Origin of the sequence: Streptomyces sp. NPDC000134, assembly GCF_042899225.1 — a bacterium.
Lineage (GTDB): Bacteria > Actinomycetota > Actinomycetes > Streptomycetales > Streptomycetaceae > Streptomyces.
In genome coordinates, this window is sequence record NZ_JBIAZN010000014.1 from 169,186 (window position 1) to 223,433 (window position 54,248).

The 54,248-nt window shown below is 75.0% G+C and carries 49 protein-coding genes and 3 pseudogenes (1 of these 52 running past the window's edge); 26 read left to right on the forward strand and 26 right to left on the reverse strand.

Annotation, left to right across the window (positions count from 1 at the left end; genetic code table 11):
- Positions 1–948, forward strand: the 3' portion of a protein-coding gene (locus ACFY32_RS22110; protein ID WP_390675044.1) for an FAD-dependent oxidoreductase. It extends 657 nt beyond the left edge of the window; the window shows 948 of its 1,605 coding nt (coding positions 658–1,605); the start codon falls outside the window, past its left edge; the stop codon is at positions 946–948.
- A gap of 4 nt (positions 949–952) precedes the next feature.
- Here the strand turns inward: ACFY32_RS22110 and ACFY32_RS22115 are convergent, their stop codons facing one another.
- The 3 genes from ACFY32_RS22115 to ACFY32_RS22125 are packed head-to-tail and all read right to left on the reverse strand — an operon-like array spanning position 953 to position 3,961.
- Positions 953–1,828: an SDR family oxidoreductase gene (locus tag ACFY32_RS22115; protein WP_359195148.1), complete on the reverse strand. Its 876-nt coding sequence runs from the start codon at positions 1,826–1,828 to the stop codon at positions 953–955.
- An 11-nt stretch (positions 1,829–1,839) separates the two neighbouring features.
- Positions 1,840–3,468 carry a phytoene desaturase family protein gene (locus ACFY32_RS22120; RefSeq protein WP_390675045.1) on the reverse strand — a complete coding sequence of 543 codons (1,629 nt, stop codon included), beginning with the start codon at positions 3,466–3,468 and terminating at the stop codon, positions 1,840–1,842.
- Positions 3,461–3,961 (reverse strand): SRPBCC family protein, encoded by a 501-nt coding sequence (locus tag ACFY32_RS22125; RefSeq protein ID WP_359195143.1) that lies wholly within the window; start codon positions 3,959–3,961, stop codon positions 3,461–3,463. The genes ACFY32_RS22120 and ACFY32_RS22125 overlap by 8 nt, the downstream gene beginning before the upstream one ends.
- 128 nt (positions 3,962–4,089) lie before the next feature.
- Between ACFY32_RS22125 and ACFY32_RS22130 the strand changes: the two genes are divergently transcribed.
- Positions 4,090–5,031: a hypothetical protein gene (locus ACFY32_RS22130; RefSeq protein WP_359195141.1), complete on the forward strand. Its 942-nt coding sequence runs from the start codon at positions 4,090–4,092 to the stop codon at positions 5,029–5,031.
- Between the two features lie 42 nt (positions 5,032–5,073).
- Here the strand turns inward: ACFY32_RS22130 and ACFY32_RS22135 are convergent, their stop codons facing one another.
- Positions 5,074–6,075: a LysR family transcriptional regulator gene (locus ACFY32_RS22135; RefSeq protein WP_359195138.1), complete on the reverse strand. Its 1,002-nt coding sequence runs from the start codon at positions 6,073–6,075 to the stop codon at positions 5,074–5,076.
- Positions 6,076–6,175: 100 nt separating this feature from the next.
- On the opposite strand from ACFY32_RS22135, the gene ACFY32_RS22140 reads away from it, so the two are divergent.
- The gene (locus tag ACFY32_RS22140; RefSeq protein ID WP_390675046.1) at positions 6,176–7,384 is read left to right on the forward strand and encodes an MFS transporter; all 1,209 of its coding nucleotides are present in this window, start codon (positions 6,176–6,178) and stop codon (positions 7,382–7,384) included.
- Between the two features lie 209 nt (positions 7,385–7,593).
- Positions 7,594–8,742 carry a S1 family peptidase gene (locus ACFY32_RS22145; RefSeq protein ID WP_390675047.1) on the forward strand — a complete coding sequence of 383 codons (1,149 nt, stop codon included), beginning with the start codon at positions 7,594–7,596 and terminating at the stop codon, positions 8,740–8,742.
- Between the two features lie 46 nt (positions 8,743–8,788).
- Here the strand turns inward: ACFY32_RS22145 and ACFY32_RS22150 are convergent, their stop codons facing one another.
- From ACFY32_RS22150 to ACFY32_RS22170, 5 genes and pseudogenes are all read right to left on the reverse strand, one after another.
- Positions 8,789–9,238, reverse strand: coding sequence for a hypothetical protein (locus ACFY32_RS22150; RefSeq protein ID WP_359195130.1), 450 nt, complete (start codon positions 9,236–9,238; stop codon positions 8,789–8,791).
- Positions 9,239–9,366: 128 nt separating this feature from the next.
- Positions 9,367–10,620, reverse strand: coding sequence for a cation:proton antiporter (locus ACFY32_RS22155; RefSeq protein ID WP_359195128.1), 1,254 nt, complete (start codon positions 10,618–10,620; stop codon positions 9,367–9,369).
- 273 nt (positions 10,621–10,893) lie between these two features.
- On the reverse strand, positions 10,894–11,934 hold the full coding sequence (locus ACFY32_RS22160; RefSeq protein WP_390675048.1) for a polyprenyl synthetase family protein: 1,041 nt from the start codon (positions 11,932–11,934) through the stop codon (positions 10,894–10,896).
- A gap of 803 nt (positions 11,935–12,737) precedes the next feature.
- Positions 12,738–14,008, reverse strand: a pseudogene (locus tag ACFY32_RS22165) (cytochrome P450).
- A gap of 61 nt (positions 14,009–14,069) precedes the next feature.
- On the reverse strand, positions 14,070–14,471 hold the full coding sequence (locus ACFY32_RS22170; protein ID WP_359195119.1) for an SRPBCC family protein: 402 nt from the start codon (positions 14,469–14,471) through the stop codon (positions 14,070–14,072).
- 171 nt (positions 14,472–14,642) lie between these two features.
- On the opposite strand from ACFY32_RS22170, the gene ACFY32_RS22175 reads away from it, so the two are divergent.
- Positions 14,643–15,824: a PP2C family protein-serine/threonine phosphatase gene (locus ACFY32_RS22175; RefSeq protein WP_390675049.1), complete on the forward strand. Its 1,182-nt coding sequence runs from the start codon at positions 14,643–14,645 to the stop codon at positions 15,822–15,824.
- 30 nt (positions 15,825–15,854) lie between these two features.
- Here the strand turns inward: ACFY32_RS22175 and ACFY32_RS22180 are convergent, their stop codons facing one another.
- Entirely contained in the window at positions 15,855–16,154 is a 300-nt protein-coding gene (locus tag ACFY32_RS22180; protein ID WP_359195114.1) for a hypothetical protein, read from the reverse strand.
- A gap of 112 nt (positions 16,155–16,266) precedes the next feature.
- Here ACFY32_RS22180 and ACFY32_RS22185 point away from each other — a divergent pair, with 112 nt between their 5' ends.
- The 3 genes from ACFY32_RS22185 to ACFY32_RS22195 are packed head-to-tail and all read left to right on the forward strand — an operon-like array spanning position 16,267 to position 17,953.
- The gene (locus ACFY32_RS22185; protein ID WP_359195111.1) at positions 16,267–16,953 is read left to right on the forward strand and encodes a nucleotidyltransferase family protein; all 687 of its coding nucleotides are present in this window, start codon (positions 16,267–16,269) and stop codon (positions 16,951–16,953) included.
- The gene (locus tag ACFY32_RS22190; RefSeq protein WP_359195108.1) at positions 16,950–17,225 is read left to right on the forward strand and encodes a BON domain-containing protein; all 276 of its coding nucleotides are present in this window, start codon (positions 16,950–16,952) and stop codon (positions 17,223–17,225) included. Before ACFY32_RS22185 ends, ACFY32_RS22190 begins: the two co-directional genes overlap by 4 nt.
- A complete protein-coding gene (locus tag ACFY32_RS22195) occupies positions 17,225–17,953 on the forward strand; it encodes a metallophosphoesterase (protein WP_359195106.1) in 729 nt (242 codons plus the stop codon). The genes ACFY32_RS22190 and ACFY32_RS22195 overlap by 1 nt, the downstream gene beginning before the upstream one ends.
- Before the next feature lie 20 nt (positions 17,954–17,973).
- Here the strand turns inward: ACFY32_RS22195 and ACFY32_RS22200 are convergent, their stop codons facing one another.
- Positions 17,974–18,606 (reverse strand): GNAT family N-acetyltransferase, encoded by a 633-nt coding sequence (locus ACFY32_RS22200; RefSeq protein ID WP_359195103.1) that lies wholly within the window; start codon positions 18,604–18,606, stop codon positions 17,974–17,976.
- Positions 18,607–18,810: 204 nt separating this feature from the next.
- Positions 18,811–21,867 carry a glycosyl hydrolase gene (locus ACFY32_RS22205; RefSeq protein WP_390675050.1) on the reverse strand — a complete coding sequence of 1,019 codons (3,057 nt, stop codon included), beginning with the start codon at positions 21,865–21,867 and terminating at the stop codon, positions 18,811–18,813.
- Between the two features lie 216 nt (positions 21,868–22,083).
- Here ACFY32_RS22205 and ACFY32_RS22210 point away from each other — a divergent pair, with 216 nt between their 5' ends.
- Positions 22,084–22,617: a DoxX family protein gene (locus ACFY32_RS22210; RefSeq protein WP_359195098.1), complete on the forward strand. Its 534-nt coding sequence runs from the start codon at positions 22,084–22,086 to the stop codon at positions 22,615–22,617.
- 54 nt (positions 22,618–22,671) lie between these two features.
- Here the strand turns inward: ACFY32_RS22210 and ACFY32_RS22215 are convergent, their stop codons facing one another.
- Positions 22,672–24,066: a hypothetical protein gene (locus tag ACFY32_RS22215; RefSeq protein WP_390675051.1), complete on the reverse strand. Its 1,395-nt coding sequence runs from the start codon at positions 24,064–24,066 to the stop codon at positions 22,672–22,674.
- A 363-nt stretch (positions 24,067–24,429) separates the two neighbouring features.
- On the opposite strand from ACFY32_RS22215, the pseudogene ACFY32_RS22220 reads away from it, so the two are divergent.
- Positions 24,430–24,977, forward strand: a pseudogene (locus ACFY32_RS22220) (hemerythrin domain-containing protein); the annotation flags it as partial.
- A gap of 83 nt (positions 24,978–25,060) precedes the next feature.
- On the opposite strand, the gene ACFY32_RS22225 reads toward ACFY32_RS22220, so the two are convergent.
- From ACFY32_RS22225 to ACFY32_RS22235, 3 genes are all read right to left on the reverse strand, one after another.
- Positions 25,061–26,029: a glycosyltransferase family 9 protein gene (locus tag ACFY32_RS22225; RefSeq protein WP_390675052.1), complete on the reverse strand. Its 969-nt coding sequence runs from the start codon at positions 26,027–26,029 to the stop codon at positions 25,061–25,063.
- Positions 26,026–27,054 carry an NAD-dependent epimerase/dehydratase family protein gene (locus ACFY32_RS22230; RefSeq protein ID WP_359195089.1) on the reverse strand — a complete coding sequence of 343 codons (1,029 nt, stop codon included), beginning with the start codon at positions 27,052–27,054 and terminating at the stop codon, positions 26,026–26,028. Before ACFY32_RS22230 ends, ACFY32_RS22225 begins: the two co-directional genes overlap by 4 nt.
- A 406-nt stretch (positions 27,055–27,460) precedes the next feature.
- A complete protein-coding gene (locus ACFY32_RS22235; RefSeq protein ID WP_359195086.1) occupies positions 27,461–27,964 on the reverse strand; it encodes a hypothetical protein in 504 nt (167 codons plus the stop codon).
- Between the two features lie 307 nt (positions 27,965–28,271).
- Here ACFY32_RS22235 and ACFY32_RS22240 point away from each other — a divergent pair, with 307 nt between their 5' ends.
- Positions 28,272–29,606 (forward strand): SLC13 family permease, encoded by a 1,335-nt coding sequence (locus tag ACFY32_RS22240; protein ID WP_390675053.1) that lies wholly within the window; start codon positions 28,272–28,274, stop codon positions 29,604–29,606.
- A 20-nt stretch (positions 29,607–29,626) separates the two neighbouring features.
- On the opposite strand, the gene ACFY32_RS22245 is transcribed toward ACFY32_RS22240, so the two are convergent.
- Positions 29,627–29,950, reverse strand: a complete 324-nt coding sequence (locus ACFY32_RS22245; RefSeq protein WP_359195083.1) for a hypothetical protein — start codon at positions 29,948–29,950, stop codon at positions 29,627–29,629.
- Positions 29,951–30,050: 100 nt separating this feature from the next.
- On the opposite strand from ACFY32_RS22245, the gene ACFY32_RS22250 reads away from it, so the two are divergent.
- Positions 30,051–30,935, forward strand: a complete 885-nt coding sequence (locus ACFY32_RS22250) for a fructosamine kinase family protein (protein WP_359195080.1) — start codon at positions 30,051–30,053, stop codon at positions 30,933–30,935.
- A gap of 1 nt (position 30,936) precedes the next feature.
- On the opposite strand, the gene ACFY32_RS22255 is transcribed toward ACFY32_RS22250, so the two are convergent.
- Both ACFY32_RS22255 and ACFY32_RS22260 read right to left on the reverse strand, forming a co-directional pair.
- Positions 30,937–32,595: a catalase gene (locus tag ACFY32_RS22255; RefSeq protein ID WP_390675054.1), complete on the reverse strand. Its 1,659-nt coding sequence runs from the start codon at positions 32,593–32,595 to the stop codon at positions 30,937–30,939.
- A gap of 319 nt (positions 32,596–32,914) precedes the next feature.
- Positions 32,915–33,151, reverse strand: a complete 237-nt coding sequence (locus ACFY32_RS22260; protein WP_359195074.1) for a hypothetical protein — start codon at positions 33,149–33,151, stop codon at positions 32,915–32,917.
- 188 nt (positions 33,152–33,339) lie between these two features.
- On the opposite strand from ACFY32_RS22260, the gene ACFY32_RS22265 reads away from it, so the two are divergent.
- Genes ACFY32_RS22265 through ACFY32_RS22275 form a run of 3 tightly spaced genes read left to right on the forward strand, consistent with a single transcriptional unit; the run spans position 33,340 to position 35,882 of the window.
- A complete protein-coding gene (locus ACFY32_RS22265; RefSeq protein ID WP_390675055.1) occupies positions 33,340–34,008 on the forward strand; it encodes a TetR family transcriptional regulator in 669 nt (222 codons plus the stop codon).
- A gap of 7 nt (positions 34,009–34,015) precedes the next feature.
- Positions 34,016–34,801, forward strand: coding sequence for an SDR family NAD(P)-dependent oxidoreductase (locus tag ACFY32_RS22270; protein ID WP_359195068.1), 786 nt, complete (start codon positions 34,016–34,018; stop codon positions 34,799–34,801).
- A 40-nt stretch (positions 34,802–34,841) separates the two neighbouring features.
- Entirely contained in the window at positions 34,842–35,882 is a 1,041-nt protein-coding gene (locus ACFY32_RS22275; protein WP_359195065.1) for an NAD(P)-dependent alcohol dehydrogenase, read from the forward strand.
- A 118-nt stretch (positions 35,883–36,000) separates the two neighbouring features.
- On the opposite strand, the gene ACFY32_RS22280 is transcribed toward ACFY32_RS22275, so the two are convergent.
- Positions 36,001–37,491: a helix-turn-helix domain-containing protein gene (locus ACFY32_RS22280; protein ID WP_359195062.1), complete on the reverse strand. Its 1,491-nt coding sequence runs from the start codon at positions 37,489–37,491 to the stop codon at positions 36,001–36,003.
- A gap of 154 nt (positions 37,492–37,645) precedes the next feature.
- On the opposite strand from ACFY32_RS22280, the gene ACFY32_RS22285 reads away from it, so the two are divergent.
- The 3 genes from ACFY32_RS22285 (at position 37,646) to ACFY32_RS22295 (ending at position 40,132) form a co-directional block, all read left to right on the forward strand.
- The gene (locus ACFY32_RS22285; RefSeq protein ID WP_359195059.1) at positions 37,646–38,266 is read left to right on the forward strand and encodes an L-threonylcarbamoyladenylate synthase; all 621 of its coding nucleotides are present in this window, start codon (positions 37,646–37,648) and stop codon (positions 38,264–38,266) included.
- A 159-nt stretch (positions 38,267–38,425) separates the two neighbouring features.
- Entirely contained in the window at positions 38,426–39,181 is a 756-nt protein-coding gene (locus tag ACFY32_RS22290) for a dienelactone hydrolase family protein (RefSeq protein WP_390675056.1), read from the forward strand.
- Between the two features lie 117 nt (positions 39,182–39,298).
- Positions 39,299–40,132 carry an MHYT domain-containing protein gene (locus ACFY32_RS22295; protein ID WP_359195053.1) on the forward strand — a complete coding sequence of 278 codons (834 nt, stop codon included), beginning with the start codon at positions 39,299–39,301 and terminating at the stop codon, positions 40,130–40,132.
- 18 nt (positions 40,133–40,150) lie between these two features.
- Here ACFY32_RS22295 and ACFY32_RS22300 read toward each other — a convergent pair whose 3' ends face one another.
- On the reverse strand, positions 40,151–41,116 hold the full coding sequence (locus ACFY32_RS22300) for a TauD/TfdA dioxygenase family protein (protein ID WP_390675057.1): 966 nt from the start codon (positions 41,114–41,116) through the stop codon (positions 40,151–40,153).
- Positions 41,117–41,292: 176 nt separating this feature from the next.
- Here ACFY32_RS22300 and ACFY32_RS22305 point away from each other — a divergent pair, with 176 nt between their 5' ends.
- The gene (locus tag ACFY32_RS22305) at positions 41,293–42,123 is read left to right on the forward strand and encodes an aldo/keto reductase (RefSeq protein WP_390675058.1); all 831 of its coding nucleotides are present in this window, start codon (positions 41,293–41,295) and stop codon (positions 42,121–42,123) included.
- A gap of 9 nt (positions 42,124–42,132) precedes the next feature.
- On the opposite strand, the gene ACFY32_RS22310 is transcribed toward ACFY32_RS22305, so the two are convergent.
- Positions 42,133–44,475: a SpoIIE family protein phosphatase gene (locus ACFY32_RS22310; RefSeq protein WP_390675064.1), complete on the reverse strand. Its 2,343-nt coding sequence runs from the start codon at positions 44,473–44,475 to the stop codon at positions 42,133–42,135.
- A 232-nt stretch (positions 44,476–44,707) separates the two neighbouring features.
- On the opposite strand from ACFY32_RS22310, the gene ACFY32_RS22315 reads away from it, so the two are divergent.
- From ACFY32_RS22315 to hemC, 3 genes are all read left to right on the forward strand, one after another.
- Positions 44,708–45,688 carry an ATP-dependent DNA ligase gene (locus tag ACFY32_RS22315; protein WP_390675059.1) on the forward strand — a complete coding sequence of 327 codons (981 nt, stop codon included), beginning with the start codon at positions 44,708–44,710 and terminating at the stop codon, positions 45,686–45,688.
- A 131-nt stretch (positions 45,689–45,819) separates the two neighbouring features.
- Entirely contained in the window at positions 45,820–46,596 is a 777-nt protein-coding gene (locus tag ACFY32_RS22320; RefSeq protein ID WP_359195044.1) for an NPP1 family protein, read from the forward strand.
- A gap of 25 nt (positions 46,597–46,621) precedes the next feature.
- Positions 46,622–47,557: a hydroxymethylbilane synthase gene (gene hemC, locus ACFY32_RS22325; RefSeq protein ID WP_390675060.1), complete on the forward strand. Its 936-nt coding sequence runs from the start codon at positions 46,622–46,624 to the stop codon at positions 47,555–47,557.
- A gap of 10 nt (positions 47,558–47,567) precedes the next feature.
- On the opposite strand, the gene ACFY32_RS22330 is transcribed toward hemC, so the two are convergent.
- Complete coding sequence (locus ACFY32_RS22330) at positions 47,568–48,089, reverse strand: hypothetical protein (RefSeq protein WP_359195039.1); 522 nt, start codon at positions 48,087–48,089, stop codon at positions 47,568–47,570.
- A gap of 310 nt (positions 48,090–48,399) precedes the next feature.
- Here ACFY32_RS22330 and ACFY32_RS22335 point away from each other — a divergent pair, with 310 nt between their 5' ends.
- Positions 48,400–49,194, forward strand: coding sequence for a SigB/SigF/SigG family RNA polymerase sigma factor (locus ACFY32_RS22335; RefSeq protein ID WP_359195036.1), 795 nt, complete (start codon positions 48,400–48,402; stop codon positions 49,192–49,194).
- 41 nt (positions 49,195–49,235) lie between these two features.
- On the opposite strand, the gene ACFY32_RS22340 is transcribed toward ACFY32_RS22335, so the two are convergent.
- Positions 49,236–49,553 (reverse strand): ANTAR domain-containing protein, encoded by a 318-nt coding sequence (locus tag ACFY32_RS22340; RefSeq protein WP_359195465.1) that lies wholly within the window; start codon positions 49,551–49,553, stop codon positions 49,236–49,238.
- Between the two features lie 228 nt (positions 49,554–49,781).
- On the opposite strand from ACFY32_RS22340, the gene ACFY32_RS22345 reads away from it, so the two are divergent.
- Positions 49,782–50,585, forward strand: coding sequence for a VOC family protein (locus tag ACFY32_RS22345; RefSeq protein ID WP_359195033.1), 804 nt, complete (start codon positions 49,782–49,784; stop codon positions 50,583–50,585).
- A gap of 11 nt (positions 50,586–50,596) precedes the next feature.
- Here the strand turns inward: ACFY32_RS22345 and glgX are convergent, their stop codons facing one another.
- The gene (gene glgX, locus ACFY32_RS22350; RefSeq protein ID WP_390675061.1) at positions 50,597–52,744 is read right to left on the reverse strand and encodes a glycogen debranching protein GlgX; all 2,148 of its coding nucleotides are present in this window, start codon (positions 52,742–52,744) and stop codon (positions 50,597–50,599) included.
- Positions 52,741–53,256, reverse strand: coding sequence for a pep a2 (locus ACFY32_RS22355; protein WP_359195027.1), 516 nt, complete (start codon positions 53,254–53,256; stop codon positions 52,741–52,743). The genes glgX and ACFY32_RS22355 overlap by 4 nt, the downstream gene beginning before the upstream one ends.
- Positions 53,257–53,522: 266 nt before the next feature.
- On the opposite strand from ACFY32_RS22355, the pseudogene ACFY32_RS22360 reads away from it, so the two are divergent.
- Both ACFY32_RS22360 and ACFY32_RS22365 read left to right on the forward strand, forming a co-directional pair.
- Positions 53,523–53,807: pseudogene (locus tag ACFY32_RS22360) on the forward strand (DUF5133 domain-containing protein); the annotation flags it as partial.
- A gap of 121 nt (positions 53,808–53,928) precedes the next feature.
- The coding region (locus tag ACFY32_RS22365; RefSeq protein ID WP_390675062.1) for a maltotransferase domain-containing protein at positions 53,929–54,248 on the forward strand (320 nt) is incomplete at its 3' end.

Genomic DNA, 54,248 nt, shown 5'->3' on the forward strand with positions numbered 1-54,248 from the left:
AGTTTCTTCGCCGACCCCCGGGAGCTGTCGGCCGCCGAGATGGCGCTGATGTTCCACATCTACTTCCTCGGCTCCAGCGAGGGGCTGCTGTTCGACGTGCCGCGCGAGCCCTATCCGCAGGCCCTGTGGGACCCGCTGGCGGGGCACCTCGCCGCGCACGGCGTGGAACTGCGGACGTCCACCGAGGTGGAGGCGGTACGTCCGCTGCCCGGCGGCGGTCACGAGGTGGCCGACGGTCCGGGGGCCCGGCGCCACGACGCTGTCGTGCTGGCGCTGGACACCGGCGGTCTGAAGGCGGTGGTGGGCCGCTCCCCCGGGCTCGGCGACGCCGGGTGGCGGGCGCGGGTGGCGGGGCTGCGGACCGCGCCGCCGTTCCTGGTGTCCCGGCTCTGGCTGGACCGGCCGGTGGCCCCGGACCGCCCCGGGTTCCTCGGCACCAGCGGCTACGGGACGCTGGACAACGTCAGCGTCCTGGACCGCTGGGAGGGCGAGGCGGCCCGCTGGGCGGCCCGCACCGGAGGCTCGGTCGTCGAACTGCACGCCTACGCGCTGCCCGCCTCGGCCGTCCCGGACGTGGAGCACGAACGTCTCGTCGGCCAGTTGCACCGCGTCTACCCGGAGACCCGGGACGCGGGGGTCGTCGCCGTCCGGCACGAGTGGCGCGCGGACTGCCCCCTGTTCCCGGTCGGCGGGTACGCGGACCGGCCCACCGTCGGCACCCCCGACCCGTCGCTGGTCGTCGCCGGGGACCTGGTCCGCACCGGGCTGCCGGTCGCCCTGATGGAACGCGCCGCCACCTCCGGCATGCTCGCCGCCAACGCCCTGCTGGCCCGCTGGGGCGTCCGGGGGGAGACGCTGTGGACGGTGCCCGACCGGGGCCGCTCCGCCCTGCTGCGCGCGCTGGCCCGCGCGGGCGACGCCGGGCACCGGCGGCGGCGTACGGCGTGAGCCGCTACCGCTGCGGCGCGGTGCGGTCCGCCCGGCCGCCCGCGCCGAGCGGGCCGGTGGGGTCGAGGATGCCCTCGGCCTCCAGACGGGCCACGTCCCGCCGGTACACCCGCAGCACCAGGGACGGCAGGGCGGCCCGCGTCATCTGCCCGAGCCGCAGGAACCCGGGGACGTACACGGCGGTGCGACGGTGCTCGATCGTCCGTACGAGCTTGGCGGCGACCTGCTCGGGCGAGCTGATGCCCCGGGCGGGGCGCGGCATGTGGGCGCGTAGTTCCCGCAGGATGGTGTACCGGTCCGCGTCGCGGATCATGTCGGTGTCGATCCAGTTGAGGTAGGCGATGCCCACCGCGACCCCGTGGTGCACGACCTCGGCGCGCAGCGCGTGGGCGAAGGCTTCGACGCCCGCCTTGGAGGCGCAGTAGGCGCTCATCATGGGGGCCGCGCCGATCGCCGCGGACGAGGCGATCTGGAGGTGGTAGCCGGCCGTCTCCAGCAGGTCCGGCAGGAAGACCCGGGCCGTGTGGGCGCTGCCGGTGAGGTTGACGTCGATGACGCGGCGCCAGGCGTCGGGGTCGGAGGTGACGAACGGCTCGCCCCGGGCGACGCCGGCGTTGGCGATGACCACCGAGGGCGGGCCGAGGCGGGCGCGCACCTGGCCGGCCGCCTCGTACAGCCCCGCCGGGTCGGTGACGTCGGCCTCGCAGGTCACCGCCGGGGTGGGCAGGGTCGCGGCCACCGCGTCGAGGCCGCGCTTCTCATGGCCGACCAGGGCGAGCCGGGCGCCGCGCCCGGCGCAGGCGCGGGCCAGCGCGGCGCCCAGCCCGCGGGCGGCTCCGGTCACCACGACGGTACGGTCGCACAGGGGGCTGTCCGTCATCGGTCACTCCTTCACCTGCTCAGCCGCCGGTCGCCGGTGCGGTCGCGGCCGGTCAGGAGGCGTTGCAGCCGCTCCGGGGCGGCCCAGCGGTTGCGGCGCAGCACGGCGCGGGCGGCGTTGGCGCCGGGCGCCCCGTGCACGCCGCCGCCCGGGTGGGCGCCGGCGGAGGCGAGGAAGAGTCCGGCGACCGGGGTCTCGGGGCGGCCGGTGCCGGGCAGGGGGCGGAAGAACAGTTGCTGGTGGATGGCGGTGGTGCCGCCGTTGATGGCGCCGCCGTACAGGTTGCGGTCCATGTTCTGCAGGGTCGGCGGGGCGAGGACGCGCCGGGCGCGGATCACCGAGCGGAAGCCGGGCGCGAAGCGTTCCACGTGGCGTTCCACGCGGTCGGCCATGATCTCCTGCTCCTTGGCGTCCCAGCGTCCGGTCAGCCCCTCCTCACCGGCGTCGGCGCGGACGTCGTGCGGGACGTGGGTGTAGGCCCAGGCGGACTCGGTGCCGCCGGGTGAGCGGGACGGGTCGGAGGTCGTCATCTGCCCGAACAGCGTGAAGGGCCGGTCGGGGATCTCCCGGCGGCTGATCTGGGCCATGAACCGGGTCAGTTCGTCCAGGCCGTCGGCCAGGTGCACGGTGCCGGCCCGGCCCGGCCCCTCGCCGCGCCAGGGCACCGGCCCGTCCAGCGCCCAGTCGACCTTGAAGGTGGCGAAGTCCCACTGGAAGCGCCGCAGGTCATCGAGGACCTGGCCGGGCAGGTCGGCGGCGTCGACCAGCTCGCCGTACAGGGCGGGCACCGACACGTCGGCGAGGACCGCGCGCCGGGCGGTGACCGTCCCGCCGTCGGCGGTGCGCACGCCCACCGCGCGGCCGTCGCGGACCAGGATCTTGTCGACCCGCCGCCCGCAGGTCAGGGTGGCGCCCCGGGAGCGCAGCCGGTGCACCAGGGCGGCCGTCAGCGCGCCCGCGCCGCCGACCGGCACGGGGAAGCCGTACGTCTGGCCGAGCATGGACATCAGCCAGCCGAAGCCGCCGCTGCCCGCGGCCTCGGGCGCGAGGTCCGCGTGCAGGGCGTTGCCGGCCAGGATCAGCCGGCCGCCCTCGCCCCGGAACTCCTCCTCGCCCAGGCGGCGCACCGGCAGCACCAGGGTGCGGGCCAGCCGCAGTCCGCCCCCGGCGCGCAGCCGGGCGGCCAGCCGGGCGGTGGCCCGGACCGGCGGGAACGGGGTGAACAGGGCGTCCAGGATGTCCCGCCGGTTGCGCTCCCACACGTCGTGCAGCCGGTGCCAGGACTGTCCGTCGCCCGGTGCGAAGGCGTCGAGGGACGCGGCGGTGGTGCGCACGTCGCGGTCCAGGACCGCGCAACTGCCGTCGCTCAGCGGGTGGGCCAGCACGTGCGGGGCGTGGCTCCAGCGCAGGCCGTGGTCCTGGAGCCGCAGCCCGGCGAGGACGGGCGAGGCGGCCGCCAGCGGATAGAAGGAGCTGAACAGGTCGTTGACGAAGCCGGGGGCCACCTGGTCGTCGTGGCGTACCGCCCCGCCGGGTTCCGGCTGTTCCTCCAGGACGTGCACGTCCCAGCCCGCGTCGGCCAGCAGGTTGGCGGCGACCAGCCCGTTGGGTCCGGCGCCGATCACGACGGCGTCAGGCACGGCTCGCTCCGGGCCGCGCGGGGGCCGTCCGGGTGCCGGTCGGCTCTCCGGCCCCTGACTCGGACTCCGACTCGCACAGCTTGGCCAGCCGGGCCAGCATGGCGCGGTGCCGCAGATGGATCAGCACGTCGACGGCCGTGTTGTGCACCAGGCCGCCGGGGCCGCGCAGGGGGTGTTCGTCGACGAGGACGAGGGTGTCCCGGCCCCAGGGCCGCAGCTCGATGGCGATGCGGGCGGTGCCGAGCGGGCCCGCCTTGGCCTCCAGCTCCAGGACGGAGCCCTCCTCGCAGCGCCGGACCACCGTCTCGTTGGCCAGTTTGAGGGGCCCGAGGGGGACCTCGTAGTGGAGGGTGGAGTCCACCTCGGGCCAGTTTCCGCGGTCGGGGGTGGACTCGCAGGGGCCCACCACCCACTCCACGTACCGCTCGCTGTCCGCGAGCACGGCCCACACGTCCTGCGGGCTCGCCTGGATCAGTCGATGCCGAACCGCCACGCGCTCCTCCAAGGTCCCGGATCGCGACTGCCGCGTCCCGCACTGAGTGCCCCTTCCGAGCCCGGCCAACCAGGACGTTCCGCCCGGCCGCCGCGCAAGCGTTACGGACGGCCCCGCGTGCGGGATGGATGACCTCCCCACCCGTCGCCGTCCCCGCCCGGAGCGTGCCGATGTCCATGGAGCAGGACCCCGCCCTGCGGCAGGCGGTCGAGGCGGTAGCCGCCCTGCCGCCGCGCGCCACGCCCGTCGCCGAGCACACCTGCGGCGGCCTGTGGCGGCTGCCCCGGGCCGCCGACGCCGTGACCCACGCGCTGCGCTCGGCGGACCGGGCCGTGCGCGACCGGGGCTGGCTGATGGTACGGACCCGGGTGGCCGAGGAGATCGGCTCGGGCCGCGACTGGACGCGGGAGGCGGCCGGGTGGCTGGCCCGCGGGGACGCCGACTGGGCGGAGTCGGCCCGGATCACCGCCGACCTGGCGTGGCACGCGCGGGCCGAGGGCCGCAGCGCCCTGCTCTTCCTGACCGGCGTGCACGTGGCGGAAACCGATCCGGCGACCCCGTACGGACGCGCCCTGTGGCACTGCTTCCTGACCACCCTGCGCTACGACTTCCGCTGCGCGGCGATCGAGGAGTTCCTCACCGAGGTGAGCGAGCCCCTGGACCCGTACAGCGAGGCCGTGCGCGCCTTCGCCCTGCTCGGACGCTCCCGCCCCGAGGGGCTCGGGCTGCTGGCGGCCGTCCTGGACCGCGCGGGCCACGACGACAAGGTCGTCCACGCGCTGCTGCACGGCCTCTGGCTCGGCGAGGACCTCCCCGGACAGCCGGAACGGATGCTGGAGCTGCTCCGCGCCCCGGCCTTCGCCGACGGCCTCGGCGCCGAGGCCCTGTACCGCAGGGCGTCGGCGCTGCGGCGGCTGCGCCGGTTCGACGAGGCGCTGACGGCCGTGCAGGCGGCCATCGACCGCCTCGACCCCGGCCAGGTCGTCGTCCACACCGACTGCGTCCGCGAACGCGCCCTGATCCTCGCCGAACGCGACCTGCACCGCGACGGGGCGGCCGACCCCGGCTGACGGGCGGGACGGGGGTGGGACGGGGCTGTCCACGGGGCCGGGTCACGCGTCGGGGGCGGGGCGGCCGGGGCCCGCGCCGCCCGGTGCGGTGACCGCTGCCGGGTCGATGTCCGGTACGCCGGTCCGGGCGCGGCGGCCGTACGGCGGCTCGGCGAGGGTGTCGCCGAGGGCCTGGGCGAAGGCGCGGGCCCCCGGGGAGCCGGTGGCGCGGGGCAGGACCAGGCCCAGCAGGGAGCCGGGCAGGCCCTCGACGGGGACGAAGGCGATCGAGCTGCGGCCGCCCCCGTGGTACGCGGCGCTCGACCGGCACAGCAGCATCGCTCCCCGGCCCGCCGCGGTGAGCGAGAGGCCCTCCTGGAGGGTGTTGACGAGAGGACCGGCCGGGATGGGCCGGCCGTTCGGGGTCCGCCGGGGCGCCTGTGCGCGCCGCCAGTAGTCGGGGGCGCCGTCCTGAAGGCCGATCAGGAGGCAGTCGGCCAGGTCTTCCGCCGGGATCGACTCGCGGGCCGCGTACGGGTGCCGGGCGGGAAGTGCGAGCACCTGCGGCTGCCGGGAGAACACCGGCCCGAGCACCAGGTCGTCCTCCGCCACCGGCAGCAGTACGACCGCGCAGTCCACCTCCTCGCGGCGCACCGGCCCGAACGGGTCGGACAGGGCGATCTCGGTGACCTCGACCGCGCAGGCGGGGCAGCGTTCCCCGAAGCGGGCGATGGCGCGGGCGAGTTGGTCGTCGATCGTGCCCTGGAAGCCGATCCGCAGCACCCCGCCCGTGCCCCGGGCGGCGGCCCGCGCCTCCTCGACCGCCGACCGCAGTGCCGCGTACGCCGGGCGCAGCGAGGACAGGAAGGTCTGCCCGAGCGGTGTCAGGCGCACGCGGCGGCTCGTGCGCTCCACCAGCGGGGCGCCGATACGGGCCTCCAGGGACTTCAGCATCTGGCTGACCCGGCTCTGCGACACATACAGGCGTTCGCCCGTGCGGCCGAAGTGCAGTTCCTCGGCGAGCACGAGGAACGCCTCCAGTTCACGGATCTCCAGCGTGCTCATGGCCGTCCCTCGGTGCGCGGTGCCGGTCGATTAGCCCAGCTCATGGAACCATGAGCGATCGGCCGTTGTTCCGCGGGTCCGCCGGCGGTTGGCTGGCGTCATGACACAGAGTCAGCAACTCACCGGTGCGGCCCACGACCGTCCGCCGCGCGGCCGGGGCGGAGGATGGCCCGCCGTGGTCGCCGTGGCGGCCGCGACGTTCATGGTGGTCACCTCCGAGATGCTGCCCGTCGGTCTGCTCACGCCGATCGGCGGGGCGCTGGGGGTGACGGAGGGCACGGCCGGGCTGACGCTGACGGTCACGGGGGTGGTGGGCGCGGTGTCCGCGCCGCTGCTCACCCCGGCGCTGGGCCGACTGGACCGCCGGGCGGTGCTGTGCGCGCTGATGGCGGTGCTGGCCGCCGGGAACCTGCTGTCCGCTTGGTCCCCGCACTTCGCGGTGATGGTGGCGGCCCGGGTCCTGGTCGGCGTCGGCATGGGCGGGGTGTGGGCCGTCGCGGCCGGTCTCGCGGTCCGGCTCGTCCCCGGGAGGTCGGTGGGCCCGGCCACCTCGCTGGTGTTCGGCGGTATCTCGGTGGCCTCGGTGCTCGGCGTCCCGGCCGGCACCTACCTCGGTGAACTGGCGGGCTGGCGCATCGCGTTCGCCGCCGCCGCCGCTGTCTCGCTGGTGGTGCCGGCCGCGCTGGCGGTGCTGCTGCCGAGGCTGCCGGCCGATCAGGAGGTCCGGCTCGGCGGCGTGTTGCGGCTCGGCGCCCGGCCGCCGGTGGCGACCGGGCTCGGCGTGGTGACGCTCCTGGTCATCGGCCACTTCGCCGCCTACACCTACGTACGGCCCGCGCTGGAGCGGATCTTCGCGGCGGAGGCGTCGGAGATCGGCACGCTGCTGCTGGTGTACGGGGTGGCCGGGGTGCTGGGCAACTTCGCCGCCGGGGCGGGGGCTGCGCGCTCGCCGCGCGGGGCGCTGGTGGTGATCTGCCTGGTGCTCGCCGCGACGGTCTGGCTGATGCCGCTGGTCGGGGGTTCGGTGAGTACGGCGGCGGTGCTGCTCGCCGTGTGGGGCCTGGCGTACGGCGGGGTCTCGGTGGCCGCCCAGACGTGGCTGCTGCGGGCGGCCGGGGAGGCCCGCGAGGCGGTCTCGGCGCTGTTCGCCGGCGTGTTCAACGGCGCGATCGCGGCGGGGGCGTTCACCGGGGGCCTGGTCGCGGACGGGGCCGGCGTGCGGGCGGTGCTGTACGTGGGCGGGGCGCTCGCGGCAGTCGCCCTGGCGGTGGCGGCGCTGGGGCGCGCACCGGGCGGTGGCCGGGACTGATCCGCGCGGGGGGTCTGGCTCCGGTCCCGGTTCCACTTCGGGGTTCGGATTCGGAGTTCGGGGTTCGGGGTTCCGGTTCCGGTAGAAGTCGCCACATTGGCATGGACCTATCAACCTCATCTCGCTAAGCTCTGCCCTGAGAGCGCTCTCACACCGTGGTTGTTCCACCACCCCCACCTTGCTGGAACGACGAGAGGCAGCCCCCTCCCATGAGACGCAGCAGAATCCGGCACGCCGCACTGGCCATCCTCCTGATCGCCGGCAGTTGGACCGCGGCCGGTTCCCTGCCCGCCGCCGCGGACGACTCCCCCACCCCGTCGGCCTCCCCCGGCCTGCTCCAGGCCATGCAGCGCGACCTGGGCCTGACCCGGGCTCAGGCCGAGGACCGCCTGACCGCCGAGCGCCGCGCCACCGAGCTGGAACCGGCGGCGCGCCGGGCCGCCGGAAACGCCTACGGCGGCTCCTGGTTCGACGCCGCGACGGGCGAGCTGACCGTGGCCGTCACCTCCGACGCCCCCGGCGCGACGGTACGGGCCGTGCGGTCCACCGGCGCGGCGGTGCGCACCGTCGAGCACAGCGCCCGCGCCCTGGAGACCACCCGGGCCCGCCTCGACCGACTGGACGCGCCCCCGGGCGTCAGCGGCTGGCACGTCGATCCGGCCGCCAACTCCCTGGTCGTCGAGGTCGTCGCCGCCGAACGCGCCGACAACGATGTCCGGCGCTTCCTCGACCGGGCCCGCGCGGCCGGTCCGGTCGCCGTGCGCACGGTGGCGGGCGCCCCTCGGACGTACGCCGCGGGCACGGTCGGCGGCGACCCCTACTACACGGGCAACGTGCGCTGCTCCATCGGCTTCTCGGTGTACGGCGGGTTCGTGACGGCCGGTCACTGCGGCGGTCCCGGGGCCGGGGTGAGCGGCTGGGACCGGTCGTACATCGGGACGTTCCAGGGCTCTTCGTTCCCGGACAACGACTACGCCTGGGTCAGCGTGGGCAGCGGCTGGTGGACCGTGCCGGTCGTGCTCGGCTGGGGCACCGTCCCCGACCAGCTCGTGCGCGGTTCGGCGGAGGCGCCCGTCGGCGCTTCGGTCTGCCGGTCCGGCTCGACCACCCACTGGCACTGCGGCACCGTGCTGGCCAAGAACGAGACGGTCAACTACAGCCAGGGTGCCGTCCACCAGATGACCAAGACCAGCGTCTGCGCCGAACCCGGTGACTCGGGCGGTTCCTTCATCAGCGGCGACCAGGCGCAGGGCGTCACGTCCGGCGGCTGGGGGAACTGCTCCGGCGGCGGCGAGACCTGGTTCCAGCCGGTCAACGAGATCCTCAACCGGTACGGGCTGACCCTGCACACGGCCTGATCCCGCGCGGGTCCGGGGCCCGTCCGCGCGGCGGCGGGCCCCGGTCTCACTCCCCGCGCCCGCCCGCGCCGGGGTACGGGTCACGGACCTCGGGTCCCCGGGCCGTCGTCAGCCGGCGGTAGGCGGCGCGGGCGTGCACCAGACGGGCCAGTGCCGTGCCGGCCACCGCCGCCGCGAACAGACAGGCCAGCCAGACGGTGTCCCGGGTGCCGGTCCAGGTGAGGGTGCCCGCGGGCGGTATGGCGAAGCCGTTCAGGGACAGCCAGCACAGCACGGCCGTGCCCGGAGCCGCCGTGAACCGGGCGCAGAGCCCCAGCAGGGCGGCCAGCAGGGACAGCACCGACAGGGCCAGTCCCGGGCGGCCGGGCCCGACGACGGTGTTCAGCACCGCCACCAGGACCAGCGCCCCCGCGAAGGCCGCCGCCCACACCAGCGGAGCCGACACGGGCCGGGGGACCGGCCTCGGACCACTGCCCAGGGGCACCCACTCGATCATGTTGTCGGCTCCTTCCGGTCCCGGGCGGCATCGGGCACCGCCGGCCCTCCGGAAGGATTGTCCTACCGAGGTCCGCTCCGGACGGCGCCCAGGGGGACCGAACACGCCATCGGGCCCGGCGGGACCGGCTACCGGTCCGCCTCCACGGGCCGTCGCGGCGCCGGAGCGGGCTCCGCCGCGATGGCGTCGGGCGGGGCGTCCCCGGACGGGAGCGGTACGCGGGCCGCGCGGAGGCCGGTGGCGAGCACCTGGGCCCGGCCGGCGACGATGGGGCCGAGGACGGCGAGGACGAGGACGTATCCGGCGATGAAGGGCGCGAGCCGGGCGTCGAGCCCGGCGCTCGCGGCCATCGCGGCGAGGATCAGCGCGAACTCCCCGCGGGCGACGAGGGTGGTGGCGATCTCGGCGGCCGGTTCGGGCCCGTAGCGGTACAGCCTCGCGACGCACAGTCCGGCCAGGACGTTCATCACGAGGGTCAGCACCGCCGCCGCGGCGACCGGTCCGGCCACCGAGGCCAGGTCGCCCGGGTCGATGGCGAGTCCGAAGGCGAAGAAGAAGATCGCGGCGAAGGCGTCGCGCAGCGGGTGCACCAGGTCCCGCACGCGTGGCCCGGAGGGTGTCCCGGCGATGATGAGGCCGACCATGAACGCGCCGATGGCGTCGGCGACACCCAGCAGCTCGGAGATCCCGGCCACGAAGACCGCGGCGCCGAGGAAGCTGATGACCAGCAGTTCGTTGTCCCGGGTGGCGATCAGGCGGCCGACGAGCCGGGTGCCGTAGCGGGCCGCCGCGGCCAGCAGCAGGAGGAACCCGAACGCCTTGCCCGCCTGGAGCGCCGTCTCCCCCGCGCCCTGGGCTCCGCTGATCACCGGCTGGAGGGCGGCGAGGTAGAGGGCGAGGAAGATGTCCTCGACGACGATGACGCCGAGGATCAGCCGGGTCTCGGGGCGGCCGATCCGCCCCGTGTCGATGAGGATCTTGGTGACGATCGCGGAGGACGAGATGCCCAGCACTCCGGCGAGGACCAGGGCCTCCCGCGTCCCCCACCCCAGGGCGAAGCCGAAGCCGAGTCCGGCGCCGACGTTGAGCAGCAGGTAGACACCGCCCGCGGACAGCAGTTTGCGGCCGCCGCTCTTGAGGTCGTCGAGGTGGAACTCCAGGCCCAGGTAGAACAGCAGCAGCACCAGCCCGAGCGCCGAGAGCATCTCGAAGTCGTGCGCGTCCTCCACCAGGACGACGCCCGGTGTGTGCGGGCCGAGCAGGATGCCGGCGAGCATGAACAGCGGGATCGTCGGCAGTCCGATCCGGCCGCCGAGCCGGGCCAGGACCGCGGCGGCCAGGAAGGCGCCGCCCATGGCGAGCAGGGTGTCAGCGTGTCCCACGGATCACCGCCTTCGACCGCGCGGCGGGACGGGAACACTTCGTGTGACGGGGATGGATGCGGGTCCTCCTCGGTCTGTCGTCGTGCGGCCGGGAGATGCCGGGCACGTGGGGGGCCGCCGCCTCGGGAGCGCGGAGCGCGGCGTTCCTCAACCCTCACCGGGCGGGGCGGGGGAAGACCATCGGGGCCGGCACCCATTTCCGCGGCCGGTCGACACCCACGTCGGGCGGGGCGGACCCGGAGGCGGGCCGCAGCCGGCTCGGGGGGCGGGCGGTCAGGACTCGCGGTGGGTCATCGCCCAGGCGATGTCGTGCAGTTGCCGGTAGGCGTCCGCGGTGGGCCGGGCCCGCGCGAGGGCGCGCAGGGCCGCCGCCCACTGCCGGTGCGCCTCCTCCTCGGCGGCCTGCCGTCCGCCGGCCTCCTCCACCAGGCGGCGGGCGAGGGCGATGCCGTCCTCGCCGAGCGGGCCGGGGGCGCGGTACAGGTCCCGCAGCCGTCCGGCGGCGGCGCCGGGTGCGGCGAGGGCGGCGACCACGGGGAGGGACTTCTTGCGGGCGGCCAGGTCGGCGCCCACCGGTTTGCCGCTGCGCGCGCTGCGGCCCCAGATGCCGAGGACGTCGTCGGCGCACTGGAAGGCCACGCCCAGGCGGCGGCCGAACTCGCGCAGCCCGGCCACCCGGTCGGGTTCCGCGCCGCCCAGGACGCCGCCGAGGGCGCAGGCGCAGCCGATCAGGGCGCCGGTCTTGCCGGTCGCCATGGCGAGGTAGTCGGCCACCGACACGTCGTACGTCTGCTCGAAGGCGACGTCGCGGCTCTGGCCCTCGACCAGTTCCAGCAGCGCGCCGACGAGTTCCTGGACGGCCGTCGCCCTCCCCGCGGAGGCGTCGGTCAGGGCGCGCAGTGCCGCGACGAGCAGCGCGTCGCCGGTCAGGACGGCCGCGGGGGTGCCGAACAGCGACCAGGCGGCGGGGCGGTGGCGGCGCAGTTCGTCGCCGTCGATGACGTCGTCGTGCAGCAGCGTGAAGTCGTGCACCAGTTCCACCGCGACGGCGCCGGGCACCGCCGCCGAGGGGCTCGCGCCGACCGCGGCGGCGGAGAGCAGGGTCAGCGCGGGACGTACCGCCTTGCCGCCGCCGGTCGCCACGGGGCGGGGGGTGCCGTCGGCCTCGCACCAGCCCCGGTGGTAGCGGGCCACCAGGCGCTCGGCCGCCGGGAGTGCCTCGACGGCCGCCCGCAGCGCGGGGATCAGCGCGTCGTCGACCCAGTCCAGACGCGGGAAGGCACCAACGGGCGCCGGGTCGGTGATCTGCGACACGTACGACTCCTCACGGGGACGGGACGGCAGAGGGGGACGCGGACGCCGGGGGCCGGGGCGGTCCGGCGGCGGACGGCGTCGGGACCCCGCCGCGCCGGCCGCCCGGCCAGTCAAGCGACCGGCCGTGCGGTGCCCGGTGCCCGCGGCACCGCGCCCGGCCAAAGATCACCACAGCAGCGCAGCGCCGTGACCGTGCGTCCGGACCGCCGGCACACCGGCCGGCGTGCTCCGTCGGCCGTACACGTACGCCGGCCCCGCCGCGGGCTGCGGCGGGGCCGGCACAGGTACGAGGAGGACGTCGCCGCCTCGCGGGTCACCGGGCACGTACCCGCGAGGCGGCCACCGTCGCCGACGAACCGTCAGCACGGCGTGCTCGCCATGAGTTTCTCGAAGGAGGCCATGCAGTCCGGGCAGTGCCGTGCCCGTTCACCATCGGTGGCCGCGAGGCGTTGGCGGAGTTGCTGACCGCACAACGTGGCCGCGGCCTGCTTGGCCATCACATGCCACACCAAGGCTCCGCCCGGTTTTTCCGGGCCCACACACATCTCGTACATCTCGGCCTCCCAGGGTGGACGCCGCTGTCACACTCAAGGAGACACCGGATCGGCCCGCACCTGTAACGTGCGGGGTCCATTCGGGTGAACAGGCTCCGCGGTCGGGGCGGACGCGACACCGGGCGGAGCCACCCGGCGGAGAGAAAACGATCAGCCAACCGGCCCCGCTCCTGTGGCCGCCTGACCCCTCGTCGGAATACCGCACGCGTACCCGTGCGTCCCCCGGCCGACCGGGGGAAGCCCCCCGGCTCAGGCGCTGAGGGTGTCCAGGGTGCCGGCGGGGGCGCGGACCCCGGTGAGGACCACACCGCTGCGGGGGCGGGTGGGGATGCGCCGCAGCGGGATCGACAGGTCCTGGCCGGGCAGTGTGTACTCCAGTCGGGCCAGCCTGACCGCGAGGGCCTCCAGCAGGCCGACGGTGACCCGTTCGCCGGGGCAGCGGTGGCCGGTCCGGGGGTCGCCGCCGCCCTGCGGTATCAGGTCGTCAGCACCGGCCGCCCGGTCCAGGAACCGTTCCGGCCGGAAGGCGTACGGGTCCCCCACAGCGCCTCGTCGTGGTTCTGGCCGTAGACGTCGAGCAGGACGATGCCGCCGGCCGGGAGGGTCTCGCCGTGCCAGGTCAGATCGCGGACCGCCCGGCCGCCGAGGAAGGGCGCGAACGGGTAGAAGCGGCGCACCTCGTGGGCCCAGGCGGTGGCGAAGGCGGCGTCGCCCGACCGCAGCCGTCCGCGGTGGTCCGGCCACCGGTGCAGGGCGTGCGCGGAGAAGACGACGAACCAGGTCACGGCGGTGGTGGGGCGGATGACGTTCAGCAGTTCCACCGCGGCCGTCTTCGCGTCCAGCGGCTCGCCGGTCAGGTCGCGGTGGCGGACCACCCGGTCGAGCATCGAACCGTCGGGCGCGGTGGCCGTACCGGCGCGTACCTCCTCGACCAGGCGGGCGAGGCGGTCCTCCTGCCGGCCGCGGGCGCGCCGGGCCCGCCAGTGGCGGGGGCCCGCGGCGGCGAACCCGTCGACCATCGCGAGCAGGTCACCGGCCGTCCGCCGGGTCTCCTCCGCGCCGGCGTCGGGCAGCCCGGCCCAGCGGCTGACGCCCCGGGCGAGCGCCACGCCGGCCTCCTCGAACAGCACGACACGGGAGCGCTCGCCCCAGGAGCGGACCGCCTCGTCCCAGGCCGCGGTGACGTGTTCGGTGACCCCGGCGACGCTGTGCGGGTCCAGGAGCGGCAGGAAGTACTCCTTGCGGGCGCGGTGGGCGTCCCCGTCGAGGGTGTGCACCGCGCCGTGGCCGAACAGGGTGCCGCGTACCGGTTCGGGCAGGGCGCCGTGCCGCCGGACGCGGGTCTCGTCGTAGAAGAACCGCACCGCGTCCGGGCCCCGCACGGCCAGCGCGGGCCGGCCCAGCAGCCGGGTCGCCAGCACCGGACCGGCGCTGTCGCGCATGCGGTTGGGCAGCCACGCGTACCCCTCGGCCAGCAGGGGGAGGGAGCGGTCGATCAGGGGGCGGCGCTGTGCGTTCATGGGCCACGGGTGCCCCGGGCCACCCCCGGGACACCTGGGGCGGGCGGGGCGCCAGGGGCGTTCAGGCGGTGCCGTGCCGGGTCTGTTCCTCCAGGCGCAGCAGGCTGGTGTCGAGGGCGTCGGTGACCTCCCGGGGGCCCGGGTCGTGGTCGTCGTCGAAGAACGACAGGTGCACGGTCACCTCGCTCTCCCCGCTGCCGATGCCGGCGACCTGGAGCCACCCGGAGTACGCGCCCTCGTCGCGGGTGCCCCATTCGACCCGCATCTGCTCGGGCCGGGCGCGCAGCAGCGCGGCGGTGTCCGCACCGGTGCGGTCCTCGTGCACGGTGACGGCGGGCGGGTCCTCGACGTGGACGTGCAGGGCCCGGGGCAGCCAACTGTCCATCCGGCCGGCGTCGGCGGCCTCGGCGAAGACCCGCTCGGGCGGGACGGGCATGGTGCGGGAACGCTCGTACTCGGTCATGGCGGCACCCCTCCTCGGCTCGGTGTCGTACCCCGCACCGCGTGCCCGGTCCGGCGCGGCCGAAGCGTCCTGGCGCGGTCCGGCTCCGCGAGCGGGCGGCGACGGGTGGTGCCAGACTGCTGCGCGAACGTGCCCCACCACCGCGACGGGTTCCCGACGAGGGGAGACGAGGTGACCGCGCCAGAGCCGGGCGACGCGCCGCTCCAGGAGTTCCTCGGCGATCCGGAGCATCTGACGATGGACCTGTCCACCATCGTGGCGCGCTGCGCCAAGGCGATGTCCCTGCCGCACGCCGTGGTCTACCTCACCGATCTGCAGCAGCGCCATCTCGTCCCGCAGACCGACGTGGCCGCCCCGCTGCCCATCGACGGCTCGCTGGCGGGGTGGGCGTACCGCACCCAGTCGCTGCGCGTGGAGCGGGCCCAGACCGAGGGGGTGACCGCCTGGTTCCCGCTGCTGGACGGGGCCGAGCGGCTCGGGGTGCTGGCCGTGAACCAGACGGCGCTGACCGCGGGCTCGCTGACCCGCGGCCAGGCGCTCGCCTCGCTGCTGGCGATGGCGATCTCGTCCAAGCGGGCGTACGAGGACTCCTTCGTCCGGCGTACCCGCACCGAGAAGATGCAGTTGCCCGCCGAGATGCTGCGGGCCTTCCTGCCGCCGCGCACGATCGGCAACGCCCAGGTCGTCTCGACGGCCGTGCTGGAGCCGGCGTACGAGATAGGCGGTGACGCCTTCGACCACTCGCTCACCGAGACCACGCTGCACACCACCGTGCTGGACGCCATGGGCCACGACCTGGCCTCCGGGCTGACCAGCGCGGTGTCGCTGGCCGCCTGCCGCAACGCGCGGCGGGCCGGCGTCGACCTGCCGGAGCTGGTGGAGTCCGCCGACCACGCGCTGGCCACCTGGCTGCCGGACAAGTTCTGCACCGCGCTCATCGCCCAGCTCGACCTGGCCACCGGCCTCCTGCGGTGGAGCAACTGCGGGCATCCGGCGCCGCTGCTGATCCGCGACCACCAGTTGCTCATCGGCGCCCTGGAGCGCGAGCCCGACCCGCCCATGGGTCTGCCGGCGACGCTCACCCCGCAGCCCCGGCAGACCCACGAATTCCCCCTGGAGCCGGGTGACCGGGTGCTGATGTACACCGACGGGGTCACCGAGGCGCGCACCCGGGAGGCGGAGCTGATGGGGCTGGAGCGGTTCGCGGACTACGTCATCCGGGCCACGGCCGGCGGCGAGCTGGCGCCGGAGTCGCTGCGCCGGCTGATCCACTCGATCCTGGACACGCAGACCGGCCGGCTGCGGGACGACGCGACGCTGCTGATGTTCGAGTGGCGGCCCCCGCAGCGGTGACCCCGGGGGGGCCGGGGGGCCGGCCGGGTCTCACACCCGGTGGCCGTGGTCGCGCAGCCACCGGTGGACGGTTTCCTTGTCGGCGGGGGTGATCCGCACCGGGCCGTCCGCCCGGGGTCCCTCGTCCTCGTTGAAGCCGGTGTCGGTGACCCGGGCGGTGACCCAGGTGGCCAGGTCCTCGGCGGCCCGGTCGGACAGCGAGCCGTCCGCCCAGCCCGCGCGGGCCTCCTGGGCCGCGGCGCGGTCGTGCCGCTCGGTCTCCGCCAGCCACGCCGTGACGACCCGCTCGACGGGCTCGTCCCGGCCGTACTCGTTCTCGTCGGTGCTCATGGCCCTACGGGTTCCCCCGGCGCGGCGGTCCGTCCCGCCCCCGGCCGCCCGGCCGTGTCGTCGGTGCGGTGCCGGGTACCCGCAGGCCACCGACGACCGGAAGGGGACAGGAATGACGCAGCCCGCCGACGAGCACGCTCTCGACCCGCGCGCCGCCGTGTCCGAGCTACGTCCGACGGCGGGGGACGCCGTACTCGTGCAGCACACGGAGATCCGCGAGGAGGACCTCCCCGCCGACCGCAACCAGGCGATCCTCCAGGCGGCCAAGCAGGTCGGCGCACTGCTGAAGAAGACCGGGCTGCCCTTCGCGCTCGCGGGCAGTGTCGCGGTGTACGCGCACGGCGGCACCCAGAACCTCCAGCACGACGTCGACTTCTGCATCCGGCCGCAGGACGCCGACGCGGTGGCCGGGGCGCTGACGGAGGCCGGGCTGACCGTCTACACACCGCCGGAGGACTGGCTGCTCAAGGCCACCTGCCTCGGCCAGCAGGTCGACCTGATCTTCGAGCTGGCGCACGAGCCGGTCAGTACCGAACTCCTGGGCCGGGCCGAGGAGTTGTCGGTCGACTCGGTGCTGATGCCGGTGCTGTCGCCGACCGATCTGCTGGGCGGCCTGCTGGCGGCGTTCTCCGAGCACCACTGCGACTTCGGCGCGGTCCTGCCGATCGCCCGCACCCTGCGGGAGAAGATCGACTGGGACGTGCTGCGCCGCGCCCGCGGGGACGAGCCGATGCCCGCCGCCTTCTTCTACATCCTGGAACGACTGGAGATCGTCCCGCCGAAGGAGGACCGGTCATGAGCGACCCCGTCGCCCCCCGGGACGGCACCGGCGCGAACGTCGAGTACCGCGTCGCCCACCTGCACGACCGGCTCGCCGCCGAGGAACTGGGCGAACTCGGCGTCCGGGCGGAGATCCGGGCCGGGGCGATCGCGGTCACCGGCACCGTGCCGTCGGCGCAGTGCCGCGAGACGCTGCTGCGCATCGTCCGGGAGGAACTGGCCGGACTGACCGTGCACACGGACATCGTGGTCGCCGCGACCGCCGGCCCCGACCATGCGGAGGAGCTGTGATGATCCGCGTCGCCGCCGTCGGTGACATCCACATGGGGGCGGACAGCCAGGGCCTGCTCAGGCCCGCCTTCGAGACCCTGCCCGACTGTGCCGACCTGCTGCTGCTCGCCGGTGACCTGACCCGGCACGGCACTCCGGCCGAGGCAGAGGTGGTGGCCCGGGAGGTACGCGACCTGCCGGTGCCGGTGGTCGCCGTGCTCGGCAACCACGACCACCACGACGAGCGGCCGGAGAAAGTCACCGCGATCCTCCAGGAGGCCGGGGTGACCGTCCTGGAGGGCGCGGCGACGGTCGTCGAGTGCGCCGGGACCCGGGTGGGCGTCGCCGGGACCAAGGGCTTCGGCGGCGGGTTCGTCGGGCGCAGCGCCGGGGAGTTCGGGGAGCCGGTGATGAAGGAGTTCGTGCGCACCACGCGGCGCAGCGCGGACTCGCTGCGCGCCGCCTTGGCGGACCTGGACGGGCGGGACTGCGCGGCGCGGATCGCGCTGACGCACTTCTCCCCCGTCGCCGACACGCTCGCGGGCGAGCCGCCGGAGATCCACCCGTTCCTCGGCAGCTATCTGCTGGCCGAGGCCATCGACACGGCCGGCGCGGACCTCGCCGTCCACGGCCACGCCCACCTGGGCACCGAGCACGGCATGACGGCCGGCGGTGTCCGGGTCCGCAACGTGGCCCAGCCGGTGATCCGGCGGGCGTTCAACGTCTACCACCTGGGCGGCGCCGGCTGAACGCCCGCGCGGTGAGGTGACTACTCGACGGCGGTGGCGCGTCCGAGGGTGGTGACGTCGGCGGGGTGCCCCGGAACCGGTATCACCCGGAAGCCGAGCCGGTCGTAGAAGGCGCGGGCGGAGGTGTTCGCCGTGGACATCACCAGGTGGACGCGGGGCACCCCGCGCTCGTGCAGGGCGCGCAGGAACCGGTGCATCAGGGCCCGGCCGTGCCCCTTGCCCTGCCACTCGGGCAGCAGGTCGATGTGGAGGTGGGCCGGGTGGTCGGCCAGTTCCGGCACGATCATCCGCTCCGGGTCGTGCAGCAGCCCGGCCATCATCTCGTCGGGCCCGGCCGGCGGGCCCTCGGGCGCCGGGTAGCGGTCGGCGAACCGGGGCAGCCAGCGGTCGCGGAACGCGGCGGCGAAGCGCGGGGTGTCCGCGGTGCCCAGGATGTAGCCGACCGCGCGGCCGGTGCCGTCGTCCAGTACGAAGGCCAGCTCCGGCTCCAGATGGACGTACGGGGCGGCGAAGATCACGGGCAGGATGCCCGGGTCCCGGTACACGGGCCGGGCGTCCAGACCGTTGTGGGCGGTGCGGACGCAGATGTCGTCCAGGGCCCCGGCGTCCTCGGGACGGTAGGGGCGTACGGTGGCGGTCGCAGACGTGGTCACGCCAGTATCGTGCCCCTCTGGGAACGTTCCCACAATGCCTTTCCGCCGCGGGGCGGAGCCGGTCGACGGGCATCCGCCTCGCGGTCGCCACCGGTCCCCCGGCCCGGGTTCGCCACCGGCCCCCGGCCGGGTCCCGGGACGGCGGACCGGACGCGCTGCCCGGCACCGTGGTCACGATGCCGGGGCCCGGCCGTCGTACCCGGGTCAGTCCAGCGTCACCTGCGCGTACGGCACCAGGCGGACCGGGCCGAGCAGGCCGTGGTCCTGGCGGGCGACCGTGCCGAACACCTCCGGTCGGGCCACCCGCAGGCGGTTGATGAGCGGCGTGGCCACCTCCACCTCGATGACGTTCCGGCCGCGCCGCAGGTACGGGCCGACGTCGGCGACCGGGCGGAGCCGGTCGACCGGTGCCAGTCGGGTGCCGTTGACGGTGACCCGGAAGGTGTCGCTGACCTGCCCCAGGTCCAGGTACGCCCCGTGCGCGGCGGTCCAGCCGGCGGGCAGGGCGACCGTGGTGCGGTAGCGGCCGAGGCCCGCCGAGTCGGCCAGGGCGGGGATCTTCGACCAGGGCTGGAGGGCGTCGAGGGCGACCGTGCGGCGCACGTGGTCGGTGCGGGTCGCGGTGGCGCCCGGAAGCCGGTCGTCCACGTCCAGGTGCCAGGAGTCCAGGGCGATCGGCGCGGGCACGGACCGGACCGCCGTGCTGACCGGGCGGCCCCGGGACAGCCCGGTGGTGAAGGTGCCCGCGACGGTGGTGCGCAGCGCGAGGCGGCCGCCGTCGAACAGCACCTCGTCGGCGTCGGTGGACACGACGTGCGGCCGGTTGCCGTGGCGGTCGCCGAACAGGCCGGGGCGGCCCAGCGCGACGATCGTGACCTGCCCCGGCCGGAGCCGGACGCGCAGGGTGATGTCGTCGCCGTCCTCGGTGTACCGGGCGAGCCGCACGGCCTCGCCGGTCCACGGGTCGAGCAGATACGGGACGGTGGTCCCGCCCCGGGTGCGGCGCAGGGTGACGTCGTGGTCGACGGCGGCGACCGGCGGCTTGACCGTCTCGGCGTGCTTGCCGTTGCAGAGGTAGTAGAAGTCCGCCTGGTCGGTGACCCGGTGGGCGTTCAGCAGGGTGGAGGCGGTGGCGTGCCGGACGTCGGGGGTGACGCCGAGGCCGGTGAGGGCGTCGCCGACGGCGGTCTTGTCGGTGACCCGGGTGACGTTCGGCAGGGCGAGCAGCCGGGCGAGGACGGCGCGCAGTTCCTCCGGCTCGCCGGCGCCGGGCACGCCCGGGGTCAGGGCCGCGTCGAAGGCGCCGAGCAGCACCACCGGCAGGCCCTCGCGGGCCAGGGCGAGCAGCTTGCGGGCGTCGGCGAGGGCGAGGGTGGGCGTGCCGGAGTAGAAGAAGTCGCCCTCGACGAAGAGGGCCTTGTAGGCGGGTCCGTCGGGGGCGAGCCGGCCGCCGCGGACGGTGGCGGAGGGCAGGTCGAGCAGGGGGCCGCTGAGGAACTGGTGGGTCCAGCCGAGCGGGACGCCGGTGGCGGTGAACCAGGACGCGCCGATGCCGGTGGCGGTGTAGCCGGTCTGCCGGAACACGGCGACGTCCGCGCGGGCGACACCGGCCCGCAGCACGCGGTGCACCCGGCCCAGGTAGCCGGCGATGTCCGTCATGTGCTCCCAGGTGGGCTGGCGGGGGCCCCAGGACTCGCCGTAGCCGGGCGCCCCGTTATACGGGCTGAAGGCGGCGAAGCCGGGCCAGGCGGCGCCGGGGACGGTGGCGTAGGAGAAGCCGTGGACGACGGTCTGGTTGACGCCGGCCGCGTAGGCGCCGCCCATGGTGCGCAGGAACCGGTCCCACGTGGTGCTGTACGCCGACCCGTTGTAGGCGCCGGCCTCGCAGGACAGGACGGTGTGTCCGGCCATGTCCCGGCCGCCGGCCAGGCAGCGGTAGTCGTCGAGGTTCTTGAAGCCGAGGGACTCGCCCTCGGCGATGTCGAGGATCGCGGCGGTGGCGACGGCGTCGGTCTGCAGGCCGTAGGGCTGGGCGCGCAGTTCCATGCCGAGGGAGTGCGCCCAGTCGCGCAGGGCGGTGACGTGGTGCCGGTTGAACAGGCCGGAGACGGTCTCCCAGAAGTCGTGCCGGATCTGCCGGGTCTGCTGCGCCTCGAAGGCGAACACCTGGTTGCTGTCGTCCAGCACCAGCGCGGGCAGGTACGGCAGCAGGGGGCGGCCGGTGTGCCGTTCGAACGCCTCCGGCAGCTTCGGCGTCCAGACCAGGCCGTCGGTCTCCAGTTCGACGGAGTCCTCGAAGAAGGCGCCCCCGGCCGCCTTCAGCAGGGCGCGCAGGGTGGGCGTCAGCAGGTGGCGCTCCCAGTAGTCGGTGACCGCCGCCGTGCCCTCGGGGCTGAAGTGGTCCACGACGTGCGCGGCGGGCGAGGTGTGGGGGCCGGACTCCGGCTGCTGGCCCGAGCCGCGCTCCCAGTAGGAGATCAGCACCCACTCGCCGTCCCCGGGCGCGGTCCAGGTCAGGGTCCCGTCGGTCACCGTGGCGGTCAGGTCGCGGACGGAGGCGGGGTCGAGGCCGGTCTCCTTGCGGGTGGAGTGGGCGGCTTCCACGCGGGCCGCCTGGACGGCGAGCAGACGCCGGCGCGTGACGCCGCCGGCGGCCGGGTGCGCGGGCGCCGGAACCGGGCCCGTGTAGGTGGCACCGGCGGCCACGGCGACCCGCCCGTGGACGAGTTCCCGTACCGCCGCCTCGTCGTCGGGGGTGACACCGGGGACGGCGGTGGGCCAGCTCGGGCCGAGGGTGAGGTCGACGGTGAGTCCGCGGCGCGCGGCCCGGCGCAGCGCGGCCTCGACCCCGTTCCGCCAGGGTCCGCTGCCCCAGCCGTGGGTGGCCGTCTCCAGGACCGGCTTGTCCTTGACGCTGTGGTGGACGGCGGCGATCTCCACGCCGCCGAAGCCGGCGTCGGCGATCTGGTCGATCTCCCGGGCGATCTCGTCGGGGTCCACCAGGCCGTCCGGCCACCACCAGCGGAACTTGGGGCGCACCGACCGCGGCGGTTCGGCGAACCAGGCGGCACCGGGCGCGACGCCGGACGCGGCGGCGGACGGTGCGGCGGAAGCGGTGCCGGGCGCCGTGGGGACCGGCGGCGCGGGCAGGGCGGCGGCGGGCGCGGCGCTCGTGACCGCCGCCGCGGCACCCGCGCCGAGGCCGGCGGCCAGGACCTGGCGCCGTGACATGCCGTCGCGGCGCTCGTTGTGTTCTCGCATGACTGGGCCCCTCGGACGACCGGAAGAGAGAGAAGAAGTGCCTGAAACGTTTCAATCGCGTATCAGTGCGGGAACGCTAAGCGGCCGGTCGGACCGGGGTCAAGATCCTTGCGGCGGCTTTCTCCCGTCGCCGCCCGGCCTGTCGAATGGCGTCGGCCCGGCGGGGAACCCGGCGATCACCGAAAGGTCCACCCCCCGGTTGTCTGGAGAAACACCATGAGTCTTCTGCGCGTGGCCGGCCGTCCGATGCTCGCCTCGATGTTCGTCGCCGGCGGTCTGCACTCCTTCCGCCGCCCCCAGGACGTGGCCCCGGCGGCCGAACCGGTCGTCCGTCCATTGACCGAACGGGTCTCCGCGCTGCCCGACGGCACCGAGCAGTTGGTGAAGATCAACGGAGCGGTGCAGGTGGTGGGCGGTGTGCTGCTGGGCATCGGGCGGTTCCCGCGGCTGTCCGCGCTGGCCCTCGCGGCGACCGTGGTGCCCACCACGCTCGCCGCGCACCGCTTCTGGGAGGCGGAGGACCCGGGCGAGCGCGCCCAGCAGCGCATCCAGTTCCTGAAGAACCTCTCCATGCTCGGCGGCCTGCTGATCGCGGCCGACGACACCGGCAGCGCCCCCTCGGTGCTGTGGCGCGGCCGGCACGCCGCGCACGACCTGCGGCGCGACGCCCGTCTGGTGCGGCGCTCGGTCCGGGCGACGGCACGGCCGGTGGCCGCGGCGGGGGGCGTACGGGCGAAGCTCGGCCACTGAGCCGGGCGGTGACCCGCCCGCCGACCTGGACACGCCCGTGCCGTGGCCCTGTGGTCACGGCACGGGCGTGTCCGGGGTGTCCGGGCCGTCCGGGGTGGTGCCGCCGGCGCCGGTGTCGCACAGCAGGTCCAGGGCGAGGGCGGCCGTCCAGGAGAAGTGGCGGGCGCCTCGCGCGGCCCCGGTGACGGGGTCGACGTACTCGGCGAACGCGGTGCGCCCGGCCTCGGTGAGGACACCGCGCCGCAGGCGTTCGGCGTCCGCGTCGAGGCGGTGGGCGCGCAGTCCCCGCTGGATCAGCCAGGCGGTGTTGAACCAGGCGGGGCCGCGCCAGTACCGCTGCGGGTCGAAGGCGGGGCCGGTGAGGTCGTAGCTGGGGACCAGCCGGGTGGCCGGGGCGCGGAAGCCGGGGCCGGTGAGGGTGGCGCGCAGTGCGGCGACGACCTCGGCCGGCAGGTGCGGGACGATCAGCGGGACCAGGCCGGTGACGGCGCGTTCGCCGACGAGGGTGTCGGTGCGCAGGTCGCGGGCGCGGAAGAGACCGGCGTCGGCGTCCCAGAGGCGGTCGACCAGGTGCCGGGTGAGGGCGGCGGCGCGGGCGGTGTGCGGGGCGTCGTCGTGGCCGAGGGCGCGGGCGGTGGCGGCGAGGGCGTGTTCGCCGGCGATCAGGAGGGCGTTGAAGCAGGGGTCCTCCAGGGCGAACGCGTGGGCCGCCCGCCGGTCGTCGTAGCCGGCCTCGCGGTAGTCGGCGGCGAGGCGGACGTAACGGCCGTAGTCGAGGTCGGTGGGCCGGTCGGCGGGGTGGCCGTGGGCCAGGTCGGCGCGGCGGAAGGCGTCCGGCGGGGCGGGCTGGACGCGGGCGAGGGCGCGGTCCCAGCAGGGGCTGTTGTCCGTGCCGGGTTCCCAGGGGTGGACGACGGCCGCGAGGCCCCCGCCGCCGAGGTCGCGGCGGGCGAGGAGGTAGTCGTGCCAGGCGGCCAGCCGGGGGTAGAGCCGGGCGAGGAAGCCCCGGCGGCGGGACTCGCCCGGGTCCGCCCGGTGGACGAGCCAGGCGGCCAGGGCGTGCACGGGCGGTTGGACGATGCCGGAGGTCTCCGGGGCCGGGGGCGCGCCCGCCGCGCGGCCGGCGCGGGAGGACCGCCAGAAGCCGGGGCTCGGGAAGTAGGCGTCCTCGGGGACGGCGGGGTTGAAGACGATGTGCGGGATACGGCCGTCGGCCCACTGGGCGGCGAGCAGTGACTCCAGTTCGCGCTGGGCGCGCCGCACCGACAGGTGGCGCAGGCCGATGGCGACGAACGCGGAGTCCCAGCTCCACTGGTGGGGGTAGAGGGTGCGGGAGGGCACGGTGGAGGCGCCGGTCCAGTTGTCGAGGAGGACCCGGGCGGCGCCCTGCCGCAGGGCCCGGTCCGTGGCGGGCGCGGTGCGGACCGGCCGGTCGGCGAGCGACTTCACGCGCCGGACCTCCCGGGACGGCGGGCGGTGCCGCCCGAGTCGGGTGCCGGGCCGGACGGTTGACCGGGCGTCGGTTCGGCCGCGCCGGGTTCGGCGGCCTCCGTCCGGCGCGGGCCGGTGAAAGGGACGACGCGTTCCACGGATGGCTCCGGAAGGGGTTGCGGGTGCGGTTGCGTCGACAATAACCCTTACTTATGTTGTGTCAACACGCAAAACTGATGCGGTGATGTCTGATGAGTAGACGTAAGCCCGGCGGAAGCACCCGTTCGGAGGGCTCGCGCCCGCGTCAGCCACCAGGGGCCGGGGGGACCCGGCGCCCGTGACGCGCTGTCCCCGCGTCACGGGCTGCCTGGAGGTGAGGACATGGGACACGGCGGAAACGTCACCGACGAGCTGACGACCGATCACCGCGAGGCCGGGGAACTCTTCGGGAAGATCGAGGCACTGCCGTCCGGTCACGAGGACCGCAAGCTGTACGCCGATCAGGTCACGAGGGAACTGGTCCGGCACTCGGTGGCCGAGGAGGCGTACCTCTGCCCGGCCGTGCCCGGCACGTGGCGGGCGGGGACGCCCTCGCGGACCAGGAGCCGGCGGAGCACGCCGAGGCCGAGCAGGTCATGAAGGATTTGGAGGGCCGCGAGCCGGACGGCCCCGAGTCCGACCGGCTGGCGGCCCGGTTGACGGGCGAGATCCGGTCGCACATCGCCGACCAGGAGAGCGACCTCTTCCCCCGGCTCCGGGAGGCGTGTTCGCCGGACGAGCTGGGCGACAAGGTCCGGCAGGCCGAGAAGACGGCCCCGACCCGGCCGCGCCCGGCGGCCCCGGACAAGCCGCCGATGAACAAGACCGTGGCGCCCGGTGCCGGACCGGTCGACCGGGTGCGGGACGCGCCGGCGGGGCGCGGCAAGGCGGATCGAGCGGCCGGGCACCGTGACGGTCCGCCGACGGGACGAGGGGCCCACCGGGTGGCAGCGGCGGGCCCCTCGTCATGGGGTCAGCGGTGCGTGCCCAGCAGTGTCGCGACGGCCTCGGTCACCTCGTCGGGCCCGAGCCGGTCCGGCGGGCCGGCGGTGCCGTCGGCGGGCACGGCCGTGGGCACGCGGTACGTCCGTGGCGCCGGGGCGGCGAGGGAGACGACCGGTGTGCCGACCGCGTCGGCCAGGTGGGCGGGCCCGGCCGAGGCGGTGACGACGGCGTCGGCGCAGCGCAGCACTCCGGCGAGCGCCTTGGCCGTGGTCCGGCCGCCGAGGTCGACGGCGATGTCGCCGCTGACCCGCCGGGTCAGTTCCCTCTCGTCGGGTCCGCCGGTGACGACGACGCGGTGTCCGGCGTCGCAGAGCCGGGCGACCGCCGCCGCACCCCGCTCGGCGTCCCAGGCGCGGCCGGGGCCGCCGGCGCCGGGGTGGACGACGACGTACGGGCCGTTGCCGGTCAGCGCGGCCGTGTCGGGGGCGGGCCGGACCCGGAGCCGTCCGTCGTCCCCGGCGCGCAGCCCGAACCCCATGGCGACGGCGGCGTCCAGGGCCGCGTCCGTACCGCCGTGCGTGCCGTCGCCGCTGCCGGTGCCGGTGCCGCCGGGCCGCCCAGTGGCGCCGGTCCGTCCGGGGCCGCCGGTCGGGCCGGTCCCGCCGACCGGGTCCGGCTCCGGGCCGATGTGCCGGATGCGGGCCGTGCGCAGCAGGCGGGCCGCGGGCGGCGGGGCGGGCCGGCCGAGGACGAGGGCGACGTCGTACGCCTCCTTGCGCAGCCGCCGGATCAGGCCGGCCACCGGGGGCGCGGTGCCGTCGTCGGGGGTGTCCCAGACCACGACGTCGTCGACGTGCGGCAGCAGTCCGGCGGCGGGCGCGCCCCGGGCGCCGCAGAGCATGGTGACCCGGCCCGCGCGGGTGGCCACCGCCCGGACGGCCGGGCCGGCCAGCAGGACCTCGCCGAATCCGCCCGGGTGGGCGACGAGCGCCTTCATGTCCAGTACTCCTCCCCGTCGCGGCCCACCGCGGCCGGGACGGTCCCGGTGCGGTCCGTGAGCGAGGCCACGGTGCGGGCGAGCCCGTCCTGCCAGGTCACGGCGGGCGTCCAGCCGAAGATCTCGTGCGCGAACCCGGTGACCGGCCGGGGCGGGCAGGGGGCGTCCGCGGTCCGGTCGGTGACGGCCGGCGACGCGTCGCAGTGGGTCAGCTCCAGCACCCGGCGGGCGATCTCCAGGGCGGTCGGCGCCTCGTCGCCGCCGAGGTCCACGGGCCGTACCGACCGGCCCGCGGCGACCAGGAGCACGCCTTCGACCATGTCGTCGACGTAGCACAGGGAGTGCCGCCGGGCGCCGTCGCCGGGGACGGTGACCGGTCCGCCCGCCAGGGCCCGCTCGATGAAGGTGCCCGGCACTCCGCCGTCGTCCGTGCGCATCCGGGGGCCGACGGTGGTGAACAGCCGGACGGTGCCGGCCTCGGCGCCGGGGCCGCCCGCGTGGGCGGCGACCAGGGCCTCGGCGAAGCGGACGGCCTCGGCGTACGCGCCGTGCGGGCCGAAGGGGTCGAGGTCGCCGCCGGTGCCCTCCGCCGGGGCGGGGCCGCCCGGCAGGGGCGTGGAGGCGAGCAGGAAGCGGGCGCCGTCCCGGTCGGCGGCGGCCAGCGCGGCGCGGGTGCCGACGCTCGCGGTGTCCAGCAGGTCCAGCGGTCGGTCCGGCCGGGCCGCCGGGCAGGGGCCGGGCCCGGCCAGGTGCAGCACCAGGCCGTACGGGCCGTCGCGGGAGTCCACCGCGCCGGGTTCGGTGATGTCGCGTTCCAGGAAGCGGAAGCCGGGGCGGCCGGCGAGGTGGGCGACCTTCTCGGCCCGGCCGGTGGAGAGGTTGTCCAGGCAGTCGACTTCGACCCCTGAATCGAGCAGGCGTGTGCACAGGTGCGAGCCGAGGAAGCCCGCGCCGCCGGTGACCAGGGCCCGGTTCCAGGGTGCCCGGCCCGCCGGCCGGGTGGTGTACGCCGCCATCGGCATCATGAGGACGACCTTCCTCCCCCGAGCAGCGGTGAGGACCGGCGTCCCGGGTGCCCCACCGGGTCGCTTCCATAACCCGACGCCTGCCGCGCCCCACAGGGCCGGGCCCAGCCGGTGCCGGCGGTCACGGGTGAGGGTCCTGCGGGGCGGGGGTCGTGTCGCGCGGACGCCGCACCCCGGTCCCGGTGACCCTCCGCACGGAGGTGGAGGTCCCGGCCCGGCCGGCCCTGGGCACGGCCGCCTGACGCGCCCCGGCCGTACGCCGTCGGGCGGCTCCGGGCCGTACGCCGTCGGAACGGCTCGCCCCACGACGGACAGGAGCCCCCGCCGGGCGAGGCGCCCACGCCCAAGCCCGCCGCGTCCACGCCCGCACCCGCAGCGGGAGCCCCCTTCCGGCCCCCTCCCCCGGTCAGGCCGCCAGCGCCTCGTCCGAGTTCAGGCGGGCCAGGAGTTGGCCGTGGTGCAGGGCCGTGACGGGGGCCAGGAGGTCGGGGTGGCGCAGGAGAGCCGCGGCGCGGCGGTCGCCGTCGTCGGGGGCGAGCAGGCGGCGGAACCCGGCGGGGTGGCCGGCCTCCTCGGCGAGCGCGGCGACGGCCCGCCCGGCCAGGCCGGGGTCGGCGAGCAGAGCGGCCGCCCAGCTCGCCACGACCTCGTCGACCCAGGTGCGCCAGGCGTGCCCGTCGGGGTCGTCGGCGCCGGTGACCCGGTCGAGCCGGGCGGCGCCGCCGGGACCCGTGAGGCCGAGCAGCGCGATGTCCATCGGCGTCGGGTAGCGCAGTCGGGCCGCGACCGTGACGGCCTGGCGCGCCTGCACCTCGCAGAGCGCGGCGGCGAGCGCGCCGCCGGAGGCCGGGTAGGCGCGCGTGAGCCACTGGGCGGTGGCGGCGATGACCGGGGAGAGATCTGCGTGCACTGCGGGAACGTCCGAACTGCGTCGACTCCGGGGACCTGCGGAAACGGTAGCCCGCGTGCCGTACCGGGCGACATGGTCCGCGGCACGTCGACCGCGTGGCCTCGGCCACACCCGCCGTCCCTCCCGGCCCTCACGTCCCGTCCCCGCCGAGGAAACACGCTGACCTCGGACACACCCACCGATCGCATCCACCCCAGCCCGTACGCCCCCTCCCCGCCGACGGAAACGCGCCGACCTCGGACACACCCACCGATCGCATCCACCCCAGCCCGTACGCCCCCTCCCCGCCGGTGGAATCCGGTCGGGGATGCGACCCTGGGTAGTTGTCGATCATGTGAGCCGGTCCGGTTCACCGAGGGAAGGAACCCCGCTGAGTAACGCCGTCCTCGCCGAGGCCGTGCCGGTCGTCCTGCTGCTGGGCGTGCTGGTCTTCGCCGTCGTCCGCCCCCGGGGCCTGCCGGAGGCCGCCGCGGCCGTGCCCGCCGCCGCGCTGGCCGTGGCGCTCGGCACGGTCACCCCGCACGCGGCCTGGGCCCAGGTCCGCAGCCTGCTGCCGGTCGTCGGGTTCCTGGCGCTGGTGCTGGTGCTGGCGCACCTGTGCGCGCGGGAGGGCCTGTTCGAGGCGGCCGGCGCGGTGGTGGCCCGCCGGTGCGGCGGCAGTCCCCGGCGACTGCTGGCGGGGGTGTTCGCCGTGGCCTGCGCGGTCACCGCCGTCCTGAGCCTGGACGCCACGGTCGTCCTGCTCACCCCGGTCGTCCTGGCGACCGCCGCCCGCGCCGGCGCCCTGGCGCGTCCGCATGTGTACGCCACCGCCCACCTGGCCAACTCCGCGTCGCTGCTGCTGCCGGTGTCGAACCTGACGAACCTGCTGGCGTTCACCGCGAGCGGGCTGACCTTCACCCGGTTCGCCGCGCTGATGACGCTGCCGTGGCTGGCGGCGATCGCGGTGGAGTACGCCGTCTTCCGCCGTTTCTTCCGCGCCGACCTGAGCGAGCGGACCGCGCCGGAGGGCGCCGGCCCGGCGGACCGGGCCGCCCCGCGCGTCCCCCGTTTCACGCTGGTGGTGCTCGCGCTGACGCTGGCCGGGTTCGCGGTGGTCTCGCTGGCCGGGCAGGAGCCGGCGTGGGCGGCGCTCGGCGGGGTGGCCGTGCTGGGCGGCCGGGAGCTGCTGCGGCGCCGGACCACGGTACGGGAGCTGGTCGGCGCCGCCTCACCGCTGTTCTGCCTGTTCGTGCTGGCGCTGGGCGTGGTGGTGCAGGCGGTGGTGTCGGGCGGCCTCGCCACCGGGCTGGCCAAGCTGCTGCCGCTCGGCGACGGGCTGTCCGCGCTGCTCGGGGTGGCGGTGGTCGCCGCGGTGCTGGCCAACCTGATCAACAACCTGCCGGCGGTCCTGGCCCTGCTGCCGCTGGCCGCGCCGGGCGGTCCCGGCCCGGTCCTCGCGGTGCTGATCGGCGTGAACCTGGGTCCGAACCTGACCTACGTCGGCTCGCTGGCCACCCTGTTGTGGCGCCGCATCCTGCACCAGCACGGCATCGCCGTGGACCTCGGCCGCTTCACCCGGCTCGGACTGCTCGCCGTACCGGCGACGCTGCTGGCCTCGACGGTCGCCCTGTGGGCGTCATTGCGGGTGCTCGGCACCTGAACCGGCCCGCCGGGCGCCGCTCACCAGGGGCCGCTGGTGACGGTGGGGCGGCGGACCGCCTCGGCGCTGTCCCGCAGGTGCAGGGCGACACCGATCAGGGTGCGCAGGGCGGAGGGGCGCAGGTGCTGGGCGCTCTCGGCGGCCAGCACCAGGAGGCAGGAGGCGGCCTGTTCGACGATGGAGACGGGCAGTTCGCCGTGCTTCTCCTCCGCTCCGCGGAAGGCCCGCCAGGGGGCGGCGGCGCCGTCGATGGCCCGCTGCACCGCGTGTTCGAGGTGCTGGGCGGCCTGTTCGCACACGGCGCTCGGCAGGATGATCGTACGAGGAAACGCTGAACTGGTCATGGTCTCACTGGTCCCCCGCCACCGGGCGGTTCGATAGGCGTCGTCGGCCGATTTCACCGGGTCGGCGGGACACCCCCCGGCCGGTCGTAGGGTGGGCGGCGTGGACACGACCTGTTCTTCGCATCCGGCGGACGGTGAGGGGCCCGGGGCCGCAGCGGCCCGGCTGACCGGCCGGGCGGTGACCGGTGAGCGCCGGCGGTCGGGGGCGCTCGCCGAGGTCACGCTCGACGGCGGGCTCGCGGTGATGGTCAAACGCGCCGAGGGCGCGGTCCGGGCGGAGGCGGCCGGGCTGCGCTGGCTGGCCGCCGCCGGGGCGGTCCGGGTGCCCGCGGTGCTCGGCGAGGACGGCCGGTGGCTGGTGACCGAACTGGTCGAGGAGGGCCCACCGACACCCGGGGCGGCCGTCCGGTTCGGGCGGGATCTGGCCGCGCTGCACGCCGCGGGGGCGCCCGCCTTCGGTGCCGCGCCGCCCGGCGGGCCCGAGGAGGCGTTCATCGGCGCCGCCCCGATGCGCAACGCGCCGGGCACCGACTGGCCGCGCTGGTACGCCGAGCACCGGGTGCTGCCGTATCTGCGGCGCGCGGTGGACGACGGCACCGTCCGGCCCGCCGAGGCCGCCGACGTCGAGCGGGTCTGCGAGCACCTGCCCGAGCTGGCCGGTCCCCCGGAGCCGCCCGCGAAGCTGCACGGCGACCTGTGGAACGGCAACGTCCTGTGGGGCGCCGACGGCGAGGTCCGGCTGATCGACCCGGCCGCGCACGGCGGGCACCGCGAGACCGACCTGGCGATGCTGAGCCTGTTCGGCTGCCCCCACCTCGACCGGGTCCTGGACGGCTACCAGGAGGCGGCACCGCTCGCCGCGGGCTGGCCGGAACGCGTCGGCGTGCACCAGCTCTTCCCGCTGCTGGTGCACGCCGTGCTGTTCGGACGCGGCTACGCGGAGCAGGCCCTCGCGGTGGCGCGGGCGGCCCGGTCCGGGCGGTGACTCACCGGGTCACCACGTGCCGCTCATTGGGCACGCAGTGGGTCATGGTGAGGCCCTCGACGTCACGCGGCGGGTTCTTGCCGAGGTGGGACAGCCGCTTGCGGTCCTCGTCGGTGAGGTCCTGGCTGGCCAGCGGTTCCAGCCCGGCCACGTCCTCGGGGCCGATGCCGATGCCCTCGCCGACGCGCAGCCCGAGGTCGTTGTCGACCAGCAGGAAGTGCCACACCATCCGCTCCTGGATCGGACGGGGACACTGCGAGAGCAGGTCGACGAAGTTCTTCACCAGGTCGTCCCGCTCCCACTGCTCCATCAGGCAGTAGCGCTGCCCGGCCTGGAGGTAGTCGTTGGTGCGCGGGATGCGCTTGCGGGTGACCCGGCCGCGGATCTCCGGTCCCTGCTCGTCGTGCGTGGGGTACTGGCCCTCGCGCAGGCCGCCGGTGATCGACGGCTCGTAGTTGACGATCGGGTTCTCGCCGCCGCCGTCCTGGTGGTACGCCATCTGGCCGTCGCGCTGGTTGGTGCGCACGTTCGCGTTCTTGGCCTGGTTGACGGGGAGCTGGAGGTAGTTCGGGCCGACCCGGTAGCGCTGGGTGTCGCTGTAGGAGAAGGTCCGGCCGACCAGCATCTTGTCGTCGGAGAAGTCCAGGCCGTCGACGAGGACACCGGTGCCGAAGGAGATCTGCTCGTTCTCGGCGAAGTAGTTCTCCGGCATCCGGTCCAGCACCATCCGGCCGACCGGCTTGGGCGGGAAGTCCTGCTCCGGCCAGGTCTTGGTGTCGTCCAGCGGGTCGAAGTCCAGCTCCGGGTGGTCGTGGTCGTCCATCATCTGGACGAGCAGCTCCCACTCCGGGTAGTCGCCGCGGGCGACGGCCTCGTAGAGGTTCTTGGTGGCGTGGCCGGTGGAGTCCGCCTGGACGTTGGCGGCGTCCTCCTCGGTCATGCTGCGCACGCCCTGCTTGGGCATCCAGTGGTACTTGACGAGCTTGGTCTCCCCGGCCGCGTTCACCCACTTGTAGGTGTTGACGCCGAAGCCCTGCTGGTGGCGGTAGTCGGCGGGGATGCCGCGCGGGCTGAACAGGTTGACCAGCATGTGCATGCATTCGGGCGTCTGCGACATGAAGTCGAAGATGCGCCGGGGCTGCTGCTCGAAGGTGACCGGGTCGGGCTTGAGCGCGTGGATGACGTCCGGGAACTTGATGGCGTCCCGGATGAAGAAGACGCCCAGGTTGTTGCCGACCAGGTCCCAGTTGCCGTCCTCGGTGTAGAACTTCACGGCGAAGCCGCGCGGGTCGCGGGCGGCCTCGGAGGAGTCCCGGCCGCCGATGACGGTGGAGAAGCGGACGGCCACGTCGGTGCGCTTGCCGCGCTCCTGGAACAGCTTGGCCCGGGTGTACCGGTCGATCGGCTCGTCGCCCCAGGCGCCGTACGCCTCGAAGAAGCCGTACGCGGTGACGCCCCGGGCGTGCACGACGCGTTCGGGGATGCGCTCCCGGTCGAAGTGGCTGATCTTCTCCAGGAACTGGTAGTTCTCCAGCGTGGCGGGTCCGCGGGCGCCGACCGTGCGCTGGTTCTGGTTGTCGTAGACGGGGTGCCCCTGCCGGTTGGTGAGCACCTCGCGGTCGTCGCCGGAAGCGGGACCCTGGCTGGATACGTCGGTCATGTCGATGGGCTCCTTCGACTCGTGGCCGCCGCCCGGCGGGCATCGCGGCGGGGGCGGCCGTCGGCCGGTCGCGTGGGTGGCCCGGGTACCCGGCCCCGGCCCGTCAGTCACCTGCGACACTCGCACGCTCCCGCGCACCTCGCGACTGGCCGGACACCGCCGGTCGGCGCATCGTGGAGCCATGACGACGGCGCGCGCCAGGCGGAACCGTCCCGGGCCGTTCACCCTGCCGAGGGGGCGGCCGGGGTGCGGCGGGTACGCGTGCGGCGGCCCGGACACCCGGTGGGCCGGGGTGTCCGGGCCGCGCGGCGAGCGGTCGTCACCCGTCGCTCAGGCGGGCGCGCAGCAGCTTCTTGCCCAGCTCGGCGCCCTTGCGGCTGTCCGCCTGCGCCTTGCGGAACAGCTCGGCGACCTCGGTGTCCTTCTCGCGCTCGGCGTCCTTGATGTACGTCTCCAGTCGCAACGCGTTGCTCAGGCACGACTCGACGTACCAGACGAGGTTGTAGTCCTTGTCCTGCGTGCCGGTCGCTCCGCCGGTCTCCGCGCCACCGGTCATGGGGTCCTCCTCCTCGCGTTCGTCGTCTTGTGCGGCCCCCGTTCGGAGTCGTCCGGGTACCCGGGCGAGGTGGGGGCACACCGCGCCGGACCGGCCGCGCGCCGGGTCGGGAAGCGATTCGGCCATCCCGCGAATGTCCCATCGGGACACATGTCCCAGTGGGACATTTTCGGGTGTACGGTGGCCTCATGACGGCAACGAAGCCCCTGGACGCCCCGGACGACCGGCGGCGGAGCAAGGCGCGGCGGACCCGCGACGCGCTCGCCACCGCCGCCTGCGACCTGTTCCTGGAGCTGGGCCCGGCGGCGACGACCGTGGAGGCCGTCGCCGACCGCGCGGACGTCACGCGCCGCACCTTCAGCCGGTACTTCACCGGCAAGGAGGAGGCCGCCCTCGACTTCGTGCGCCGCGACGGCGACCGGATCAACGCCCTGCTGCGGGCCCGCCCCGTCGCCGAGCCCCCGCTGCTCGCCTACCGCGCGGCGGTCCGGGACTGGCTGACCGACCGGCGGGACCCGCCCTGGCACGTGCGTCCGCGGATGCGCGCGCTGCTGGCCCTGGTCGACACCGAACCCGCCCTGTTCGCCGCCTACCAGCGCATCCGGGTCGACGCCCAGGAGGAGTCGATCCGGATCGTCGCCGAACGGCTGGGCACCGACGCCCTCGGGGACGTCCGCCCGGCCGCCGTCGTCGACGCCGCCGCCGGAATCCTCGTCGCCGCCCTGCGCGTCTGGGCCCGCGGCGCGGAGCACGACTCGGGAGCCGGGGACCTCGCCGCCCTGGTGGAGGGGGCCTACGACGCCCTGACCTCGGAGGTCGCAGCCGCGACCGCCCACAGCACCACCACGGAAGAGTGACAGCACCATGACCACTTCGGGCACCCCCGCCACCGACCTCACCGCCGAGTTCACCGGCCGCACCGCGCTCGTCACCGGCGCCGCCTCCGGCATCGGCCTGGCCACCGCCCGCCGCCTCGGCGCCGGCGGCGCGAAGGTCGTCATCGCCGACTACAACGCCGAGGGCGCCGAGCGGGCCGCCGCCGGCCTGAAGGCCGAGGGCATCGAGGCCGCCGCCGTCGAACTGGACGTCACCCGCCCGGAGTCCGTCGAGGCGGCCGTGCGGTTCACCGTCGACACCTTCGGCGGCCTGGACCTCGCCGTGAACAACGCCGGCATCGGCGGCCCCAGCGCCCCCACCGGCGAGTACGACATCGCCGCGTACGACCGGGTGATCCGCACCAACCTCGACGGCGTCTTCTACTCGATGCGCCACGAACTGCCCGTCATCGAGGCCGCGGGCAAGGGCGGCGCCATCGTCAACGTCGCCTCCATCCTCGGTTCGGTGGCCTTCCCCGGCTCCCCCGCCTACGTCGCCGCCAAGCACGGCGTGGTCGGCCTGACCAAGTCCGCCGCCGCCGAGTACGCCGCCAAGGGCATCCGGATCAACTCGGTCGGCCCCGGCTTCATCGAGACCCCGCTGCTGAAGAGCATGGACCAGGACGCCTACGACGGTCTCGTCGCCCTGCACCCGGCCGGCCGCCTCGGCCGCCCGGAGGAGGTCGCCGAGCTGATCGCCTTCCTGCTGTCCGACCGGGCGTCCTTCGTCACCGGCAGCTACCACCTGGTCGACGGCGCCTACACCGCCGTCTGATCCACCACCGCCGACGGGGGGTGAACAAGGGAGTTCCACCATGAAGGCACTGCAGTACCGCACCGTCGGGGCACCCCCCGAGGTGGTCACGGTCCCCGACCCGGAACCCGGGCCCGGACAGGTGCTGTTGAAGGTCACCGCCGCCGGCGTGTGCCACTCCGACATCGCCGTGATGAGCTGGCCCGCCGAGGGCTTCCCGTACGAGCTGCCGCTCACCCTCGGCCACGAGGGCGTCGGCACGGTCGCCGCGCTCGGCGACGGCGTGAGGGGGCTCGCCGAGGGCGACGCGGTCGCCGTCTACGGCCCCTGGGGCTGCGGCACCTGCGTCAAGTGCGCCGAGGGCAAGGAGAACTACTGCCTGCGCGCCGACGAACTGGGCATCCACCCGCCCGGCCTCGGCCGGCCCGGCTCGATGGCCGAGTACCTGCTGATCGACGACCCCCGGCACCTGGTCCCGCTGGACGGCCTGGACCCGGTCGCGGCGGTGCCGCTGACCGACGCGGGGCTCACGCCGTACCACGCCATCAAGAAGTCGCTGCCCAAGCTGGTGCCGGGCTCGACGGCGGTGGTCATCGGCGCCGGCGGGCTCGGGCACGTCGCCATCCAGTTGCTGCGCACCCTCACCTCCGCCCGGGTCGTCGCCCTCGACGTCGGCGAGGACAAGCTGCGCCTGGCCCGTGAGGTCGGCGCCCACGAGACGGTGCTGTCGGACGCCGGGGCCGTCGAGGCCGTCCGCCGGATCACCGGGCCGGTCGGCGCCCAGGCCGTGTTCGACTTCGTCGGCGTGGCCCCCACCGTCAGGACCGCCGCCGGGGTCGCGGGCGTCGAGTCCGACGTCACGCTGGTCGGCATCGGCGGCGCGCCGCTCCCGGTGGGCTTCGGGCTGACGCCGTTCGAGGTGTCGGTGTCGGCGCCCTACTGGGGCAGCCGCAGCGAGCTGATCGAGGTGCTGGCGCTGGCCCGCTCGGGCGCGGTGTCGGTGCACACCGAGACGTACTCGCTGGACGAGGCGCCGCTGGCGTACGAGAGGCTGCACGAGGGCAAGGTCAACGGCCGTGCGGTGATCCTGCCGGGCGGCTGACGCCTCCGCGGGGCGCGACCGGTCCCCCGTTCCGGTCGTGCCCCGCCGTGCGTCGAACCTACGCGGGCGGCCGTGCCCCTGTGAATCGTGCCGGTGCCCGCTGCCGGGCCGTGCGGACTCACCCGTGCACAGGTGAGTCCGGATGGCCCGTTTTCGTCCCCGGCAGCGCGGGCGGGTCGAGGTCACCGGCCGCCAGATGGGCGAGGACGACCTCGTACAGATCGCTTCCGGCCGCCAGCAGCCGGCGCTCCAGGAGGGGTTCGGCGCCGCGTACGTGCTCGCGCACCGTCTGCGGATGGACGCCCAGGGCGCGGGCGGCCCGCTCGGCGTTGCCGCCGGCCGCGATCCAGGTGCGCAGCGTCCGCCGGGTGCCGCGCGGGTCGGCGTCCAGCCTGCCGAGCAGGTCCCGGGCCCAGGTGCGCGGGGCGGGCCCCGCCAGCAGGCCGGGCAGCCCGGCCGGCACCGCCCCCGCGCCGGGTGCCGGGCGGCGCTGCGGGAGACCGGCCTCGGCGTTCAGGGCCAGGTGGACCGCGGCCCGGACGGTGAGGTCGGAGAAGTCGGTGCCCAGCAGCTTCTCGACCCGGTCCATGCGGGCGCGCACGGTGTTGCGGCTGACGCCGAGGATCTTGGCGGCGCTGACCGCGGTGAACTCCAGGCCCAGTCGGGTGGTGGCGAGCAGTTCGGCGCGGGTGTGGTGGGCCAGCGCGTCCAGCGGGCGCAGCAGGCACGCCGTCCAGTCGTACAGCGCGGCCGGGTCCATCAGCCGCTCGGGGCGGGTGCGCTCGGCGTACACCGCGCTCCGCCCGGGGTGGAAGCGGGCGATGGCCAGGGCGCTGACGGCCTGTCCGTAGGCGGTGGCGGTGCGGGCCAGGCTCTGCCGGGTGCTGCCGCCGAGGTAGACCCCCCGGTGCCGGCCGGCCAGCGACCGCAGGGCGGCGCCGGCGGTGTCCCGGGGCGCGACGACGATGACGTGGCCGTCCATGGCGGGGCAGCGCACCACCAGCGCCCGCTCCCCCGTCGCCCGCCGGCACTCCTCGGCCAGTCGGTCGCGTTCGCCGGGGTCGCTCTCGACGACGTACACGCACGCCGAGTCGGTGTCGAGCAGGCCCGGCCAGAGCCCGGCGGCGACCCGGCGGGCGGAGACGGTGTCCTCCACCATCAGCAGTTGCAGGATGGCCAGTCGCAGGTCGGCGGTGGCCCGTTCCAGCCTGTGCCCGGACCCGGCCTGTTCCCGGGCGGCCAGCAGCAGGGCGAGGGCCCGCGCGGTGTGGGTGACGATGCCGGAGGCGCGGGCGTCGAAGGGCGCGGCGCGGGACACCGCGAGGACGGCGGCCGGCGCGGTTCCTGCCGGGCCGGCGCGGACCAGGCGGACGTGGCGTCCGGCGTCCGTGTAGGCGGCGGAGGCGATCCGGCCGGCGGTGACCTCGCGGAGCAGGTCCTCGTCCAGCGGGGTGCGCAGGCCGGCGAGGAGACGGCCGGAGGCGTCCTGGAGCGACACCACCGCCCGTACGGCACCGGCCAGCCAGTCCACGACCCGGCGGACGTCGCCGTCGCCCGGCCGGAGCCGGTCGAGCAGTTCCTCGGCCCACGCCCGGTGCCCGTCACCCACTCGGTCCGCTCCCCTCCCCCGTCGCTCCCGGTGTCCGCCGCTCTCCGGGCTCCCCCTGTCAGCCCTCTGCCCCGATCCGGCCGGGCGACGCTACCTCATGGCCGGCCGCCCGGCCCGTTCGGCCGCCGCGCCGGGGCGGGCATAAGCTCGTCGGATGGCGAAGTACTTCGACGTGCACCCCGACAACCCGCAGCCGCGCAGCATCGCGCAGGTCGCCGACAGCATCCGCGCGGACGCGCTGATCGCGTACCCGACGGACTCCTGCTACGCGCTGGGCTGCCGGCTCGGCAGCCGTGACGGCGTGGACCGCATCCGGTCGATCCGGCATCTGGACGACCGGCACCACTTCACCCTGGTCTGCCAGGACTTCGCGCAGCTCGGGCAGTTCGTACGGATCGACAACGACGTGTTCCGGGCCATCAAGGCCTCGACGCCCGGCAGTTACACCTTCATCCTGCCCGCGACCCGCGAGGTGCCGCGGATGCTCCAGCACCCGAAGAAGAAGACCGTCGGCGTGCGCATCCCCGACCACGTGGTCGCCCAGGCCCTGCTCGCCGAACTCGGCGAGCCGCTGCTGTCCAGCACCCTGCTGCTGCCCGGCGAGGAGGAGCCGCTGACCCAGGGCTGGGAGATCAAGGACCGCCTCGACCATGTGCTGGACGCGGTGCTCGACTCCGGCGACTGCGGGACCGAGCCGACCACGGTGGTCGACTTCTCCGGCGGCGAGGCGGAGATCGTACGCCGGGGCGCGGGCGACACCACCCGGTTCGAGTAGCCGGGCGACGGACCGCCCCGGGGGGCCGGCCGGCCACGGTCGCACCGGCGGGGGCGGGCGGCGCGGGCGGCGCGGGCGGTGACCGGGCGTGCCACGATGACCATGGTCCGCCCGGGTCGCGGACGGGCCGGGCGCTCCCCACAGGAAGGCAGGCGAGCCATGACCGACGTACAGGGAACCGCTGTCGACGTCCCCACCGAGGACGGCACCGCCGACGCGTATCTGGTCGCTCCGGCGGACGGGGTGCCGCATCCCGCGGTCCTGCTCTACATGGACGCCTTCGGGCTGCGTCCGCATCTGCGGGCCATGGCGGACAGGCTGGCCGGCGCCGGGCACACCGTCCTGGTGCCCAACGTGTTCTACCGGCACGGTCGGGCGCCGGTCGTGGAGCTGCCCGAGTTCATCGACCCGGGGGCGCGACCGGAGATCTTCGAGCGGCTCGGCCCGATCATGGCGTCCCTCACGCCCGAGACGGTGACCCGGGACGCGCGAGCCTGGCTGCGGTACCTGGAGGAGTGCCCGGCGGCGGCCGACGGACCGGTGGCGCTGACCGGTTACTGCATGGGCGCCCGGCTCGCCCTGCTGACCGCGGGCACCTTCCCGGACCGGGTGGCGGCGGCGGCCGGCTTCCACGGCGGGCACCTGGCGACCGACGACCCGGACAGCCCGCACCTGCTGGCCGGCAGGATCACCGCCGAGGTGTACCTCGCCCACGCCGACCACGACCGCTCGATGCCCCCAAAGCAGCAGGAGCAACTGGAGGCGGCACTGACGGCCGCCGGGGTCCGCCACCGCTGCGAGGTCTACGCCGGCGCCCGCCACGGATACACCCAGGCCGACACCGCCGCGTACGACGCCGAGGCGGCCGAGCGGCACTGGACGGCGCTGCTCGGCCTGTTGCGTCGGACGTTCTGAGGGAGGGGTTCCGCAAGAGGAGTTTCAGCCCGGCTCCGGCGGCCCCTTGCAATTGCACGCCGGTCCCCGTAGATGTGGTGCAGCCGGAAAGGCCATGACTCTGGGGGGAGTTGGCGTATGGAAGGCACGGTCGACGGGTTCCGGTACGGGCTGGTGACACCCGTCGCGGCCTATGTGATGGCCTGTCTGGGCGGGGCGCTGGGGCTGCGCTGCACGGTCCGGTCGCTGTTCAACCACCGGTCGTGGAAGCCGGGCTGGCTGGCGCTGGGCGCCGCCTCCATCGGCTGCGGCATATGGACGATGCACTTCATCGCCATGATGGGCTTCCAGATAGCCGAGACCCGCGTCCGCTACGACGCGGGTCTCACCATGCTCAGCCTCGCCGTGGCGATCGCCGTGGTCGGCGTCGGCGTGTTCACGGCGGGCTACCGGGGGTCCCGGCCCGGCACGCTGGCCCTCGCCGGGGCCGTCACCGGGCTGGGGGTGGCCTCCATGCACTACCTGGGCATGGCGGCACTGCGCCTGGACGGCGACATCCGCTACGACACCCTCACCGTCGCCCTGTCGGTGGTGATCGCGGTCGCCTCGGCGACGGCGGCGCTGTGGGCGGCGGTCACCGTGCGGGGGTTCCTGGCGAGCCTGGGGGCCAGCCTGGTGATGGGCCTGGCCGTGTCCGGGATGCACTACACGGCGATGTCCGCGGTCAGCGTCCATGTGCGCCACGGCGGCAGCTCCTGGGCCGGTGACTCGCCGGCCACGCTGCTGCCGATGCTGCTGGGCCCGGTGGCCTTCCTGCTGCTGGCCGGGGTGGTGGTGATGTTCGACCCGCTGCTGGTCCTGGGCGAGGGCGGGAGCAGCCGGCCGGCCGGCCACCGCCCCCGCCCCGCCCCGGCCCCGCCCGCCGGGAGCCGGGCGCGGGGCGCGGACCGGCCCTCCGGCCACCGCGGCTGACGCCCGCGGGCGGCCGGGTCACCAGCGTCCGGGCGCGCTGCCGGTGATCGCCTCCGAGCGGCGGCCGTCGACACCGACGGGGACGTCCCCGGCCAGCATCACGCGGTGCATGATCCGGGGATGGTCCAGGTGGGCGGTGTCGCCCGGGGCGAGGTGGATGGTGGCCCGGTTGTCCCAGAAGGCGACGCTGCCCGGCTCCCAGCGGAAGCGGACCGTGTACTCGGGCCGGACCGCCTGCTCCAGCAGCAGGTCGAGGACGGCCCGGCTCTCGGGGCGGGACAGGCCGGTGATCTGCTCGACGTAGTAGCCGTTGACGAACAGCACCCGCTCGCCGGTCTCCGGATGGACCCGTACCAGCGGGTGGACGGTGGCGGTCTGGTGGTCCAGGAGGTGCCGGACGTAGCCGTCGTCACCCGGCCGGGGCTGGTAGCCGACGCCGAGCCGGTGCTCGGCGCGCAGCCCGGCCGCGAACTCCCGCAGCGGCGCGGACAGTCCGGCGTAGGCGGCGGCCAGGTTGGCCCAGGTGGTGTCGCCGCCGTACGGGGGCACGGTCTCGGCGCGCAGGATCGTCGCGGCCGGCGGGTCGATCCGGGCGCCGTGGTCGCAGTGCCAGCCCCGCAGCAGGCTGGGCCGGCGGCGGGCGAGCCACTCGTCGTGCGCCATGCCGAACCGGCCGCCCAGCTCCAGCCGGTCGGCGGTCGTCTCGATCTCCGGGACGTCCGGCGGCGACGCCCTGCCGCGCCGGGGCAGTACGACCGGTTCGCCGAACCGCCGGGCGAGGGCGACGTGTCCGGCGTGGTCCAGTCGCTGGCCGCGGAAGAACACCACCTTCCAGCGCAGCACCGCCGCCCGGATCGCGGCGGTCTGCGCCTCGTCGAGGCCGGCCGCCAGGTCGACGCCGGTGATGTCGGCGCCGATGTGCCCGGCGGCGGGCCGGACCTCGATGCCCGGGGCCCCTTCCCGCGTGATCCTGTCCGTCGTCATGCGCGCTCCGCTCGGTCGTCCGTCCCGGTGTCCACCGGTGATCGTGACAGGCCGGGCCGCCGTCGGCCATGGTGCCCGGCGGTCGCGGTTGATCACGGCCGCGTCGTCGCGGAGGCTGGAGGGGCGGCGCCGGACGGCCGTCGCGCCCGTACGCAGTCGAGGGAAGGTTCCCTGTGGTGAACAGCATTCCGGCACACCCGCTCAACGACGGCACGACGCTGCCCGCGCTGGGGCTCGGCACCTGGCCGATGGACGACGCGGAGGCGGAGCGGGAGGTGGCCGGGGCCCTGGGCCTGGGCTACCGGCTCGTCGACACGGCGGCGAACTACCGCAACGAGAGCGGCGTCGGCCGCGCCCTGGCCGCCGCCGGCGTACCGCGCGAGGAGATCGTCGTCACCACCAAGCTGCCCGGCCGGCACCACGGTTACGAGGAGACGCTCGCCTCCTTCGAGGAGTCCCGGGCCCGCCTGGGCGTCGACTACGTGGACCTGTACCTGATCCACTGGCCGCTGCCCCGGGTGGACAGGTACGTGGACTCCTGGAAGGCCATGATCAAGCTGCGGGAGGAGGGGCTGGTCCGGTCGATCGGGGTCTCCAACTTCACGGTCGAGCACATCGAGCGACTGGAGAAGGAGACGGGCGTGCTGCCGTCCGTGAACCAGATCGAGCTGCACCCGCTGCTGCCGCAGGAGGAGCTGCGCGCCTTCCACGAGCGCAAGGGCGTGCGGACCGAGAGCTGGAGCCCGCTGGGCCGCGGCGCCGACCTGCTCGGCGACCCGGCGATCGGCTCGGTCGCCGAGGCGCACGGGGTGACGCCCGGCCAGGCGGTCCTGCGCTGGCACGTGCAGCTCGGCGCGGTTCCTGTCCCGAAGTCGTCCGACCCCGGGCGGCAGCGCGCCAACCTGGACGTCTTCGGTTTCGAGCTGGACGCGGACCAGATGCGGGCCGTGGCCGGCCGTGCCCACCGGCGGCTCGGCGGCGACCCGGACACCCACGAGGAGTTCTGACCGGCCCGGTCAGCACGGGGGCAGCGGCTGCTCGGCCCAGATGGTCTTGCCGGTGCCGGTCTGCCTGCTGCCCCAGCGCTGGGTGAGCTGGGCGACCAGCAGCAGGCCCCGGCCGCCCTCGTCGTAGGCGTGGGCGCGGCGCAGGTGCGGGGAGGTGGAACTGCCGTCGGAGACCTCGCAGATCAGGGTGCGGTCCCGGATCAGGCGGAGCTGGATGGGGGGTTCGCCGTAGCGGATGGCGTTGGTGACGAGTTCGCTGGCCACGAGTTCGGTGACGAAGGCGGTCTCGTCCAGGCCCCAGGCGGTCAGCCGGTCGGTGACGGACTGGCGGACGGCCGCCACCCGCGCCGGGTCGGGTGAGACGTCCCAGGTGGCGACCTGGTCGGCGCCGAGCGCGCGGGTGCGGGCCAGCAGCAGGGCGACGTCGTCGCCGGGGTCCTCGGGCATCACGGCCTTGAGGACGTTGTCGCACTGGGCGTCCAGCGAGGCGGCGGGCGCGGTCAGGGCGCGGCACAGTTCCTCGGTGGCGTGGTCGACGTCGCGGTCCCGGCCCTCGATCAGCCCGTCGGTGTAGAGGGCGACTACGGAGCCCTCGGGAAGCTGGAGTTCCGTCGCCTCGAACGGCATCCCGCCGACGCCGAGCGGCGGCCCGGCGGTGACGGGGAGCGGCCGGGCGGTGCCGTCGGGCCGGAGCAGGACGGGCGGGGGGTGGCCGGCGGCGGCCAGGGCGAGGCGGCGGGAGACCGGGTCGTAGACGGCGTACAGGCAGGTGGCGCCGAGTTCGGCGGCCTCCCCGTCGCCGTCGTCGGAGGCGAGGTGGCTCACCAGGTCGTCGAGGTGGGTGAGGAGTTCGTCGGGCGGCAGGTCGACGTCGGCGAGGGTGCGCACGGCGGTGCACAGCCGGCCCATGGTCGCCGAGGAGGGGATGCCGTGGCCGACGACGTCGCCGACGACGAGGGCGACCCGGCTGCCGGAGAGCGGGATCACGTCGAACCAGTCGCCGCCGATGCCGGCCGCCGACCCGGAGGGCAGATAGCGGTGGGCGACCTCGACGGCGGCCTGTCCGGGCATGCCCCGGGGCAGCAGGCTGTGCTGGAGGGCCAGCGCGGTGGTGCGTTCCCGGGCGAACCGGCGGGCGTTGTCCACGCTGACGGCGGCCCGGCTGGCGAGTTCCTCGGCGAGGACGATGTCGTCGGCGACGTACGGCTGCTCGCCGGCGGCACGGGCCAGGACCATCACGCCGAGGGTGGTGCCGCGGGCCAGCAGCGGCACCGCCAGCGTGGAGCGGATGCTGTCGCGGAAGCCGCGCTGGTCGGGGGCCTGTTCGTTGCGGACCCGCACCCAGCGGTCGAAGTCCGGGTCGCCCGGCCCGGTGAGCACCGGACGGGCCTCGCGGACCGCGCGGGCGGGCGCGGAGTACGGTGGGTAGACGCCGCTGTCGCCGAGGCGGACGGAGGTCCGCCGGGGGCCCTGGGCGGTGGCCCGGTGGGCGACCCGGCGCAGCACGAGGTCCTCGGCGGTCACCGCGTACGGCTCGGCGGCGCCCAGGACCCAGTCGAGCAGGTCGACGCTGGCGAAGTCGGCGAGGCGCGGCACGAGGAACTCGATCAGCTCCTCGGCGGTGCGGACGACGTCCAGGGTGGTGCCGATGCCGGCCGCGGCGGCGTTCAGCAGGCCCAGGCGCTGGCGGGCGCGGTGCTGCTCGGTGCTCTCCAGGCCGGCGACGGCGACGGCGGCCACCTCGCCGGAGGGGTCGCGGATCGGCCACATCTCGACGATCCACGCCTGTTCGCCGAGGACGGAGGAGGCGGAGCTGAAGGTCTCGTAGCGCAGGGGCCGTCCGGTGGCGGTGACCTGCCGCAGATGCCCGAGGAAGACCGGGTCGCCGGCCTCGATGCTCTCCATGACCTCCGGCAGCGGCCGTCCGATCAGGTCCCGCTCGGTCAGGCCCATCATCCGCAGGGCGGTGTCGTTGACGCGGAGGTAGCGCTGCCCGGTGTCGTGGACGGACATCGACAAGGACGCCTGCCGGAAGGTCTCGCCGGTGAGCACGAAGGCCCGCTCGCCGGGCTGCTCGGCGGTCACCGCGTACCCGCCGGGGGTGCCGTCCGCGCCGAGCAGCGGCCAGCCCCGCAAGGTCAGCGCCACGGCGGAGCCGTCCCGGTGCCGGACCAGGACCTGGCCCGACAGCGCCGCCACGGCCCCCGGCGGCAGATCCCGGGCGAGCAACTCCAGGGCGGCCCGGCCCACGGCCTCCTCGGCCGGGTAACCGGTCAGTCGCCGGGCGCCCTCGCTCCACCCGGTCACCGTGCCCTGGGCGTCGATGATCGCCACGGCGGAGACCTGCTCCATGTCGTCCAGGATCATCCCTCCGCGTCCGGCTCTCAACCGGGGAGGGGCGGTTCGGGGGGTCCGGGCGCGCCGCTGAAGGGCGAGAAGCGCGTCACCGCCGACGACCCCGGGGGTGCCGCCCCGCGTCACCGCCGGCGGCCCGGGGGCGGCCGGCGCCGGGCGCCGACGCCGTTCAGGCGAACCTGGCCGGCACGGCGCGTGACGGCGGCCCGGGACGTCGACACCTTCACCCGTGGAGCTGCCGCTGATCCCTCCCATGCTCGCCACGCCCGGGACCCTGCCGCCCGCCGCGCAGGACGCCCGCTGGGCCTACGAGACCAAGCAGGACGGCCAGCGCGTGGTGGCCTATCTGCCCGGTGACGGCAGCGTGCTGCTGCGCGCCCGGTCCGGGCAGGACATCACCGGCGCCTACCCCGAGCTGCGCACCCTCGGCGCGGCGGTCGGCGTCACCCCCGCCGTCCTGGACGGCGAGGTGCTGGCGCTGGACCCGGGGGGCCGGGCCGACTTCCAGTTGCTCCAGTCCCGGATGGGCCTGGCCCACGCCCCGGGCCGCGCCGCGCACCGGGCGGCACGGGTCCCGGTGCACCTCGTGCTCTTCGACGCGCTGCACCTGGGCCGCCACTCCCTGCTGCGCCGCCCCTACAGCGACCGGCGGGAGCAGTTGGAGGGGCTCGGGCTGAACGGGCCGTCCTGGTCGACCCCCGCCGCCCTGGTCGGCCACGGCGAGCAGGCGCTGCGGGCCACCCGCGAGCACGGCCTGGAGGGACTGGTGTGCAAGCGGCTGGACTCGGTGTACGAGCCGGGGGTCCGCTCCCGGGCCTGGATCAAGATCCGGAACATGCGCAGCGAGGACGTGGTGATCGGCGGCTGGCTGCCGGGCAGGGGCCGGCTCACCGGGCTGCCCGGCGCGGTCCTCGTCGGCCAGCGCGCCGCGGGCGGGCTGCGGTACGTCGGCGGGGTGGGCACCGGCTGGAGCGAGGCCGAGCGCGCCGAACTGGCCGGGCTGCTGCGCGCCGCCGGCACCGACCGGTGCCCCTTCGATCCGGTACCGGCCGTTCCCGGGGCCCGCTGGGTGGTGCCCCGGCTGGTGGGCGAGGTCCGCTACAGCACCCGTACCCGCGAGGGGATGCTGCGTCAGCCGTCCTGGCTGAGGCTGCGCCCGGACCTGGCGCCGCAGGAGTCGGCGGCGGACGTTCCCGACGACCTGGTGTGACGCGAGCACAACAGTTGGGCTGATCTTCATCACGGGGTCGCCCGTGCCCTCTTGGCACGGCAGGGCGATCAGGGGATTCTGAACTCCCTTGCCCCCCACAGCCGTTGGGCTGCGCCCACGAGGAGGACGCAGTGTCGCCGAGCATGTCCCGGACCCGCCGCAGGAGATGGCTCACCACCGTCGCCGGAGCCGTCGCCCTGGTCGTCGCCTTCCCCGCCACCGCCTTCGCCGCCCCGCCCCCGGCGCTGCCCGCCAACGCGGACGCGGCCGAGCGGACGTACCAGCCGGCCTTCGACTACGACACCGACGGCTGCTACCCCACGCCCGCCATCAGCCAGGACGGCACGGTCAACGCCGGCCTGAACCCGACCGGCGCGCTCAACGGCAACTGCCGTGACGCCGCCGACCTGGACAACACCAACAGCTACTCCCGCGCCAAGTGCAACAACGGCTGGTGCGCCTATCTGTACGGCCTGTACTTCGAGAAGGACCAGGCGCTGCCCGGCAGCAGCCTCGGCGGCCACCGGCACGACTGGGAGCACGTCGTGGTGTGGGTGCAGGACGGCCAGGTGCAGTACGTGTCGACGTCCAACCACGGCTCGTTCACCGTGCACGCCCGCTCGGCGGTCCGCTTCGACGGCACGCACGCCAAGATCGTCTACCACAAGGACGGCATCAGCACCCACTGCTTCCGCCTGGCGACCTCCGGCGACGAGCCGCCGGAGAACCACAAGGGCACCTGGCAGTACCCGCCGCTGATCGGGTGGAACGGCTACCCGGCCGGGGTGCGCGAGAAGCTGGTCGCCTACGACTTCGGCAGCGCGAACTTCGGTCTGAAGGACGGCAGTTTCGTCTCCCACCTGACGGCCGCCAAGCCGTCCGGTATCGCCTTCGACCCGGGCGCCTGACCCGCGGGCCACTATCGTGTCCCGCATGACCGTTCCCGAAATGATCCGGATCGTCTCCCGCGACTCGCCCATGGCCCTCGCTCAAGTGGCTCGGGTCCAGGGCGAGTTGGCAGAGCTGCATCCCGGGGTGCGCACCGAGGTGGTCCCGGTGCGCACCACCGGTGACAAGTGGCTGGGCGATCTGGCGCGGGTCGAGGGCAAGGGCGCCTTCACCAAGGAGGTCGACGCCGCGCTGCTGGCCGGCGAGGCCGACCTCGCGGTGCACTGCGTCAAGGACGTGCCCGCCGACCGTCCGCTGCCGGCGGGCACGGTCTTCGCGGCGTTCCTGCGCCGCGACGACATCCGCGACGCCCTCGTCCACCCGGGCGGGCTCACCCTGGACGAGCTGCCGGCCGGGACCCGGATCGGCACCTCCTCGGTGCGCCGGGTGGCCCAACTGGCCGCTTCCCACCCGCATCTGACGTGCGTTCCGTTCCGCGGCAACGCCAACCGGCGGCTGGCCAAGCTCGCGGACGGCGAGGCGGACGCGCTGCTGCTGGCCCTGTCCGGGCTGGAGCGCATCGGCCGTACCGACGTGGTCAGCGAGGTCCTCTCGCCCGAGGCGATGATGCCGCCGATCGGCGCGGGCGTCCTGGCGTTGCAGTGCCGGGAGGACGACCACCGGCTGATCGACGCGGTCAGCGGCCTCGGCCACCCGGACACCCACCGCGAGGCCACCGCCGAACGCATGTTCCTGCACGTCCTCCAGGGGCACTGCAACAGCCCGATCGCCGGTTACGCGCGGGTCGACCGCACCGGCGAACTCTCGCTGCGCGCCTGTGTCTTCACCCCGGACGGCAAGACCCGGCTGAACGCCCACGAGTGGGCGGGCCGGCTCGACCCGGCCACCCTCGGCACCTCGGTCGCCGTCTCCCTGCTGCGCCAGGGCGCCCGCGAGATCATCGACGGCATCCCGCACTGAGGCCCCGCCGTCAGGCGGTGCCCTCCTCGGCCTGGCCGCGCAGGAAGGCGCCGATCTGGTGCGCCAGCTCCTCGCGGCCGGCGGCGGGGCAGCCTCCGGCGGCCGGTGCGTCCGGTCCGACGCCGCCGGTCCACAGCCTCCGGCCGGTCCACTCCTCGTCGACCCGCATCTGCACCTGGACGTCGACCCGGTCCAGGTCGGCCTCCGGGCCGGCCGCGTAGAGCACGGCGGTGACCCGGCGCAGCGGATAGACGTCGAAGCCCTCGACGAACTGGGAGTTGCGCCAGTCCAGGAACGCGGCCTCGCCGTCGGGGCCGATCCGCACGTCGATCTGACCGTCCTCCAGATGGATGCCGAACTTGCGTTCGCCCCGGTTCTCGACGATCACGCGGACCCGGAAGTACGCGAGCCCCTCCGCGGCGTCGTCCCGGCCGCGCGGCGGCTCGGCCCGCTCCACCTGGTGGACACGGACCCGCAGTCCGGGGTGATCGTCATACTCCTGCCAGTCCCCGACCACGTTCGGCTCGTACACGGTGCACCTCTCGACCTCTTGGAGCTGCTTCCTATCCGTGTGCTCAGTGCACTGTCAAATGCACGGAATGCGCCGTGGCCAGGGAGTTCGCCCGTTTTGCTCGGCGATCAAGCGCTGCGCAGCGACGATCCCCCGGCGGCCGTCCCCGGGACCGGGACGGGGCGTGCCGCACATCACGTCCCGGGCGGGCGCGGAGCCCCTTGCTCCGCATCCCCGGCCCTATGTCCTGCTATATGGGTGATTGTTTGAGAATATATGTATCTGGGAAAGCGCATGGCAGCGCTTCGGACCCCTGCTGAAGGAGGTGCGCATGACGCGTATCGCCGGCAGAACCAAGCCCCACCCGCATGACGACGCGCCCGACACGAGCGCGGATTTCGAGCGCCTCGCACGACTGCCCCAGTGCCCGGAGCGCAAGGCGCTGCGGGACGAGCTGATCCGGGTCTGGCTGCCCATGTCGGAGCGGATCGCCGTCCGCTTCCGGGGCCGCGGGGAGAGCCTGGAGGACCTGTACCAGGTGGCGGCCCTCGGCCTGGTCAAGGCCGTCGACCACTACGATCCGGCCCGCGGTCACGCCTTCGAGGCGTACGCCGTCCCCACCGTGACCGGCGAGATCAAACGGCACTTCCGCGATCACATGTGGACGCTGCACGTGCCCCGACGGGTCCAGGACCTGCGCAACCGGGTGCGGCGCGCGGCGAAGGAACTGGCCCAGACCACCCCGGGACGCGCCCCCACGGTCGAGGAGATCGCCGAGCAGGCGCAGCTCACCGTGGCGGAGGTGAGCACCGGCCTGGAGGCGCTGGAGTGCTTCACCGCGCTGTCGCTGGAGGCGGAGATGCCCGGCACCGACGGCTACGCGCTCGGGGACGCGATCGGCGCGGTCGACCCGGCCTTCGACACCGTGGTCGACCGGGTCGCCGTACGGCCCTGTCTGCAGGCGCTGCCCGAGCGCGAGCGCACCATCCTCTACCTGCGCTTCTTCCGGGGCATGACGCAGAGCCACATAGCCCGGCAGCTCGGCATATCCCAGATGCACGTCTCCCGGCTGCTCAGCGGCTGCTTCGCCCAGCTCCGCGAGGAGATACTCGCCGACCCCCGCTGACCCGGCCCCGCCCCGCCCCGCCGCCCGGCGGCCGGGCGGGGTCACGGCGGCGGCGCGCCCGGGATCTGGGTGGGGCCGTGCCGGTCCAGGGCCGCCTCCAGGGCGGCCCGGATCTCGCCCGGCAGCGCGCCGGTGCGCCCCCAGAGCAGGATCAGCTCCGCGACATTGCGCAGTTTGACGTTGGTGTGCTGGGAGACCTCCTTCAGCACCGCCCAGCCCTGGTCCGGCGAGACCCGGCCGAGCACGACGACCATGCCGATCGCCTGGTCGACGACGGCGTGCGAGACCACCGCCTCCTTGAGCTGCCGGACCTGCTCCTGAAGCTCGTCCGTCCGGTCCGGGTCCCCGTCCCTGGACATGGTCACCTCCGGGGTACGGCCTGTCGCCGCCGCCTGCGCCGCGTGCTGTCGCTCCGACGCGTCCATCGTCGCCACTGGTCACCCTCCCTGCCACTGGGCCGTACGGGGCGATACGCCGCCGTTTCGCTGGTTCCGTCGGGGTACTCGGCAGGCGCCCCCAGCACGTCCGGCTGGACACTGGTACGCGAGCCGGTGACCGCCGGTGGACGAGATCAGGACGCGACTGCCATGAATCACGACACGACCTCCCCCGCCGGTGCCACGGACCGCGTGTCCACGCGGTCCGTGTTCGGGGCGCCCTGCTGGGTGAGTCTGACCAGCCGGGACTTGCGGACCACCGAGGAGTTCTACTCCGCCGTCCTCGGCTGGCAGTGGCGGCCCGCCCGGCTCGGCGACAGCTTCCGGATCGCGCTGGCCGACGGGGTGCCGGCCGCCGGGATCGCCGCGGTCGCCACCATGTGGCAGATGGCGGTGGCCTGGACGCCGTACTTCGCCGTGGTCAGCGCGGACCAGGCGGCCGGACGGGTGCAGGAGCGCGGCGGCACCGCGGCGGTCGGGCCGATCTCGCTGCCGCCGGGCCGGGCGGCGCTGCTGGCCGACCGGGACGGCGCCACCTTCGGTGTCTGGGAGGGCGAGCTGTTCAGCGACTGGGAGACCTGGCGGCGCGCCCAGCCGGCCTTCATCAAGCTGCGCACCCGGGACGCCTTCGACGCCGCCATCTTCTACGGCGAGGTCCTGGACTGGGCCTCCGGCCGCCCCGGCGCCTGCGAGGTCGGCTACGAGGGCGGCGAGGTGGTCCTGCGCAGCGGCGGGGACGTGGTGGCGCGGATCGAGTCGGGCGCGCTGGGGGCGGCGCCCGACCCGACCATCCGGCCGCACTGGCAGGTCCACTTCTTCGCCTCGGACGTCGCCGCCTGCGCGCGGGCCGCGGAGCTGCACGGCGGCAGCGTGCTGTCCGCGGGCGAGGGCGAGGCGGTGCTCCGCGACCCCGACGGCGCGCCGTTCACGGTCACCTCGCGCCGCGGGCACTGACGTCACCTGCGTCACCGGCCGGACCGCGAGGGCCGGGACAGCAGCACCAGGCTGCGCGGCTCCACGGTGACCGTGGTGCCGGCCTTGTGCTCGGTCTCGTCCGGTACGCCCTCCGGGTCGGCGGTGTCGACGAGGGTGGTCCAGCGTTCGCCGTAGGCGACGTCGGGCAGGCGGAAGCCGGCCGGCTCCCAGTGGCTGTTGAACAGCAGCAGGAAGGAGTCGTCCACGACGGGCCTGCCGCACGGGTCGGGTTCGGCGATGGCGTCGCCGTTGAGGAAGACCCCGACGGCGTGGGCGTCGGAGCGCCGCCAGTCGTCGTCGGTCATCTCCCGGGCGTCCGGCTGGAGCCACACCAGGTCGGGCAGCGGCTGCCCGGCGTGGGTGACGGTCTCGCCGCGGAAGTAGCGCCGGCGCCGCAGCACCGGGTGGGCGGCGCGCAGGCCGATGACGCGCCGGGCGAACTCCAGCAGGCCGCGCTGTTCCCCGGTGAGCCGCCAGTCGATCCAGGAGATCTCGTTGTCCTGGCAGTAGGCGTTGTTGTTGCCGCGCTGGGTGCGGCCCAGCTCGTCGCCGTGGCAGAGCATCGGGATGCCCTGCGAGAGCATGAGCGTGGCCAGCAGGTTGCGCTGCTGGCGGGCGCGCAGCTCCAGGACGGCCGGGTCGTCGCTGTCGCCCTCGGCGCCGCAGTTCCAGGAGCGGTTGTGGCTCTCGCCGTCCGCGTTGTCCTCGCCGTTGGCCTCGTTGTGCTTGTCGTTGTACGACACCAGGTCGCGCAGGGTGAACCCGTCGTGCGCGGTGACGAAGTTGACGCTCGCGCGGGGGCGGCGCCGGCTGTGCTGGTACAGGTCGGAGGAGCCGGTCAGCCGGGACGCGAACTCGCCCAGCGTGTGGTCCTCGCCGCGCCAGAAGTCCCGTACGGCGTCGCGGTACATGCCGTTCCACTCCGACCACAGCGGCGGGAAGTTGCCCACCTGGTAGCCGCCCTCGCCGACGTCCCAGGGCTCGGCGATCAGTTTGACGCGGCTGATCACCGGGTCCTGCTGGATCAGGTCGAAGAACGCCGACAGCCGGTCCACCTCGTGGAACTGCCGGGCCAGGGTGGCCGCCAGGTCGAAGCGGAACCCGTCGACGTGCATCTCGGTGACCCAGTACCGCAGCGAATCCATGATCAACTGGAGGACGTAGGGGTGCCGCATCAGCAGGCTGTTGCCGGTGCCGGTGGTGTCGTAGTAGTGCTGCCAGTCGCCGTCGACCAGGCGGTAGTACGAGGCGTTGTCGATGCCCCGGAAGGAGAGGGTGGGGCCGTTCTCGTTGCCCTCGGCGGTGTGGTTGTAGACCACGTCGAGGACGACTTCCAGGCCGGCCTCGTGCAGCGCCTTGACCATGGCCTTGAACTCGGTGACCTGCTGGCCGCGGGTGCCGTGGGCGGCGTAGCCGTTGTGCGGCGCGAAGAAGCCGATGGTGTTGTAGCCCCAGTAGTTGGACAGGCCGCGGTCCTGGAGGACGCCGTCGTGCACGAACTGGTGCACCGGCATCAGCTCCACGGCGGTCACCCCCAGCGAGGTGAGGTGCTCCACGACCGCGGGGTGCGCCAGCCCGGCGTAGGTGCCCCGCAGTTCGGGGGGCACCTCGGGGTGGGTGCGGGTGAGGCCCTTGACGTGGGCCTCGTAGATGACGGTGTCGGCGTAGGGCCGCCGCGGCGGGCGGTCCTCGCCCCAGTCGAAGAACGGGTCGGTGACCACGCCGAGCATGGTGTGCCCGGCGCTGTCGGCGGGGTCGGGCCGGCCCGGCGCCCGCTCCAGCAGCGAGCGGTGGTTGTCCATCGACCCGTCCACCGCGCGGGCGTACGGGTCCAGGAGCAGCTTGGCCGGGTTGCAGCGGTGGCCGACGGCCGGGGCCCAGGGGCCGTGCACGCGGTAGCCGTAGCGCTGGCCGGGGCCGACGCTGGGGAGGTAGCAGTGCCACACGAAGCCGTCGACCTCGGGCAGCGGGACGGAGCTGTGGGTGCCGTCCTCGTCGACGAGGACCAGCTCGACGCGTTGGGCGACCTCGCTGAACAGGGCGAAGTTGGTGCCCTGTCCGTCGTAGGCGGCGCCCAGCGGGTAGGGGTGCCCGCTCCAGACGGGCACGCCCTTCCAGTCCGGTCTCGCGGCGGTCACCGGGCCTCCTCCAGGATGCCGTCGGTGCCCGAGGCCCGGTCGGCGAGCCGGGCGACCGGCATGATCTCACGCGGCACGTCCAGCCCTTCCTGGGTGATCGGCGTGGGTGCCGTGGGCACCAGCGGGACGCGTGCGCCGGCACGGGCACGCTGCGAGAACCAGATGACCTTGGCGCCGGTGTCGGTGGCGCAGCACCCCCAGCCGTCGCTGGTCGCGGCCAGGTGCTCCAGGCAGTCGCGCAGGTCCTGATCGGGACGGAGTCCGTGGTCGTTGCCCCCGACGGCCGTGATCAGGTGCTGGCCGTTCCACCACAGCTCGATCGACGTACGCTTGTCGCCGGCGTGCTCGTCGATGGCCCGGAGCAGCATCTCGGCGCCGCCGCAGACGGGCTGCACGAGGTTCTCCAGGTCCCAGAACCTGAGGTGAGCGGCCAGGATGCGCCTGACCTGTCGGACCCGTTCCGGACTGACTTCCACGTCGAGGTGGTAGTAGCGGGGGACTGCGGTCTTCATCGTCGTTGACTCCTCACCGCGAAGCTCTCGCTCCTTCCCGTTCCTGGCGGACCGGGCCCCGAACACGAAGCGCGAGCGGGCATCGCTTCTGAGTCACTCCAGCGTGGGAGCAGTAGTCCATTCGTGCAACACGAGGGGGCGGCCGGCACCCCGCCCGCACCCCCGCCCCGGGTGGTTGAAGCTCCAACAAGACGCTGGGTTGTCACCCGTGCACCATGTGTGAAGTACTCACCCGTCCATCGACTCCCGGAAGGACACAGGGCACCATGCTGCTACCTGCGAAAGCCGAGGTCGCCCGGGAGTTGCGGCGGTACCGGGCCCGGGAACGGATGATGCTCGCCTCGCCCGCCGACCGCTCGGTCCGGGCCGCCTTCGAGGACTCCGGCCATACCCTGTGCGTCCTGATGGGGGCGCGCTGCGCGCGGGAGGCCGCGGACGCCGCCGAGCGCTATCTGCGCCCGCCCCGGGTCACCCGTGTGCGCGAGCAGGACGACCGGCCCCGGGCCGTCCGAGCGGCCCGGCGGGGCCCGCCGGCGACGGACCGGCACACGGACCGGCACACGGACCGGCACACGGACCGGCACTCCCAGGACCGGCATTCTCAAGGCCGCCGTACCCCGGACCGGCATGCCCCGGACCGGCGTACCCAGGACCGGCGTGCCCCGGACCGGCATGCCCGGGACCCGCTTGTCTCGTCGGGGCGGAAGACCCCCTCCGGCGCGGCGTGACCCCTTGGCCGGGCCGGAGGGCCCGGCCGCGAGCAACGGCGGAGGTGAGAGGCCGATGAGGACGACTTCGACGATCGGGCGCATCCCCGTACGGGACGTCCGTCCCCTGGTGGACGGCGGCCGGCGCCCGGCGAAGGCGGTGCCGGGCGAGACGTTCCGGGTCAGCGCGACCGTGTTCCGGGAGGGGCACGACGCGGTGGCCGCCGATGTCGTCCTGCGCGATCCCGACGGCCGGCCCGGCCCCTGGACGCCGATGCGGGAACT

What these genes read in the sequence shown, in the direction of transcription:
- ACFY32_RS22115 (WP_359195148.1), bottom strand. Translation starts at nt 1,828, where the DNA reads ATGACGGACAGCCCCCTGTGCGACCGTACCGTCGTGGTGACCGGAGCC.
- ACFY32_RS22130 (WP_359195141.1), top strand. Translation starts at nt 4,090, where the DNA reads ATGACCTCCCCACCCGTCGCCGTCCCCGCCCGGAGCGTGCCGATGTCC.
- ACFY32_RS22135 (WP_359195138.1), bottom strand. Translation starts at nt 6,075, where the DNA reads ATGAGCACGCTGGAGATCCGTGAACTGGAGGCGTTCCTCGTGCTCGCC.
- ACFY32_RS22140 (WP_390675046.1), top strand. Translation starts at nt 6,176, where the DNA reads ATGACACAGAGTCAGCAACTCACCGGTGCGGCCCACGACCGTCCGCCG.
- ACFY32_RS22145 (WP_390675047.1), top strand. Translation starts at nt 7,594, where the DNA reads ATGAGACGCAGCAGAATCCGGCACGCCGCACTGGCCATCCTCCTGATC.
- ACFY32_RS22150 (WP_359195130.1), bottom strand. Translation starts at nt 9,238, where the DNA reads ATGATCGAGTGGGTGCCCCTGGGCAGTGGTCCGAGGCCGGTCCCCCGG.
- ACFY32_RS22170 (WP_359195119.1), bottom strand. Translation starts at nt 14,471, where the DNA reads ATGACCGAGTACGAGCGTTCCCGCACCATGCCCGTCCCGCCCGAGCGG.
- ACFY32_RS22180 (WP_359195114.1), bottom strand. Translation starts at nt 16,154, where the DNA reads ATGAGCACCGACGAGAACGAGTACGGCCGGGACGAGCCCGTCGAGCGG.
- ACFY32_RS22185 (WP_359195111.1), top strand. Translation starts at nt 16,267, where the DNA reads ATGACGCAGCCCGCCGACGAGCACGCTCTCGACCCGCGCGCCGCCGTG.
- ACFY32_RS22190 (WP_359195108.1), top strand. Translation starts at nt 16,950, where the DNA reads ATGAGCGACCCCGTCGCCCCCCGGGACGGCACCGGCGCGAACGTCGAG.
- ACFY32_RS22195 (WP_359195106.1), top strand. Translation starts at nt 17,225, where the DNA reads ATGATCCGCGTCGCCGCCGTCGGTGACATCCACATGGGGGCGGACAGC.
- ACFY32_RS22205 (WP_390675050.1), bottom strand. Translation starts at nt 21,867, where the DNA reads ATGCGAGAACACAACGAGCGCCGCGACGGCATGTCACGGCGCCAGGTC.
- ACFY32_RS22210 (WP_359195098.1), top strand. Translation starts at nt 22,084, where the DNA reads ATGAGTCTTCTGCGCGTGGCCGGCCGTCCGATGCTCGCCTCGATGTTC.
- ACFY32_RS22225 (WP_390675052.1), bottom strand. Translation starts at nt 26,029, where the DNA reads ATGAAGGCGCTCGTCGCCCACCCGGGCGGATTCGGCGAGGTCCTGCTG.
- ACFY32_RS22230 (WP_359195089.1), bottom strand. Translation starts at nt 27,054, where the DNA reads ATGATGCCGATGGCGGCGTACACCACCCGGCCGGCGGGCCGGGCACCC.
- ACFY32_RS22240 (WP_390675053.1), top strand. Translation starts at nt 28,272, where the DNA reads ATGCGACCCTGGGTAGTTGTCGATCATGTGAGCCGGTCCGGTTCACCG.
- ACFY32_RS22245 (WP_359195083.1), bottom strand. Translation starts at nt 29,950, where the DNA reads ATGACCAGTTCAGCGTTTCCTCGTACGATCATCCTGCCGAGCGCCGTG.
- ACFY32_RS22255 (WP_390675054.1), bottom strand. Translation starts at nt 32,595, where the DNA reads ATGACCGACGTATCCAGCCAGGGTCCCGCTTCCGGCGACGACCGCGAG.
- ACFY32_RS22260 (WP_359195074.1), bottom strand. Translation starts at nt 33,151, where the DNA reads ATGACCGGTGGCGCGGAGACCGGCGGAGCGACCGGCACGCAGGACAAG.
- ACFY32_RS22265 (WP_390675055.1), top strand. Translation starts at nt 33,340, where the DNA reads ATGACGGCAACGAAGCCCCTGGACGCCCCGGACGACCGGCGGCGGAGC.
- ACFY32_RS22270 (WP_359195068.1), top strand. Translation starts at nt 34,016, where the DNA reads ATGACCACTTCGGGCACCCCCGCCACCGACCTCACCGCCGAGTTCACC.
- ACFY32_RS22275 (WP_359195065.1), top strand. Translation starts at nt 34,842, where the DNA reads ATGAAGGCACTGCAGTACCGCACCGTCGGGGCACCCCCCGAGGTGGTC.
- ACFY32_RS22285 (WP_359195059.1), top strand. Translation starts at nt 37,646, where the DNA reads ATGGCGAAGTACTTCGACGTGCACCCCGACAACCCGCAGCCGCGCAGC.
- ACFY32_RS22290 (WP_390675056.1), top strand. Translation starts at nt 38,426, where the DNA reads ATGACCGACGTACAGGGAACCGCTGTCGACGTCCCCACCGAGGACGGC.
- ACFY32_RS22295 (WP_359195053.1), top strand. Translation starts at nt 39,299, where the DNA reads ATGGAAGGCACGGTCGACGGGTTCCGGTACGGGCTGGTGACACCCGTC.
- ACFY32_RS22300 (WP_390675057.1), bottom strand. Translation starts at nt 41,116, where the DNA reads ATGACGACGGACAGGATCACGCGGGAAGGGGCCCCGGGCATCGAGGTC.
- ACFY32_RS22310 (WP_390675064.1), bottom strand. Translation starts at nt 44,475, where the DNA reads ATGGAGCAGGTCTCCGCCGTGGCGATCATCGACGCCCAGGGCACGGTG.
- hemC (WP_390675060.1), top strand. Translation starts at nt 46,622, where the DNA reads ATGACCGTTCCCGAAATGATCCGGATCGTCTCCCGCGACTCGCCCATG.
- ACFY32_RS22335 (WP_359195036.1), top strand. Translation starts at nt 48,400, where the DNA reads ATGACGCGTATCGCCGGCAGAACCAAGCCCCACCCGCATGACGACGCG.
- ACFY32_RS22340 (WP_359195465.1), bottom strand. Translation starts at nt 49,553, where the DNA reads ATGTCCAGGGACGGGGACCCGGACCGGACGGACGAGCTTCAGGAGCAG.
- ACFY32_RS22345 (WP_359195033.1), top strand. Translation starts at nt 49,782, where the DNA reads ATGAATCACGACACGACCTCCCCCGCCGGTGCCACGGACCGCGTGTCC.
- ACFY32_RS22355 (WP_359195027.1), bottom strand. Translation starts at nt 53,256, where the DNA reads ATGAAGACCGCAGTCCCCCGCTACTACCACCTCGACGTGGAAGTCAGT.